We start from the raw sequence: 55,782 nt of genomic DNA, 5'->3' as shown, positions 1-55,782 counted from the left end.
GCGCCGCCAGTCCAGGGACCGGTGCGCGACATCGCGTAACCCACCCGCACGGGGCCGGCCTGCGCCAGCAACTGTGGTGCCACGGCCAGCGTGCCGACCGCGGCGGCGGCGCCCTTGATCAACTTGCGACGGCTTGCTTGAACCATGTGTGTCTCCTCGTAGTGGGCCCGGATGGGCAGGAAGCCTCGATCCTAGGAAACCCGGCCTCCCCGCGCTGTGCTGCAGGCGCACTAAGCGCTTGCCTGCCCGTGCACGGCATCTGGGGTTTTCCCCAGGTCCTGGTGGCGGCGGGGCGCAAAAGCAGCGAACATAGGGCCATGGCCACCCCCACCCACCTGTCCACCGACGACGTCACGCCGCGCGACCGCGCCCCGGCCTGGCGCGAGTGGGTGTTCCAGCATTTCGGCGGCCTGGATTCCGACCTCTACGGCGACACCGAATTCGACGGCCACATGGCCTCCTCGCGCGCCGGCGACGTCATCCTCACCAAGCTCGAGGCCAACCGCCACCGCGTGCTGCGCAGCCCGCAGCTGGCACGCAGCAGCGACACCGCCTACCTGAAGATCGTCGCGCCCTGGCAGGGCAGCGCCGCCGTGCAGCAAGAGGGCCGCGAGGCCTGCGCACGCAACGGCGGCTGGGTCATCTACGACACCACCGGCAGCTACGCCATCGACAACCCCGAGCGCACCGAGCACCTGATCGTGATGCTGCCCAAGGACCAGATGGCCGAGCGCGGCGTGCGCCTGAACGCCCTGATGGCGCGCCACGTCGGCGGCGCCAGCGGCATCTCGCGGGTGGCGCTCGAGACCATGCGCAGCACCTACCAGGAGCTGCCCTACATGAGCGAGGACGCGGCGCGCGGCGCCGGAGAGCTGATCATGCAGCTGGTGCGCCTGTCGCTGCTGGAGCTGGGCGGCCAGGAGACGGCGGTCACGCAGCGCGCCGCCTTGAAGGACCGCATCAAGGGCCATGTGGCGAGGCATCTGCGCGACCCCCAGCTGTCGGTGGACGGCATCGCCCGGGCCCTCAACTGCAGCCGCCGCCACCTGTACAACGCTTTCGCCGGCGACACCGACAGCCTGGCCGGCTACATCCAGCGCCAGCGCCTGGAAGCCTGCGTGCGCGAGCTGCGCGGCGGCCCGCTGGCGGGCCGGCCCATCACCGAGATCGCCCTGTCCTGCGGTTTCTCCAACCTCTCGCACTTCAGCCGGGTCTTTCGCGACCACATGGGCATGAGCCCCAGTGAGTTCCGGGTTCGGCCCGCTCAGGCCGCCGAGCCCCAGCCTTCCAGCACCGCCGGCGACTCGATGGCGATGCGGCCGTAACCCAGGCTGATCGCCCCGCCCTGCACCAGGGCCTTCAACTCCTTGCTCAGTGTCTGGCGCGTGATGCCCAGCATCATGGCCAGCGCCTCCTGCGACACCGGCAGCACCGGCCGCGCGTCGCTGGCCTGGGTGGCATCGCCGCGTGCCAGCAGCAGCAGGCGGCGCGCCACGCGCGCGCGGGTCGAGCGCAGTGTTGCGTCCTCCACCATGCCGTAGAGCGAGCGGGTGCGCGCCGCCAGCATGCGGCAGATCGCCTGCGAGAAGGCGTGGCGCTGCATCGCCGCATCGAAAGCGGCCCGCGGCAGGGCCAGCACCAGCGCCTCGCCCAGGGCCGTGGCGTCATGGGTGCGCGGCTGCTGGTCCAGCAGCGAGATCTCACCGAACCAGTTGCCCGCCTCCAGCACCGCCAGGATGGCCTCCTTGCCGTCCTCGCGCAGGCTGGAGATCTTGAAGCTGCCGCTGACCAGCCCATAGAACGCGCCCTGCCCGGCCGGCACCTTGTCGCCCTGGCGGAACAGCATCTCGCCTGCGCGCAGGCGCAGGGGCTCGGCGGCCGTCAGCAAGGCGCGGCGCTCGCGCAGAGGCAGGGCGCCGAACCAGGGATTGGCTGACAAAGTGGCCAGCAGCGGGGCGGTGGATTTCATGGACGCCTGGGTGACAGCAGCAGGGCAGGGACTTCCCTTCATTGTTAATTTCTTGACAGTTGGCCGTCAAGCCCGCGCCCAAGATGGCGCCACAACGAAGGAGACGAAATGAACATCGCATCTTTGAAGGAAGTCGTCAGCGAAGCCGAATGGAAGCTGCGCGTGGACCTGGCCGCGGCCTACCGCCTGGTGGCCTTGTACGGCTGGAGCGACCTGGTCTTCACCCACATCAGCGCGCGCATCCCCGGGCCCGAGCACCACTTCCTGATCAATCCCTACGGCCTGATGTTCGACGAGATCACCGCCTCGTCGCTGGTCAAGGTCGACCTGCACTGCAACAAGCTCATAGCCTCGCCCTTCCCGGTGAATCCGGCCGGCTTCGTCATCCACAGCTGCATCCATGAGGCGCGCGAGAACGCCGGCTGCGTGCTGCACACGCACAGCCGCGCCGGCGTCGCCGTCAGCGCGCAAAAGTGCGGCGTGCTGCCCATCAGCCAGCAAAGCACCTTCGTCCTGGCGTCCCTGGCCTACCACGGCTACGAGGGCGTGGCCCTGCGCGACGACGAGCGCCCGCGCCTGCAGGCCGATTTGGGCCACAAAAACTACCTGGTGCTGCGCAACCACGGCCTGCTCACCGTGGGGCCGACCATCGCCGACGCCTTCCTGTCCATGTACACCTTCGAGAACACCTGCCGCATCCAGATCGACGCCCAAGCCGGCGGCGAGCTGATCACGGTGGACCCGCGCATCCTCGAGGGCATGGGCCAGGTGATGAAGACCGTCACCGCCGGCCAGGGTGCCAACATCGCCTGGCCCGCCCTGTTGCGCAAGCTCGATCGCGAGAGTCCCGGCTACAAGGACTAGATGCCTTCGGCGGCCAGCTGCACCGAGGGCTTGCCGCTGGGCACGCGGCCGCGCGGGTCGGCCTCGGCCACGGTGATTTCCTTGCGCGTCATCTCCACCGCGCCGAAGAAGGTGCTGAAAGCAACGTCCTTGGCGTCGCGCCCTGTGCCGATGCGCACCAGACGGTCCACCGGTGCCATGCCCGTGGGATCGACCAGCACCCAGCGGTCGCCGATCCAGGCCTCGAAGATGGCGTGAAAGTCCTGCGGCGGCTCATCGAACCACACATAGCCCACCACCAGCCGGGCCGGGATGTTCAGGGCCCGGCACAGGGCGATGCCCAGATGGGCGAAGTCGCGGCAGACGCCGGCGCGCTGCACGAAGACCTCCTGCGCCGTGGTGGTCGAGTTGCTGCTGCCCGGCCGGTAGGAGATGGACTCGTGGATCCATTCAACGATGGTGCGCACCCTGCTCAACCCCGGCGGCTCGTTGCCGAACAGCTGCTGGGCCGCGCTGCCCAGCACGTCTGACTCGCAGTAGCGCGAGGGCATCAGGTAATGAAAGATGTCGTCGGGCACCTGGCCCACAGGCGCCTCGGGCAGGTGCTCGTCGATCTGCTGCGAGTACACCTCCACCTGCGCCTTGTAGCCCACCAGCAGCGGCCCCGGCTGGGCGTCGAAGCGGAAGAAGCGGTTGCCGCTACCGGGATCGGTGAAGCTGTGCACCGCCACGTTCGACGACACGGCCAGGCGCTCGCTCAGGATGCTTTGCGTCGGCCAGTGCGCCGCCTCCAGGTTGAAACAGAAGTGGGTCGGCTCGCGCACCTGGTACTCCAGGACGGTCTCGACGGTCGACAGATGCACGGCCATGGCCAGGGTCTCCTTCAGCGCTTGGCCTTGCGGGCCGCACCCACGCCCAGCACCGCCAGCACCAGGAAGATCAGGGCCAGCACCAGGAACAGGCCGAACAGCAGTTTGGCGATGCCGGCGGCGCCGGCAGCGACGCCGCCAAAGCCCAGGGCGCCGGCAATCAGGGAAATGACGGCAAAAACAATCGCGTACTTCAGCATGGCTTTCTCCTTGAAGATCGGGGTTGGGCAGGCTCATCAGCCTGGGTGCACCGATGCTAGGGGCGGCGGTCCGGCGCGGCGATCAGCGCGCGGCGCTGCGCGCTGTAGGACGGCGGCCTGTCCCGCGTCTGGCGAGGAAAGCTCCCAGCCGCTAGCATCGGCGCCAGACAACCACCGACCCAAGGAACACCAGATGAAGCTTTACTACTCCCCCGGCGCCTGCTCGCTGGCGCCGCACATCGTCCTGCGCGAGGCCGGCCTGGCCTTCGAGCCGGTGCTGGCCCCGACCAAGACCCACAAGCTGCCCGACGGCGGCGACTACTACGAGGTCAACCCCCTGGGCTACGTGCCCCTGCTGGAGCTGGACGACGGCACCCGCCTGCGCGAAGGCCCGGCCATCGTGCAGTACGTCGCCGACCAGGTGCCCACCAGGAATCTCGCGCCGGCCAACGGCACGCTGGCGCGCTACCGCCTGCAGGAGTGGCTGACCTTCATCGGCACCGAACTGCACCAGAAGTTCAGCCCGCTGTTCAACCCCAACATGCCCGATGACGCCAAGAAAATCTTCCGCGAGCGCATCGCCGGCCGCCTGCAGTTCGCCGATGGCCAGCTGGCCGGCAAGGACTACCTGATGGGCGAGCACTTCAGCGTGCCCGACGCCTACCTGTTCACCGTGCTGCGCTGGCACAAGCCCACCGGCGTGGACCTCGCGCCCTACGCCAACCTGCTGGCCTTCATGGAGCGCATGGCGGCGCGGCCGGCGGTGCAGGCAGCGCTCAACGCCGAGACCCAGGGCAAATAAGGGCGGCCGCGCCTTGCCGGTTCATGCCGGCAAGGCCTTCTGCCGCGCTGCCACCAGAGCCCCCAGCCAGAGCGCGCCGGCCGAGAACAGCAGGCCGCGCGCCAGCCCGCCCGGGCCGTCGGCGATCCAGCCCACCACCGTGGGCCCGGCAATCTGGCCGGCCGCAAACACGATGGTGAAGGCGCTGATGCCGGCCGCCCATTGCGCTGGCGGCAGGTTGTGCCGCACCAGGGCGGTGGTGGAAGCCACGACGGACAGGAAGACGCCGCCGAAGACCAGGCCCGACAGCAGCACGGCCGGCCAGGCCGCCGTCAGCGCCGGAGCGATGGTCGCCACGCCGAGCACGGCATTGAGCAGGGCCAGGGACTGGCCGCCGCGGTAGCGGTCCAGCAGGTCGGCCCAGATGCGCGACGAGGCAACGACCGCCACACCCAGCAGCGCATAGAACAGCGTGATGCGCGCCGGCCCCACGCCCTGCTCACGCAGCAGGGCGATGACGAAGGTCATGTAGCCGATGTAGCCCACGCCGAACAACGCGTAGCCGGCCAGGCCCGGCGCGAAGGCGCGCCAGCCAAAGCGCCGCCCATCGGCCTGCTGTGCACCCGTGGGCGCGGCCGCCTCCAGCGCCTGCAGCACGCGCGCCGGCCACAGCAGGGACAGCGTCGCGGCAAAGCAGGCCAGAGCCAGCGTCCACCAGGCCCAGGCCCAGCCATGCGGCCGCGCTTGCGCCGCCTCCAGCACGGCCGGCACCAGCAGGGCCGACAGCACGATGCCCAGGCCGGTGCCGCCGTAGTACAGGCCCAGCAGCAAGCCGCTGCGCGCCGGCTGCAGCGCGCCCAGCCGCGCAGCCAGCAGACCGCCGGCGATGAAGACAAAGGCACTCGCGACGCCGGCCAGCACCCGCTGCGCCAGCAAGGGCGCGGCCTCGGTGAAAAAGCCCGACAGGCCCATGAACAGGCTGGCCAGGGCCGCGCCCCATAGCAGCAGGCGCGACGGACCGTAGCGGCGCATCAACCGCGGTGTGGCCAATGCACCCAGCAGATAGCCCAGGGCGTTGGCCGTGTTCATCGTGCCGGCCAGGGTGTAGGACCACTGCAAATCGGCGCGCATGGGCGGCAGCAACAGGCCATAGGCGAAGCGCGTGATGCCTAACGAGATTGCCGCACCCAGCGACAGGGCCAGCGCCAATAGCAGCAGGCGCGAGGGGGAATCGTTGCCGTGGCCTGTCATGGCGCTGCATTGTCCATACACTGGGGCAAACCAGCCCAACAACAGCAACAAGGACTCTCTCCCATGCCCAGCCTGTTCGACCCGGCCCGCGCCGGCGATCTGCAACTGTCCAACCGCGTCGTGATGGCGCCGCTCACACGCAACCGCTCGCCCAACGCCATCCCCACGGCCCTGGCCGACACCTATTACAGCCAGCGCGCCAGCGCCGGCCTGCTGGTCACCGAGGCCACGGCCATCAGCCCGCAAGGCCAGGGCTATGCCGACGTGCCGGGCTTGTACGGCACCGAGCAGCTCGACGCCTGGAAGCGCGTGACCGATGCCGTCCATGCCAAGGGCGGCCGCATCGTGGTGCAGCTGTGGCACGTGGGCCGCGTCTCGCACGTCGACCTGCAGCCCGGCGGCCAGCCGCCGGTCGCGCCCTCGGCCATCACGGCCAAGACCAAGACCTACCTGATCAAGGACGGCGTGGGCTCGTTTGCCCCCACCTCCGAGCCGCGCGCGCTGGCCGCGGAAGAACTCCCGGGCATCGTGCAGGACTACCGCCATGCGGCGCGCCACGCCGTCAGCACGGCCGGCTTCGACGGCGTCGAGGTGCATGGCGCCAACGGTTACCTGCTGGACCAGTTCCTCAAGACCGGCGCCAACCAGCGCACGGATGATTACGGCGGCTCCATCGAGAACCGCGCCCGCCTGCTGCTGGAGGTGATGCGTGTGGTGGTGGAAGAAATCGGCGGCGGCCGCACCGGCATCCGTCTGTCGCCAGTGACGCCGGCCAACGACGTCATCGACGCCGACCCGCAGCCGCTGTTCGAATATGTGGTGCGCCAGCTCGCGCCGCTGGGCCTGGCCTACATCCACGTCATCGAGGGCGCCACCGGCGGCCCGCGCGAGATCGCCGACCGTCCCTTCGACTACGCCGCACTGAAAAAGGTCTACCGCGAGGCTGGCGGCCAGGGCGCCTGGATGGTCAACAACGGCTACGACAAGACCCTGGCCGAGAAGGCCGTCAACGATGGGGCCGACCTGGTCGCCTTCGGCGTGCCCTTCATCGCCAACCCCGATCTGGTCGAGCGCCTGCGCACCGACGCGCCGCTCAACAGCCCCGACAAGATGACGTTCTATGGCGGCGGCGCCAAGGGCTACACCGACTACCCGGCGCTACAACAAGCATAGCGCTCCAGGTCCATTTGCCCGGGGCTACAGGCCCATTTGACCAAAAACGGCTCAGTTGTCCTGCAGGCTGCCGGCCCCTTGCTGGCGCAAGGTGGCGGCGTCGGCATCACGTGCCTGACGCTGTTCGCTGCGCTTGAGGGCCTTGCTGGCGGGCTTGGCCACGCTGGGCGAGGCGCCCATCACGGCCGTGGGATTGCGCTGGGCCCGCACCGGCGCGTTCTCCAGCAAGATGGCGCCGGTGCTGCTGCGGTCTTCGGCCGGCAGGGGCGCGGCATCGGACACCACTGGCGCCGCCACCTCGGTCGTGGTGCGGCTGGGCACGGTCTGCGCCAGAGCCGCGGCGGCAAGAAGCGTCCCCAGCACGGCGGCCGTGGGGCGCACAAGGGTGATCGACTTCATGCTTGTCTCCTTGGAGTTCAGGTGCCCAGCATCGCGCCGCAATGCAAGCGCGGCTGTGGCCGCGGATGGATTTCGCGCGTAGGAAGGCTCCCACCGGGCCCGGCTTTACATTCCCGCCACGCTAGGGGCATGGACGCGTTACATGGCCGTCCCACACTTGCCTGCAACCTGCGGCCCATGTCGGACTCCTCAGGCCTTTCCAAGGAAGGATGTTTCCATGAAATTCGCCCACCACCTCATCGCCGCCTCCCTGCTGGCTTCGCTGGGTCTGGCCGCCACGGCGCAGACCCCGGTCGCGCCCACGCCCGGCGCGCCCGTCGCCCGCGAAGGCAGGCCCCACCACGATCCGGCCAAGATGCAAGAGCGCATGGCCAAGCACCAGGCCGAGCTCAAGCAGAAGCTGCAGATCACGGCCACCCAGGAAGGCGCCTGGACCAGCTTCACCAACGCGATGAAGCCTGGCGACCGGCCACAGCGCCCGGACCGTGAGGCCATCGCCAGGATGAGCACGCCGGAGCGCATCGACCAGATGCGCGCGCTGCGCAGCACGCGCAATGCCGAGATGGACCGCCGGGCCGACGCCACCAAGGCCTTCTACGCCGCGCTGACGCCGGACCAGAAAAAGGTCTTCGACAGCGAGACGGCCAAGCGCTTCAGTGGCCACGGCGGCCCGCGCCACCGCATGGGCTGACCACCTGTGCAGGCAGGAGCCTGCCGCCAACGCAAAAAGCCTGCACCGGTGACGGTGCAGGCTTTTTTCATGGTGCGGCGGCTTTACTTGGGCGTGCCGCCTTCATGCACGGAAGGCGTGCCGGCCGGCGACACCGCCGGTGTCCCTGCCGGAGCGCCAGCTTGCGCGCCCTTCTGGCCCATCACGGCGGCGTCGCGGCGCTGCTGGGACTCGGCCTTCTTCATTTCCTTCTCGACCCGCTTTTCCGACTTGCTCTTGGTCAGGGCCGGGTTGTTGGGGTCGGCATTGGGATTGCCCTTGACCATGGTGCTGGCCTCGCCGGCCTTGTTGGGCACGGACGAGGTGGCGCTGGCCTTGCTCTGGCCGGCCGCGTCCTGGCGGATCTGGTCCTTGGTGCTGATGTCGGCGGTGGCAGCAGGGGCGTTGGTGGTCTGCGCGTTGGGCACGCCATTGGTCTGGGTGCTGGCCTCGCCAGCCTTGGGCGGCACATCCGAGCTGCCGCCCGCCGCGGCGCTCTGCGCGTGGGCTGCGCCGCCGGCGGCCAGAAGGCCGGCCAGCAGCAGGGAAACGGTGGTGTTGCGGTTCGTCATGTCAAATCCTTTGCTTCATTCACAAGCCCCAGAAAGCAGGGCATGGTTCACCGTACCGAGCCCATCCGGGCCCCCCTGCCGGACATGCGCGCCGGCGCCTGTAGGACACGGCCCTCCACGCCCGTCCCGGCCCCACAGACAGTGCGCCGCTGCCTACACTGGCCGCATGAGCACCGCCATCCGCAAGGGCCAGGCGCCGGCGCCTATCGGCAGGCGCAAGTTCCACCAGCGCTTCCTGCAGTCCTTCAACGACCCGGCCTTTGCCGTGGAAGCTGATGCATTGGCACGGCTGGAGCAGATCGCCTGGGAGGCTTACAAGGAGGGCCGCAAGGCGCCGCGCACCGCGCCGGCCGGCCCGGGCTTTGCCGACCCGCATTACGAACTGTCGCTGGAATGGCGCGAGACCCGGGACAGGCTCATCGCGGCGCAGGAGCTCTGGGGCCGCAAGGCCACGCCCTCGCGCGTGCTGCTGGTGTGCGGGTCGGCGCGCAACGACGGCACCTGCCCGGGCGAGATCTCCAAGACCTGGCGCATGACCAGGATCGCGCACGATGTGCTCAAGGCCGCCGGCATCGAGGCCGATGTGCTGGACCTGAGCCTGCTGACCTCCGAGTACGACCTGCACATCCACCCCTGCAAGGGCTGCGTCTCCACCGCCATGCCGCTGTGCCACTGGCCTTGCAGCTGCTACCCCAACCACGCCACGCGCCAGACCGGCGACTGGATGGCCGACATCTACGAGCGCTGGGTCGCGGCCCACGGCGTGCTGCTGCTGACGCCGGTCTACTGGTACCAGGTGGCCAGCCCGCTCAAGCTGATGATGGACAGGCTGGTCTGCGCCGACGGCGGCAATCCCGACCCCACCAGCACCCAGGGCAAGAAGCCGCAACTGGCCAAGCAGATCGAGCTGCAGGGCTGGGACTATCCCAAGCGCCTGGCCGGCCGCGCCTACGGCGTGGTCGTGCACGGCGACGTCGCCGGCATCGAAGGCGTGCGCCGCTCCCTGTGCGACTGGCTGGACTGGATGGGCCTGGTGGACGCCGGCAGCCAGGCGCGGCTGGACCGCTTCATCGGCTACTACCAGCCCTATGCCAGCAGCCACGGCGCGCTGGACAAAGACAGGGACGTGCAGGAAGAAGTGCGCAATGCGGCCCGTGCCCTCGCCCATGCGGTGGGCGAACTGCGCGCCGGCCGCCTGCAGCCGCCCGACGCCGGCCTGCGCCGGCCGCGGCCCAAGTAGCGACAGGAAGACAGCCGCGCGTCCTACACCTGGCGCGGGGAGCGGCCACTACAAAGGGATTTCCGCACAACGCCGAGACAGTCCCATGACCGACACCGTGGCCACCGCCCCGCCGCTGACCGTGATGACGGTCAACACCCACAAGGGGTTCACCACCTTCAACCGCAGGTTCATCCTGCCCGAGCTGCGCGACGCGGTGCGCAAGGTGGGCGCCGACGTGGTCTTCCTGCAGGAGGTGCTGGGCACGCAGGAGGCGCGCAAGAAAAGCGACCGCAACCATGAGAACTGGCCCGACGCGCCGCAGTACGAGTTCCTGGCCGACAGCATCTGGCCGCAGTACGCTTACGGCCGCAACATGGTCTATCCCAAGGGCCACCACCACGGCAACGCCGTGATGTCCAAGTTCCCCATCGTCCATTTCCAGAACCACGACGTTTCCATCTCCGGCCCGGAAAAGCGCGGCCTGCTCCATTGCGTGCTGCGCATGCCGGTGCAGCAGATCGATGTGCACGTGATCTGCGTCCACCTGGGCCTGGCCGAGTCGCACCGCGTGCAACAGCTGGACCTGCTGTGCGAGATGGTGCGCAGCGAAGTGCCCGACGACGCGCCACTGATCGTGGCGGGTGACTTCAACGACTGGCGCAAGCGCGCCCACACCATGCTGCTCGAGGGCGCAGGCCTGCGTGAGGTCTTCGTCACCGCCTATGGCGCGGCCGCCAAGACCTTTCCGGCCATCTTCCCCGTGCTGTCGCTGGACCGCATCTACGTGCGCAATGCCTCGGTGCATCTGCCGGTGGTGCTTCCGCGCAAGCCCTGGTCGCACCTGTCGGACCATGCGCCGCTGGTGGCCGAGATCCACATCTGAGGACGCAAGACCATGGCTGGACGCTGGATCGAGGGCAACAACATCCGCCTGCTGGAAAACGGCGAGGCGTTCTTCCCGCGCGTGTTCGACAGCATTGCCGCGGCGCAGACCGAGGTGGTGGTCGAGACCTTCATCCTGTTCGAGGACAAGGTCGGGCTGCAGCTGCACGCAGCCCTGGTCGCAGCGGCAAAGCGCGGTGTGCAAGTCGACCTGACCATCGACGGCTTCGGCTCGCCCGACCTGTCGCAGCAGTTCCTGGGCGCTCTGTGCGAGGCCGGCGTGCGAGTCCATGTGTTCGACCCGGCGGCACCGGTGCTGGGCTGGCGCGTCAACTACCTGCGCCGCATGCACCGCAAGATCGTGGTGGTGGACGGCACCCGCGCCTTCGTCGGCGGCATCAACTACTCGGCCGACCACCTGGCCGACTTCGGCCCCGAGGCCAAGCAGGACTATGCGGTGGAGGTGCGTGGCCCCATCGTCGCCGAGATCCACCGCTTCACCCATACCGCCCTGGCCGAGGGCCAGCGCCACCAGAAGGCGCGCCAGTGGTGGCGCCGGCGCAAGGCGCTGCGGGCCCAGCCGTCGGACCTGCCGCGTGCCGGCACGGCCGCCGCCCTGTTCGTCACCCGCGACAACCGCGAGCACATGAACGACATCGAGCGCCACTACCGCATCGCCATCCGCGGCGCGAAGGAACGGGTGGTGATCGCCAATGCCTACTTCTTCCCCGGCTACCGGCTGGTGCGCGAGATGCGCCGCGCCGCGCGCCGCGGTGTGCAGGTCAGCCTGATTCTGCAGGGCATGCCCGACATGCCCATCGTCAAGACGGCGGCCAGCCTGCTCTACCACCACCTGCTCAAGGCCGGCGTGCGCATCTATGAGTACTGCGACCGGCCGCTGCACGGCAAGGTGGCGCTGGCCGACCATGAGTGGGCCACCGTGGGCTCGAGCAACCTCGACCCGCTGAGCCTGGCGCTCAACCTGGAGGCCAACCTCATCATCCGCGACCGCGCCTTCAACGCCGAGCTCCACGCCAACCTGGAGGGGCTGATGCAAAACAGCTGCAAGCGCATCGAGATGCAGGCAGGCGAGAAGATCGGCACCTGGCAGCTGGTGCGCAGCTACCTGGCCTTTCACCTGATCCGCAAGTACCCCAGCTGGGCCAGCTGGCTGCCGCGCCACGCACCGCGGCTGTCGCCGGCCCTGCAGGACAGCTTGAGGCCGGCCTGTGCCACCGGCGGCAAGGAGGCTTCGCAATGAGCACGCCCAGCCTGCCGCGCCACGGCATCAAGGCCATCGCCGCCAGGCGCCGGCAACAGCGCGAAGCCGGCGCGCAGAAATCACCCTGGCGCCAGCGGCCCTGGTGGCCCTGGGTCAAGAACGGCGCGACCGCCGCCTTCTTCATCGCCGTCACCTGGCTGCTTGTGGAGTACGGCCGCCACGTGGACTGGGACGATGTGTGGAACTCGCTGCGCAGCCTGCCGGCGCCGGCGCTGTGGGCCGCCATCGCCCTGGCCGCGACCAGCCACCTGCTCTACAGCTGCTTCGACCTGCTGGGCAAGCGCTACACCGGCCACAACCTGCCCACGCTGACGGTGATGGCGGTGAACTTCGTCAGCTACGCCTTCAACCTGTGCATCGGTTCACTGATCGGCGGCGTGGGCTTTCGCTACCGGCTGTATTCACGGCTGGGGCTCAAGCCCGGCGTCATCACGCGCATCGTGTCCATGAGCATGCTGACCAACTGGCTGGGCTACAAGCTGCTGGCCGGCTTTCTCTTTGTCGTCCACCCCATCGCCCTGCCGCCCGCCTGGCACATGGGCAACCACGGCCTGCAGTGGCTGGGCGCGGCCCTGATGGCCATCTCGCTGGGCTACATCGTCGCCTGCGCCCGCATGGGCGACCGCATCTGGCTGGTGCGCGGCCACGAGATCTACCTGCCGCCCTGGCGCATGGCCGTGCTGCAGATGACCATCTCCTGCATCAACTGGTCGCTGATGGCCGCCATCATCTGGGTGCTGCTGCAGCAAAAGCTCCCCTACACCGACGTGCTCACCGTGCTGCTGGTGGGCGCCATCGCCGGCGTGGTGCTGCACGTGCCGGCCGGCCTGGGCGTGTTCGAAGGGGTCTTCCTGGCCCTGGTGGGCCACCGCATCGCCGAGGGCCAGTTGCTGGGCGCGCTGCTGGGCTACCGCGCCCTGTACTACATGGTGCCGCTGCTGATCGCCTCGCTGATGTACCTGGCGATGGAGCTCAAGGCGCGCAAGCCCAAGGCATCGGCTGCGCCCGCCCGGCTGGCAAGCCATTCAGTGACCGGCCATGCCCGGCCCAAACGTTCGGCGGCCTGACGCCCCTGAAGAAAGACCTCCATGGCCCGCAAACGCATCCCTGCTCCCAGCTTCTCGCCGGCCGGCTTGTTTGCCCCGGCCATGCTGTGGGCCGACCTCGCGCTCAAATCCAGCGAGATGCTGCTGGCCTCGGGCCAGGTGATCGGCACGCGGGTGCACCGCATGGCGCGCGCCGGCGCCCAGCCCAGTGCACGCGACCGCAAGGAGTTCGTCCGCATGGGCAGTGAGAAGCTGCAGGCCGCCGGCGAGTCGGCCTGGGCCGTGGCGGCGCGCATGCAGTCCGCGCAGTTCCAGTCGGCGCCGCGCGGCTTCGGCGCCTGGGGCGCCTGGGCCTCGCTGGGCCAGGCCGCGCTGGCGCCCTACCACGGCGCCTCCACCGCCAATGCCCGCCGGCTGGCCCGGCCCGCAACGCGCCGCTGAGCGCGCCAGGGTGGCCCCACCATGCATGCCCACCTGGCCAGCGCCATCGACCTTGCCGGCTTCCGCGGGCAAGCCCAGACCCTGCTGGCCCACCAGGTGCCGCCCGACGAGGTGGTCTGGGACACCGACGACGGCCAGTTCCACGATCCCTTCGCCACGCCCGCACCAGCCGCCGACAGCCGGCCGCGCGGCGTGCCGCGGGCGGCCACGGCCATCGTGCCCGCATCCTTTTTGCGCCTGTGCGAGCTGGTCGTGCTGCACAGCGACCCGCAGCGCTTTGCCCTGCTGTACCGCCTGCTGTGGCGGCTGGTCTATGAGCCCGGCCTGCGCCACAACCCGATCGACGCCGACATGCTGGCGGCCCAGCAGATGGGACAGGCCATCCGGCGCGACATTCACAAGATGAAGGCCCAGGTGCGCTTTCACAGCGTGCCCGACGAAGACTGCGCCGGGCAGCCGCTGCAGCTGGCCTGGTTCGAGCCGGCCCACCACATCGTCGAGGCGCTGGCGCCCTGGTTCGCGCGGCGCCTGCCGGGCCAGCGCTGGGCAGTGCTCACGCCGCTGCGCAGCGTAGCCTCGGACGGCCAGCAGCTGCGCTACGGGCCGGGCGCCGCCGCCGTGCCCGAGGATGCGCCGCCGCAGCTGTGGCTGGCGCGCTACCGCTCTGTCTTCGGGATGGCTTAGGCGGCAGCGGCGCTGGGCCAGGCCGCGCCGAAATAGACGTTCACGCTGGCGATCTGCTCGCCGTGGAAGGTCAGGACCTCGGTGTTGCGAAAAGAATGGCCGTCGTGGCCGGTGCAGCTGTAGGTGACGTAGGCCTGCTGGCCATCGACCACCAGGCTTTCGATGCGCTGGTCGCGGCCGGCGTCGTCCTCGGCCCAGCAGAGCTCGAAGTAGGTGGCGCGGTCGATGCCGGCGTCGTTGGGGCTGGTGAAGGTGAAGCTGTCGGCCAGCAGGGACTCGGCGAGGGCGCGGTTGCCGGCCTCGTAGGCGCCCACATAGCTGCGGACGACCTGGCTCAGTTTTGTGTCTTGCATGGACGACTGTAACCGCCGCCTGTAAAGACGGACGGCAAAGGCCCGCCTGGTCCCCCAGGGCTGTCAGCGCGAGTCGATCGGGCTGACGCCGTACTTGGATGCTTCGGTGGTGCGCTTGGCCGAGCGCTGCACCTTGTCGCTGGGGCTTTGCTGCTTCCTGGCCATGCCGGGGTCGCGCTTGGCGTCCCGCTCCGCGGTCGATTCCAGCTGGATCTCGCGCACTTCCGTGCTGGTGTCCACCACCGCGGCCGGCGTGCCCTGGGGCATGTTGTTGGCCTCGCGGATGGCCGGGGGCGGCCGCAGCTTGAGCTGGGAGCCCTCCGGGCCCTGCAGTCCGATGCCGCCCTGCGGCGGACCGGCCATGGCGCCGGTGCCGGCCTGGGCGCCAGCCATGGACGGACGGCCCTCGAAGACCGCAGCCGCGCCGCTGGCCTGGCCCCAGGCCTCGGTGATGGTCAGCATCGCCGCCGCCGTGACCAGTGCGACCGTGACCCAATGGGAGGGAAGGTGCTTCGTCTTCATGGCAACTCCTTGGGCGCTTGCGCGCCTGTGTGTAACAAGTATGGGCTGCGCTCCAGAGGCGCAACAAGCGCAATTGGCAACAGATGCTGTAGGACGGCCCCGGCACACGACTGTTAAGATTCCCCGCGTTTTGCCCCAGCCGTACCCACCTTCTCCTCAATGACCGTAGCCCTCGCAGGACGCGCCCCTGCCACGTTCGAGATCAAGAGCGCCAACCTGCCCCTGGTGGCCTTGCTGCTCAAGTCCGCCGACCTGGCCGCACTGGCCGGCGAGCTGCAGGATCGCTTCGGCGACATCCCCGATTTCTTCGACAACGACCCGCTGGTCATCGACCTGGCGCCGCTGCAGGCCCAGGGCGAGACCGCCGTCGACTTCGCCGGTCTGCTGGCCCTGCTGCGGTCTTACCGCGTGCTGCCGGTGGCAGCCAAGGGCGGCAGTGCGGCGCAGATGCAGGCCGCCTTGCTCGCCGGCCTGGCGGCCGCGCCCGACACCACAGCCGCGCCCCAGCGCAATGAGGCGGCCACCCCGGCGGCCCCGGTGGCGGTAGCGCCACCGCCCACCGACGCCATGGTCATCGACAAGCCGCTGCGCTCGGGCCAGCAGGTCTATGCGCGCGGCCGCGACCTGGTGGTGCTGCAGATGGTCAATCCCGGCGCCGAGGTGATCGCCGACGGCCACATCCACGTCTATGCGCCGCTGCGCGGCAAGGCCATTGCCGGCGCGCGCGGCAACACCGAGGCGCGCATCTTCTCGCTGTGCCTGGAGCCCGAACTCATTTCCATCGCCGGCGTGTACCGCACCAGCGACGTGCCGCTGCCGGCCGAGGTGCTGGGCCAGCCCACCCAGGTCTGGCTGGACGGCGGCACCGAGGGCAAGCTGGTGATGACACCGCTCAAGGCCTGAACCCATTCATTCAAAGGACACCCCCATGGCAAAAATCGTCGTCGTGACTTCCGGCAAGGGCGGGGTCGGCAAGACCACCACCAGCGCCAGCTTTGCCTCCGGCCTGGCCCTGGCCGGCCACAAGACCGCGGTGATCGACTTCGACGTCGGCCTGCGCAACCTGGACCTGATCATGGGCTGCGAGCGCCGCGTGGTCTATGACCTGATCAACGTGATTCAGGGCGAAGCCAACCTCAACCAGGCCCTGATCAAGGACAAGCAGTGCGACAACCTGTTCGTGCTGGCCGCCTCCCAGACCCGCGACAAGGACGCCCTGACCAAGGAAGGCGTGGAGAAGGTCCTGAACGACCTGGCGGCGATGGGCTTCGAGTACATCATCTGCGACTCGCCGGCCGGCATCGAGACCGGTGCACTGATGGCCATGCACTTCGCTGACGAGGCCCTGGTGGTCACCAACCCGGAAGTCTCCAGCGTGCGCGACTCCGACCGCATCCTGGGCATGCTGTCGTCCAAGACCAGGCGCGCCATCGAGGGCAAGGAGCCGATCAAGGAGCATCTGCTGATCACGCGCTACAACCCCAGCCGCGTCGACCAGGGCCAGATGCTGTCGCTGGAAGACATCCAGGACATCCTGCGCATCAAGCTGATCGGCGTCATCCCCGAGAGCGAGTCGGTGCTGCAGGCCAGCAACCAGGGCACGCCGGCCGTCCACATGAAGGGCAGCGACGTCTCAGAGGCCTACAAGGACGTGATCTCCCGCTTCCTGGGCGAGGACAAGCCCATGCGCTTTGTCGAAGCCGAGAAGACCGGCTTCTTCAAGCGCCTGTTCGGGGGGAAGTGAGAAATGGCATCGTTCCTGTCCTTCCTGCTGGGCGAGAAGAAGAAGACCGCCAGCGTCGCCAAGGAGCGGCTGCAGATCATCCTGGCGCACGAGCGCAGCGGCCGCAACGCCGCCGAGCCCGACTACCTGCCGGCCCTGCAGCGCGACCTGGTCGCCGTGATCAGCAAGTACATCAAGATCAACCCCGACGACATCAAGGTTCACCTGGAGCGCCAGGACAACCTGGAAGTGCTGGAAGTCAAGATCGAGCTGCCGGACGCCAGGTAAGGCCAGCCAAAAGACCGCGTCTGGCTTCCATACGCTAGCAAATCCATAGCGCCTCAAGCCCTTTTGACGGGGGCTTGGGGCGTATTTCATTCCAAAGACCGGTTCCTGCCACCGTTGCCATGGCTGCAACGGTGTGTTGCGCGACTGCGCGCTTGTCGCCGGGGTGGAGCGACCCATCTGCTCTTCATCGATGAGCCGCTGACAGTTGAAGCCGACGACTCACCGAGCTGGAAACAGACCGGCGCCCCCAGACGCCAGCCATGCCCGGATGTTTGTCCTCAACCTGATTTGGAAAGAAACACCATGAACCGCAAGATCGCCACCCTCGCCCTGATCGCCTTCGCCGCCGCCGGCAATGCCTTTGCCGACGACATCACAGTCGATACGACGCCCTTCAACGCCACCAAGACCCGCGCGCAAGTGCAGGCCGAGCTGGCGCAGTTCAAGAAGGGCCCCAACGTCTGGTCCATCCAGTACAACCCGCTGGCAAAGTTCCAGAGCGCCACCACGCGTGACCAGGTGACGGCCGCCTACATCGCCGACCGCGACCAGGTCGCCGCACTGACCGGTGAAGACAGCGGCTCGGCCTGGCTGGCCGCCAACCGCGCCGTCAACGACAGCACCCGCCTGGCCGGCCGCGCCGCCGTCAACGGCGGCCAGTGAGCCTGGCCCTTCGGGGCTGAAGTGCAAGAGAAGCAAAGGCGGCCCGGGGGCCGCCTTTTTCATGGCTAACGGCTGGTATTGCCGCGGCGTGACTGGTTCTGGTTGCTGCTGCCCAGCTGCGACTCGCGGTCGCTGCGGCTTTGCGGCGACCGCTGGCCCTGGTTCTTCTGGGTGACGGCCTTGCTGCCGGTCTTGTTGAAGTCGTTCATGACCTTGCCGGTGTGGCCGGTCTGCTTGTCGTCGGGGTTCTGGCTTTTGCCCATGGCGTTCTCCTTTGCGGTTGCCTTCCATTCTGGGAGCCAGGGTCTGCCCCTGTTGTCGGACAGGGGCTTTGTTACCGTCAGGCCGGCACCAGGCCACCGTCGCTGCGCAGCCGGAAGGCTGACACAGCCTCGACCAGGCCCTGGGCCTGCTGCTTGAGATGGCCGGCTGCCGCCGCGCTCTCCTCCACCAGGGCCGCATTGCGCTGCGTCACCTGGTCCATCTGCTCCACGGCCTGGCCCACCTGGTGGAAACCTTCGTTCTGCCTGGCGCCGGCCAGGCTGATGGCCGCCACGATGTCGGCCACGCGGCGGATCGCCGCAACGATCTCGTCCATGGTGGCGCCGGCGCCGCCGACCAGGCTCGCGCCCTCTTCCACCTGGGCCGTGCTCTGGCCGATCAAGGCCTTGATCTCGCGCGCCGCATCGGCGCTGCGCTGCGCCAGGCTGCGCACTTCCGAAGCCACCACGGCGAAGCCGCGGCCCTGCTCGCCGGCCCGTGCCGCCTCCACCGCGGCATTGAGCGCCAGGATATTGGTCTGGAAAGCGATGGAGTCGATCACGCCGGTGATGTCGGCGATCTTGCGGCTGCTGCCGGCGATGCCGTCCATGGTCTGCACCACGCGGGCCATGGCCTCACCACCGCGCGTTGCCACCTGCGAAGCTTGCTGGGCCAGTAGCTCGGCCTGGCGCGCATCGCCGGCGCTGCGCTGCACCGTGCCATTGAGCTCGCCCATGGACGAGGCCGTCTGCTGCAAGGCGCTGGACTGTTCCTCGGTGCGCAGGCTCAGGTCCTGGTTGCCCTGGGCGATCTCGGCGCTGGCAGTCCCGATGCCCAGTGCGCTGCTGCGCACGGTGGACACCACGGTCTCCATCCGGCCCAGCGTGTTCTTCAAGGCAAGGCCGCCGCGGGTGTGCACCGGCAGGCCCGACACATCCAGTGCGATGGCGCCCTCGCGGTCCACGCTGGCGACCAGGGCGCGCAGCTCTTCACCTTCCAGGGCAGCGCGGCCCAGCCCGATGGCCAGCACGATCTCCACGCCCGACTGGATCACCACATAGGTGGCGTGCAACACGATGCGCATGAAGTCCGGCGCCGTCGTGCAATAAAAGCCATAGCCGGCGGCCTGCAGGCGGTCGAATAGCACGTGGTGCACGGCGATCACCGCGGCACCAAAAACGATGAGCTTCCAGTCGCGGTAGACCAGCAGGAAGGCCAGGGCCACGAAGACACCGAAGTGCAGCTCCAGCATGCCCTGGGCCAGCTGGATGTGCAGGGCGACAAAGCCCATGAGGACAAAGGTCATCACATAGCGCGATGCCAGGCGCTGCGCGCCCAGGGCAAAGCCGGCGCCGGCAATGGCCAGCAGGATCAGCGTGGCGCCGATGGCCAGGCCGGAGTCGACGAACTTCAGGCCCAGGCCGATGCTGGCCAGGGCGGCGATACCGATCGCGGCCAGCAGCACGCGGTTGCCGAGCACGGCCTCGGCGGAACGCTCAGGGGTGGGGAGGGATGAGGGAGTCATTCTTCTTTACTTCTTGAAGAGTGAATGGCCATGCGCGCTGCTGCGCGGCCGCACCCCTTATGGTTCGGCCGCTGGCGGGAATTCTTGATAAGCGGTTTGGGTACAGTTGTGCAATGCACCACAAAGCCCTGGTCCTTTTTTCCGGTGGGCAGGACTCCGCCACCTGCCTGGCCTGGGCGCTGGACCGCTACGACCATGTCGAGACGATTGGCTTCGACTACGGCCAGCGCCACAGGGTGGAATTGGACTGCCGCCAGCGTGTGTTCGAAGGCCTGCGGAACGAATTTCCGCACTGGGCCGCCAAGCTGGGCCAGGACCACATGCTGGACCTGGGCCTGCTGGGCCAGATCAGCGACACCGCCCTGACCGACGAGAAGGCCATCTCCTTTGCGCAAGGCGGCCTGCCCAACACCTTCGTGCCCGGCCGCAACCTGCTGTTCTTCACCTTCGCCGCCGCCATCGCTTACCGCCGGGGCATCAGCGTGCTGGTCGGCGGCATGTGCGAGACCGACTACTCCGGCTACCCCGATTGCCGCGACGACACCCTCAAGGCCTTGCAGGTGACCCTGGGCCTGGGGCTGGACCAGCGCTTTGTCATCGAGACCCCGCTGATGTGGATCGACAAGGCCCGGACCTGGCAGCTCACCGAACAACTCGGTGGCACAGGCCTGGTGGAACTGCTGCGCCTGCAAAGCCACAGCTGCTACCTGGGCGACCACAGCACGCTCCATGCATGGGGCTATGGCTGCGGCAGCTGCCCGGCGTGCGAACTGCGCGCGAAGGGCTGGGCAGGCTACAAGTCCCCGTCCCGGGCTTGACGAGGACGCTCACTCCACCATCAGCATCGCCTCGATCTTGTTGCCATCGAGATCGCGCACAAAGGCGCCGTAGTAGTTCTTGTCGTACTCCGGCCGCAAACCCGGCTTGCCGTCGTCCGTGCCGCCCAGGGCCAGAGCCTTGGCGTGGAAGGCGTCGACCTCGGCCTGGCTGTTGGCCAGGAAGGAAACGTGCACGCCATTGCCCACGCTGGCCTTGCCGCCATCGTGAGGAGCCTGGATCCAGAACTCGGGGAACTTGCGGCCGTAGCCGGCGCCACCGGGAAAGTCCATCACGCAGCGGATCTGCAAGGTGGCCAGCACCGCGTCGTAAAACGGTTTGGCGCGGGCGTAGTCGTTGCTGCCCAGCGAGACGTGGGACAGGATGCTGTCGGAAAGTTCGGCCATGGTTCGCTCCTTGGGATGGTCAGGAGGCCAGCCTAGCGCCACGCACTGCGCAAATCTGTCGGGAGGGCATCACGGCTTTCCAGCCTTGCGTGTGGCCACCAGCTCCAGGTAGCCGGTGGCGGCATCGGGCCTGCGCGCAAAGTGCCACTGCGGCAACAGGGCCAGCACCACTTCGGCCGTGGTGCGCACCGTGCAGCCCGGCATCAGATGGCCGCCCAGCACCGCGCCCCGGGCATCGCTGACGCTGGCGTGCAGGTGGGCGCCATCTGCACTGAGCGTGCCCGCCAGCGTCAGCAACTCCAGCGGCCCGTCCACCCGTGTGCCCTGCTCCTGCTGCGCGTAACGCAGCACGGCCTGCGTCAGGCTACCGATCCCCGAGACCACGCAGGCGGCCTCCATGCCCTGCGTCCGTGCCGCATCCGCAAACGCCGCGGCCAGCGTGGCGCGCAGGTCCTCACCGGGGTTCAGGCGCAACACCAGGGTGTCGATGGCGGGCGACAAGCCTGTGTTGTCAAAGTCGTTGGCGGTGTGGGACATGGCAGGGAGAGGCGGATTCTGCACCGCCATTTCCCGCTGCGCGAGCACCCCCCGTGCTGGTCAAGCGGGCCCCGGTTGTTCTCTCCTAATTTCTTTTTTTCAAGATAGTAGTAGTAGCTAAGGGTTGCCCTGTTCTGTGGATAACCGCTTTTTCCCCTGACGGATCAAGCACCTGCATGCGGTGCACGGCTGTGGACCACCCCGCTTTTCTGGTGTCCGCGTTTTCTGGACAACTTTGGCCACAAGGCCCGCCCTGTGGATAACTGCCTGCTTGTGCCGGAACGCTCCACAGGCTTGTCCTGGCAAAAAAATTTTTTCTCCGGCCCCTGCTGTGGCTTGGCAACGACGGCCGGCTGGCCACCAGGGCCCTCAGCTTGACACCGGATGCCGCAGCATCCACAGCGCAATGCCGGCGGCGCCCAGCGAGGCAACGGCACCGGCCATGAAGACCGAGCCCAGGCCGGCTTGCAGGGCCAGCCAGCCGCCCAGCGGCCCGGCCAGCGCCATGGAGATGTCCTGGTAGACCACATAGCCGCCCATGGCCGCGCCGCGGCTTTGCGGCGGCGCGCGCCGCACCGACTCCACGCCAAAGCCCTGGAAGGCCAGGGCATAGCCGCCGCCCGTCAGCGCCGCGCCCACGCAAGCCAGCAGGGCGCCGGGCGCGCCCCAGATCAGTAGCTGGCCCACGGCCTCGACGGCCACGCAGACGATGCCCACCTTGGCCCCACCCAGCTTGTCGGGCAGGTGGCCCACCAGCAGCCGCGCCAGGATGAAGCCTGCCCCCATGCTGGTGAAAGCCAGGGCAGCGCTGCCCCAGCCGCGCTGCACGAACAGCAGCACCACGAAGGCATTGATGGCGGCATAGCCGAAGGAGCACAGCGTCAGCGCCAGGCCGGGCAGCTTGACCGCGCCCAGCACCTGGGTGAAGGCCGGCCGCACGCCGCCGGCCGGCGCCTGGCCGCGCATGGCCCAGGCCACGCCGAAGGCCAGCAGCGGCACCAGCACCGTGGCCGCGGCGATGCCGGCAAAACCGAAGCGCGCGTACACGGCCGCGCCCGCGGGCGCGCCAAAGCCATAGGCCGCAAACAGCGCCATGCCGACCCAGCCGATCACCTTGCCCGCATGGGCCGGGCCCAGTCGCGCGATGCCCCAGCTCAGGGCTGCCGTGATGACAAAGGGCTCGGCCACGCCGGTGAGCAGCCGGCCCGCGATCAGCACGGCCAACGCCAGCGATGGGTCGGCAAAGGCCAGGGCCAGGAAGTAGACGCCCCCCACAGAGGCCACGCCCAGCAGGCCTGCCAGCATGGCGCGCCGGGGGCCGCGCGTGTCGGTCACCGTGCCCGACCAGCCGCGCCCCAGCAGGATGGAGCTGAGGTACTGGATGCCCATGACCACGCCGACCATCACGGTGCCCATGCCCAGTGTGTCGTGCACGTGGCGCGGCACCACCGGCAGGGCCATGCCCATGGCGAAGAAGCCGGCAAAGACCGCCAGCGTCAGCGGCAGCAGCGGAACAAAGGCGGAAAAAAGCGAACCGGCCGCTGAAGCGGCCGGTGGTTGGGGATGGGAAGATGGCACGGGACGGTACTGCGGTGGACGGTGAAGTCCACAGTGTGCCGCGCCCCGCGCCTGTGTGCTGGCAGCTGCTTACGCCGGCACGGCCTCCTGCTCGAGCTTGAACACCGCCATGGTCTCGACCAGCTGCGCCGCCTGCACCTTCAGGCTGTCGGCCGCGGCCGCGCTCTGCTCGACCAGGGCCGCATTTTGCTGCGTGGCCGTGTCCATCTGTGTCACCGCCTCGCTGATCTGCGCCACGCCCTGGCTCTGCTCCTGGCTGGCCGAGGTGATCTCGCCCATGATGCCGGCCACGCGGCGGATCGAGCCCACCACTTCCGACATGGTGCTGCCTGCGCTGTCGACCAGGGCCGTGCCCTGCGCGACCCGGGTCACGCTGTCGCTGATCAGGCGCTTGATTTCCTCGGCTGCATCCTTGGAGCGGCCGGCCAGGCTGCGCACTTCGGAGGCGACCACGGCAAAGCCGCGGCCTTGTTCACCGGCGCGCGCTGCTTCCACAGCAGCGTTCAGGGCCAGGATGTTGGTCTGGAAGGCGATGCCGTCGATCACCGAGATGATGTCGGCGATCTTCTTGCTGCTGTCGTTGATGCCGCGCATGGTTTCCACCACCTGGCCCACGACCTCGCCGCCCTGGGTGGCGACTTCGGAGGCGCTTTGCGCCAGCTGGTTGGCCTGCTGGGCGTTGTCGGCGTTCTGGCGCACGGTCGTGCCCAGCTGCTCCATGGACGCGGCAGTCTCCTGCAGGGCCGAGGCCTGCAGTTCGGTGCGGCGGCTCAGGTCCGAGTTGCCGGTGGCGATCTCGGCGCTGGCGGTGGCCACCGAGTCGGAGTTCAGGCGCACCTGGCCGACGATGTTGGCGAAGTTGCTGCGCATGCCGGCAATGGCGTGCAGCAGGCTGGTGCTGTCATTGGGCTTGAGCGCGATGTGCACGCCCAGGTCGCCGTCGGCGATGCGGCGGGTGATCTGGGCCGCATAGGCCGGCTCGCCACCGAGCTGGCGCAGCATGCTGCGCGCGATCAGCAGGCCCACCAGCAGCAGGGCTGCGCCCAGCAGCACGGTGGCGCCGGTGAAGACCCACACGCGCTTGGCCAGGGCGGCGTCGACGTTGTCGATGTACACGCCCGAGCCGATGACCCAGCCCCAGGGCGCGAAGCCCTGCACGTAGGAGACCTTCTGCACCGGGTTTTCGCTGCCCGGCTTGGGCCACATGTAGTAGACGAAGCCGGCGCCGCTGGCCTTGACGGTCTTGACGAACTCGACGAACAGGTGCTTGCCCGTGGGGTCCTTGTTCTCGGTCAGGTCCTTGCCATCGAGCTCGGGCTTGACGGCGTGCATCACCATCTTGGGATGCATGTCGTTGATCCAGAAATACTCGCTGCCGCTGTAGCGCAGGGCCTTCATGGCTTCCAGGGCGCGGCGCTTGGCCTCGTCCTCGGGCATCTTGCCCTGGACGGACATCTGGTGGAACGAGTTCACCAGGGTGTGGGCGATTTCAACGGTCTGGCGCACGCCGGACTGGCGCTCTTCCAGAACGAGCGTGCGCTCGGAAATCAGGAAGCCGGCGGCCAGCAAAGCCACGCCCAACAGGGCGCTGCCGATCAGCAGGCCCAACTTCTTGGAGATGGATAAAGAGGAAAACATGAGGAAACCAGGGTGCTTGGCGCGGAAGGGGTTCCGCGCACCAACCCATGTCTTCGACCGTCCGGGCGTGAAACTTGACCCGGCGCCCAATCGCTCTCAAATCGATAGCGTCTTAGGTCCGTTCCACGCGGACTGCAGGCCTATCACCCACTAACTTGCAGGGGTTTGCAGGGTGTGTGGCCAGCGATGGCCGCATCGGCGGACCATGCCTGCCCGGCTATCATCGCCGCGAGCCCTTGAGGCGTTCCTGCACCGCATGGGCCATGCCTGACACCCAACTTCCCGCTGCCGTCCCGGACATGGACCGGCGCCGCTTCCTGCACACTGCGCTGGGCGCCGGCAGCCTGGGCGGGCTGGCCGCCTGCCAGCCGCAAGCCCTGCCCACGCGCGACGCCACGGGCTGGGACGCCGGCCGGGTGCGCCACCTGATCCCGGCGGCGGATGCCACGCGCATCCGCCTCAAGCTCTCCCTGCATGCCCCGCTGCAAGGCCCCATCACCCTGGAGTGCCAGGGCCCGGGCCAGGAGCGGCAGCGTGTCACCGGCAACCGCACCGACAGCGCCGGCCGCTGCTTCCAGATGGACGTCATCGGCCTGCAGCCCGGCACGCGCTACCAGCTGGGCCTGCAGGACGCCCAGGGCCGCGCGCTATGCGATGACTGGCCGCTGTCTACCCTGGTCGCCGCCAATGCCCGGCCCCAGAAGCTGCGCATCCTGACCTACACCTGCGCCGGCGGCTCCGAGTTGTTCTTCCACCCCTGGCAGGGACGGCTGTTCCTGCCGCTGGCGGTGCGGCGGGCCCTGCTGGCGCGCGGCCTGTCCTTCCAGCCCGATGTGCTGATCGCCAACGGCGACCACGTCTACTGGGACACGCGCTTCAAGTCCAGCCTGGCGATGGCGCGCTCGCCCCAGGCGCGCTGGGCGGCGGGCAGCCTGGACCGCGCCCTGCCCGTCATGGGAACGGCCAATGAAGAGGTCATCCACAAGGGGCTGGGCCCGCAGATCGCCGACCTGTACGGCACGGCCTTGCGTTCCACGCCGGCGTTCTTCGTGCAGGACGACCACGACTACAGCGACAACGACGAGGCCGACGAAGAGGTCCGTACCTTTCCGCCCGACAACCTCATGCGCGAGGTGGCCCGGGCGACCCAGCGCATGTATTACCCCGAGCTCACGACCGGCCCCGACCTGCCTGCGGCCTGGCAGGACACCTTGGGCTGGAGCACCAGCTTCGGCAGCCTGCGCTACGGCCAGTTGCTGGAGCTGCAGCTGTTCGACTGCCGCGGCCACATGCGCAACGACCAGGACCCGGCGCGCCGCGACGCCCAGGGCAGCTTCATCCCGCCGCAGGTGGAGGCCTGGATGGTCCGGCGCATGGCGCAAACCCAGGCGCGCCACCTGGTGCATGTGCCCTCGACCCCGGTGCTGTGGAGCGCGGGCAAGTGGGGCGAGTGGTATCCGGACGTGAGCGGGCCTGACGGCAAGCTGCGGCTGGGGCCGGCCAAGCCCTATTGGTCGCGCGGCTGGTTCGAGCAGCAGGCCCGCCTTCTGCGAGCCAGCGCCCAGCGCCGCGGCCAGATCCCCCTGTGGGTCAGCGGCGACCTGCATGCCACGGCCGCCGGCCAGATCCAAGCCATCGAAGGCCAGGCGCTGGACCAGCCGGTGGTCAGCGTGCTGGCCGGCACCCTGGGCTCGCACGGCCCCACCTTCGCCTCGAAATTCCGCGGCCAGGCGGCGCAGCCCTCGTGCGCGCTGCAGGCCCAGGAATGGGTGCGGCCCATCGAGGAGAACGGCTTCACCCTGCTGGATGTGGACGAAGACAGCATCAGCGTCTCGCTGTTCCGCTGGCAGCCCGGGGACGGCGTGGACAAGATTGCCGACCTGCAGCCCTTCTGGACCCGCCGCCTGGCGCGCGGCGGCTGAGGGCCTCGCGCCCCTAGCCGGCCGCCACGCGACTGGCCAGGTGGGCCAGGGCCTCTTCGACCTGGTCGACCAGCACCAGGCACAGGTCGCCGGGCGCGAGGCGCTCCAGCGCCTGGTCGATCGCGGCGAATTCGCCGCGGATCTCCTCGATGTGGGTGGTGCGCGCTGCGCCCTTGAGGCCGTCGCGCAGCAGCGCCATCACCTCGCCATCGGCCCGCCCGCGTTGGGCCGCGTCCTGGTACAGCAGCACGTCGTCGAAGGCTGCGCCCAGGATGACGGTCTGGTCGCGGATGTCCTGGTCGCGCCGGTCGCCGGCGCCGCTGATGACCACCGAGCGGCGTTTGGCCGGCATCGCTTCCACGGCCTTGACCAGCGCGCGCATGGCGTCGGGGTTGTGGCCATAGTCGGCGATCACGGTCGCGCCGCGGTAGTCCATCACGTTGAAGCGGCCGGGCACGGTGTGGGCGTCGCTGACAAAGCTGGCCAGGCCGCTGCGGATGGCGTCCCAGGCCATGCCCGAGCCCCAGGCCGCGGCCACCGCCGCCATCACGTTCTCGACCTGGAAGGCAATGGAGCCATTGCGGGTGATCGGCACGTCGGCCAGCGGCACCTGCTCGCGCCAGCTGCCCTGGGTCGCGACCACCACCGGGCCGCCGTCCACACCAGCGTCGACATGGACGGTGCGCCCGCCCAGGGCGCGGTGCTCGGTCATGGCGCCGTGGTGGCGGTCGGCGGCAAAGAAGATCACCTTGCCGGGGCAGCCTGCGGCCATGGCGGCGACGATGGGATCGGCGGCGTTGAGCACCGCGTAGCCCTCCTTGGGCCTGACGTTCTGCACGATCACGCGCTTGAGCACCGCCAGGTCCTCGACCGTGGTGATGTAGTTCAGGCCCAGGTGGTCGCCGGCGCCGACGTTGGTGACCACCGCCACCTGGCAGTGGTCGAAGCCCAGGCCTTCGCGCAGGACGCCGCCGCGGGCGGTCTCGAACACCGCCGCCTCGACGTCGGGGTGCATCAGCACGCTGCGCGCGCTTCGGGGGCCGCTGCAGTCGCCCGAGTCGATCTGGCGGCCGTCGACATAGACGCCGTCGGTGTTGGTCATGCCCACGACCAGGCCGCTGCTGGCGAACAGATGGGCGATCAGGCGCGCCGTCGTCGTCTTGCCGTTGGTGCCGGTGACCGCGACCACCGGGATGCGGCCATCCTGGCCCGGCTCGAACAGGTGGTTGGTGATGGCCTCGCCGACGTTGCGCGGCTTGCCGTAGGACGGCGACAGGTGCATGCGCAGCCCCGGCGCGGCATTGACCTCGACGATGCCGCCGCCTTGCTCTTCCAGCGGCCGCAGCACGCTCTCGCACACCATGTCGACGCCGCACACGTGCAGGCCGACCATCTGCGCGGCGGTGATCGCCCGTTCGGCCACTTCGGGATGCACGTCGTCGGTCACGTCGGTGGCGGTGCCGCCGGTGGACAGGTTGGCGTTGTTGCGCAGCGCAACGCGCTGGCCGCGCGCCGGCACGCTGTCGGGCGTGAGACCCTGCTCGGCCAGCTGCGCGATGGCGATGTCATCGATGCGGATCCGGGTCAGCGCGGTGGCGTGGCCGTCGCCGCGGCGCGGATCGGCGTTGACCTTGGCGACCAGCGCGGTCACCGTCAGCTTGCCATCGCCCAGCACCAGGGGCGGCTCGCGCCGCGCGGCCGCCACCAGCTGGTCGCCCACCACCAGCAGGCGGTAGTCGCTGCCGGGAAGAAATCGCTCGACCAGCACGTCGCTGCTGACCTGGGCCGCAGCCTTGTAGGCCAGGGCCATGGCCTCGGCCGTGGTGATGTTGACGGTGATGCCCTTGCCCTGGTTGCCGTCCTGGGGCTTGACCACCACCGGCAGGCCGACCTCCAGCGCGGCGGCCCAGGCGTCGGCCGCATCGCTGACCGGCCGGCCGTTGGGCACCGGCACGCCGGCCGCATGCAGCAGCTGCTTGGACAGCTCCTTGTCCTGGGCGATCGCCTCCGACACCGCGCTGGTCTGGTCGACCTCGGCGGCCCAGATGCGGCGCTGGTGCCGGCCCCAGCCGAACTGCACCAGGCTGCCCTCGGTCAGGCGCCGCCACGGGATGCCCCGTGCCGCCGCGGCCTGCACGATGCAGCCCGTGCTCGGGCCCAGGCGCAGGTCCTCGTCGGTCTCGCGCAGGCGCGCGATCGCGGCGCCGGCGTCAAAGCTGCCGTCGGGCGACAGCGCCGCCTCGACCAGTTGCTGCGCGAGCTCGAAGGCCAGGCGGCCGACCGCCTCTTCGCTGTACTCGACGACGACCTGGTAGGTACCGGGTTCGACCGTGGCCTTGGTGCGGCTGAAGCTGACCGGGCAGCCGGCTTCTTCCTGCAGCGAGAGCGCGGCAGTCTCGAGCACGCGGGCCAGGGACATCGGGCCGGTCAGGCGAAAGGCGCCCATGCCCGGAAAGAGCGTGCGCAGCCGGGCCTCGAAGCCCGGGCGGGCGGTGACAGCGATGTCTTCCTCCGAGCAAGCCACCACGGCCTCGATGGCCGTGTGCCGGCTCCACAAATTGGGCCCGCGCAGCGCGCGAATGCGGGAAATGTCCATGGGGCGGTGTTTCAGGCGGGCTGCCCGGAGGGGCGGGTATGGGCTTCGAAGGTCTCGATGCCCGCGATGATCAGGTCGGGCGCGATGTCCAGTGCCCAGGCGGCGGCGATCACGGCCAGCAGGGTTTCGTCGGCGATGCCACCGCGCGCCAGGCGCGACAGTGGGGCCAGCCGCGTCTCGGCGCTGCCGGTGGCCAGCACCGGGCGGCCGTCCTGCAGGTAGACGCTGCGCCCGCCGCGCGCGCCGGCGCCGCGGTGCGCCAGCAAGGCGGGTGTCTGCGGATCGGCCGCGTAGAGGATGACCTCGCCGTCGCAGAACTGCGCCAGCGCGGCAACGCGCTCGTCGGCCGCGTTGAGCACCGCGACCCCGTCGTCCAGCACCACGTCGACCTGGGTGCGCAGCACCTTGGCCATCTTCTCGGGCCAGACCAGATCGGACGTCTGGATGTCGAAGTCGGCCAGCGCATCGGCGCCTTCCAGGTCGGTCACCACACCGACCATGCAGCGGTCGTAGGCCAGGCCGTCGGCCAGGATGGTGCGGGCGTCGTTCTCGAACACCGCGGCCTGCACATTGCGGTTGACCAGCAGGCGGTGCGCCACCTCCCAGCGGCGGGCGTCGCCGACCACCAGGCAGCGGCGGTCCAGGTACAGGCCCTCGGCGCAGGCCAGGCCCACGCGGCGGCCCAGCAGGTGGCCCAGCCACGCGACCATGCGTGCAATGCGTGCGGTGTCTCGCGTGCCGGCGATGCCCACCACGGGGATGCGGCCGGCATGGGAGGCGCCGCTGTCCCTGGGGAACAGGGCGTCGACAATGGCCCGGCCCACAGGGCGGGGCTGGCCGACCGCGGGCTTGAGGTGGGCCAGCAGGCCGGGGCCGGCGTTGACTTCGACGATGGCGCCGCCCTGTTCATGCAGGGGGCGGGAGATGTCCTGGGCCACCAGGTCGACGCCGGCGATGTCCAGGCCGACGATGCGGGCGGCCAGGCCGACCACATGCTCGACCTCGGGGTGAACCTGGTCCGTGCAGTCGATGGAGACGTTGCCATTGCGCTGGATCAGCACTTTGCGGCCGGCCTCGGGCACGGCCTCGGCCGTCAGGCCCTGGCGCGTCAGATCGGCCAGGATGGCCTCGTCGTCCTCCAGCACCAGGCGGTTGAGCGGGAAGTCCTCGGTGATGCCGCGGCGCGGGTCGCTGTTGATCTGCGCGTCCACCAGCTGGCGCACGCTGGCGCGGCCGTCGCCGCTGATCCAGGCGCTCTCGCCGCGCGCCGCCGCCACCACCTTGCCACCCAGCACCAGGAGGCGGTGCTCCTCGCCCAGGATGTGGCGCTCGACCAGTACCTCGCTGCCATGGCGGGTGGCCACCTCGAAGGCGGCCTTAACGTCGACCTCGGTGCGCAGGTCCAGCATGACGCCGCGGCCGTGGTTGCCGTCGCTGGGCTTGACCACCACCGGCAGGCCGATGTCCTGCGCGGCTTCCCAGGCTTCATCGGGCGTGCCGACGGCGCGGCCCTCGGGCACCGGCACGCCGCAACCGGCGATCAGGCGCTTGGTCAGGTCTTTGTCGCCGGCGATGCCCTGGGCAATGGCGCTGGTGCGGTCGGTCTCGGCCGTCCAGATGCGGCGCTGGCGCGCGCCGTGGCCCAGCTGCACCAGGTTGCCGTCGTTCAGGCGGATGTGCGGAATGCCGCGGTCGGTGGCCGCCGCGACGATGGCCGCGGTGCTCGGGCCCAGGTAGGAGTCGTCGACCTGCTCGCGCACCAGGGCGACGGCGGCGCTGACGTCGAAAGCCTCGTCGTTGATCGCCGCCATCAGCAGCCTGTGGCCCTGGGCTAGCGCGCTGCGGGCGACCTGCTCGTCGCGGGCGCGGAAGACCATGCGGTAGACACCGCGCTGCGAGGTGCTGCGCGTCTGGCCAAAGCCCGTGGGCATGCCAGCCAGGTTCAGCAGCTCGATCACCACGTGCTCGAGCACGTGGCCGGCCCAGGTGCCCTCTTGCAGGCGCTGGATGAAGCCGCCGCGCTCGCCAACGCCGCAGTGGTGCTCGATGAGCGCCGGCAGCAGCGCGCACAGCCTGTCGTTGAAACCGGGCAGCAGCTGTGAGGGCCAGTCTTCCAGCTCGCCCAGGTCCAGCCAGACCTCCAGCACGGGCCGGTAGGTCCACAGATTGGGGCCGCGCAGGTAGTTGATGCGCAGCAGTTGGATGTCGTTCTTCTTATGGCTCATGGATCGGGCGCGGCTGCTGGGGGCGCGGGCCGGAGGGTCACACAGGAATGAAAATGGATTGTGCATCGGATGGTCAGTGCCCGCTTGGGCGACAATTCGCCTCCCGGACAGGGCGCCAGGCCCTGCTTTTTCAACCACCCGTCCATGCCATCCACTTCCCCAGTCACCGCCGTGCCGGGCCTGTCCCCGGATTGGCGCGAGGCGCTTGCCCGCAGGCTGGCCAGCCATGAAAACGTGCTAGCCACGTTGGAGGTTGACATGGACCAGGCGATGCACTTCGCCGCCGGTGCGCTGGCCCTGACCGAGCGCCGCCTGCTGGCCTGGGAGGGCGGCCGCTGGCTGGAGTGGCCTTTGGCCCCGGGTTTGCAGCTGCGGCACGAAGAGCACGCCGGCGTGGGCGCGCTGGAACTGCTGGACGCCCAGGGGCGGCTGGCCTTCTGGCGCTTCAGCCTGGCCCGGCACCGGGCGATGCTGGACTTCGCCGCCCGCTTCGAGCGCCTGCAGGCGGGCACGCCCGAGCCAGACGCCGGTGCCGAGGACGGCGACGAGGCCGAGGAAGACGCCAAGCCTCCGTCGACCTGGGTTCTGCTGCGCCTGGGCCGCTTTGCCCGCCCCTACCGCAAGCAGCTGGCGATCGGCTTTGGCCTGACGCTGGCGTCCACCGCCGCGACCCTGGTGCCGCCCTACCTGAGCATCCCGCTGATGGACAAGGTGCTGATCCCCTTCCAGAACGGGCAGCGCATCGAGCCGGGCTACGTGCTGCTGCTGCTGTCGGGCCTGCTGGGATCGGCCCTGCTGGCCTGGAGCCTGGGCTGGGCCCGCACCTGGCTGCTGGCGCTGGTCTCGGAGCGGATCGCCGCCGACCTGCGCACCACGGCCTTTGACCACCTGCTGCACCTGTCGCTGGACTACTTCGGCGGCAAGCGCACGGGCGACCTGGTCTCGCGCATCGGCTCCGAGACCGACCGCATCTCGGTCTTCCTGTCGCTGCACGCCCTGGACTTCGCCACCGACGTGCTGATGTTCGCCATGACGGCGGCCATCCTGTTCTCGATCAACCCCTGGCTGGCCCTGGTCACGCTGCTGCCCCTGCCCTTCATCGCCTGGATGATCCATGCTGTGCGCGACCGCCTGCGCACCGGCTTCGAGAGGATCGACCGGGTCTGGGGCGACGTGACCAGCGTGCTGGCCGACACCATCCCCGGCATCCGCGTGGTCAAGGCCTTCGCGCAGGAGCGGCGCGAGGGGCAGCGTTTTCGCGATGCCAACCAGACCAACCTGGTCGTCAACGACAGGCTCAACAAGACCTGGAGCCTGTTCTCGCCCACGGTGTCGCTGCTGACCGACGTGGGCCTGCTGGTGGTCTGGGCCTTCGGCATCTGGCTGGTCAGCCGCAGCGAGATCACGGTGGGCGTGCTCACGGCCTTCATCGCCTACATCGGGCGCTTCTACACGCGGCTGGACGCGATGAGCCGCATCGTCTCGGTCACGCAAAAGGCGGCAGCCGGCGCCAAGCGCATCTTCGACATCCTGGACCACGTGTCCAACGTGCCCGAGCCGGCGCAGCCGGTGAAGATCAGCACGCTGACCGGCGCCATCGACATGCGCGGCCTGGGCTTTCGCTACGGCAACCGCAGCGTGATCCGGGGCCTTGACCTGTCCATCCGCCCGGGCGAGATGATCGGCCTGGTGGGCCACAGCGGATCGGGCAAGAGCACCCTTGTCAACCTGATCTGCCGCTTCTATGACGTGAGCGACGGCGCCATCCAGGTCGACGGCACCGACATCCGGCGCTTTGGCGTGGCCGACTACCGGCGCCACATCGGCCTGGTGCTGCAGGAGCCCTTTTTGTTTTTCGGCACCATCGCCGAGAACATCGCCTATGGCCGGCCCGATGCGACCCGCGCCGAGATCGTGGCCGCGGCGCGCGCCGCCCACGCCCACGAGTTCATCCTGCGCCTGCCCCTGGGCTATGACTCCATGGTCGGCGAGCGCGGCCAGGGCCTGTCGGGCGGCGAGCGCCAGCGCATCTCGATCGCGCGCGCCCTGCTGATCGACCCGCGCATCCTGATCCTGGACGAGGCCACCTCCAGCGTGGACACCGAGACCGAGAAGGAAATCCAGAATGCGCTGGACAACCTGGTGCAGGGGCGCACCACCATCGCCATCGCCCACCGGCTGTCCACGCTGCGCAAGGCCGACCGCCTGGTGGTGATGGACCGTGGCCAAGTGGTGGAAGTGGGCCCGCATGACGAACTGATGGCCAAACAAGGCGCGTATTGGCGGCTGTATGAGGCGCAGCAGCGCCGCGTGGACGACGATGGCAGTGGTGGTGACGACACCCTGCTGCCGGCGCCAGGCCACGCGGCCCATCCGGCGGGGCAATGAGCATGAGCTTTCAACTCGAACGCAATCCCTTCGCCCGCCTGGTGCTCACCCTGGCCGACGGCACGGTGCACCAGGGCGTGGTGCCGGTGCGCGCCTTCCCGCTGGCCGCACCGGAAGAAGGCGTGTCCCTGGTCGGCACCGAGGGGCGCGAGCTGGCCTGGGTGCCGCAACTGGACGCGCTGCCCGCCGCGACGCGCGCGCTGATCGAACAGGAGCTGGCGGGCCGTGAGTTTGTGCCCACGGTGCAGCGCATCGAAGCCGTGTCCAGCTTCTCCACGCCCAGCACCTGGAGCGTGGCGACCGACCGCGGGACCACCAGCTTCGTGCTCAAGGGCGAGGAAGACATCCGCCGCCTGGACGGCGGCGCCCTGCTGATCGCCAGCGCCGAGGGCATCAACTTCCGCATCGCCGACCGGCGTGCGCTGGACCGCCATTCGCGCAGTCTGCTGGAACGGTTTCTTTAGGTGTTGCTATTGTTTTGAGAGCGGAAAAGGCAGTATTTCCGCGGGCTAGAGGCCGATTTGTCTCTGAAAACATGCCATTGCGCCGTTCCAGGCTTGTGAGTTTGTCATTGCGGCCTTGAGCCGCAATCCATCGCGCCCGACCAGCCCCTACGCCGCAGCCAGGCTATCCAGATAGCTGCGAATGGTCTGCGGCATCTTCCCCTTGGGCACGCCGCCCACCTTCACCAGCAGATCGTGCGGCGCGTCATCCACCTCGTAGCGCCGCGCCATGTCGCGCCGGATCTTGGCCCACAGCAGCGCCGCCACCTCCGCGTCGGCCATGGCCCTGTGGGCCCGGCTGGAGAACGACAGGGCGTGCAAGGCCGCCAGCGACCCCAGCTTGAAGCTGCCCGCCTCCGGGTACAGCCGCCGCGACAGCAGCAGCGTGCAGGCAAACGGATTGCCCGCCCCCGGCGCCCCCGCGTCCGGCCCCAGGCGCGCCAATTCAGCCGCCCAGAAGCGCCGGTCGAACGAAGCGTTGTGCGCCACCATCGGCGCGTCGCCAACGAAGCGCGCCGCCTCGGCCATCACTTCTTCTGCTGGCGGGGCGTTGGCGATCATGTCGTTGCTGATGCCGGTGTAGCTCTCGATGAACGAGTTGATGTACACGCCGGCGTTCATCAGCGACTGGAAGCGGCCGACCTCGCGATCGCCTTCCATCAGCACGATGGCGATCTCGGTGGCCCGGTCACCCTGGGCGGGGGACAGGCCTGTGGTTTCGAAGTCGATGATGGCGGTGGGCATGACGGTGAGGATACAGCCCTCGTTTTCCCTCGAAGAATGCCCTCAGAGCTTGCCAGGCGCCTGGCGGCCTGGTAGGCTCGGTCAAACACCGACAGACGCCGATGAATTTGCCCGCTACCCAGAGATTTGCGCTGGTTGGGGCATCATCCCGGCGCCCCGAGGCGCAGCATGGTTGACATCGTCGACCCGTTGACTCGAAGCCGGATGATGTCCGGCATCCGGGGTCGCGATACCAAACCAGAGCTGATGGTCCGGCGGGCCCTGTTTCGCCGAGGTTTCCGTTTTGCACGCAAGAAGACCGGCCTGCCAGGCAGCCCGGACCTCGTGCTGCCGAAATGGCGAGTGGCAGTGTTTGTTCATGGCTGTTTCTGGCACTGGCATGGCTGTCATCTTTCCAAGATGCCGGCTAACAACCGACCATTCTGGAAACAGAAACTGGAAGGTAATCAGGACAGAGACATCAGAGCAGAGATGACCCTGGTCTCTATGGGGTGGAGAGTGGCAATAATTTGGGAATGTTCGCTGCGCGGCAAGGTCGCGGCTGGTGAGTTTGATACCGTAGTGGATGGCTTGACTCACTGGATTCGCCATCAGCAACGTGTACAAGCATTTGAAGCAAGTGCTGGCGGCCTTGAAGCCAGTGCCTTATAAAGAAACTTGATGTCCACTCGTAGCGTTCTGCACACGCAGAGCTCCAACAAAACTGCTGAAAAGCTTCGCACGCCGCGGTCCGATGCCCCGTCACGCCCTCAGAAGTCGCCGCTTGTCCTTGAAGCAGATAGCGAACTGATTCGCGCAAAATTGCGTCGCATCCAGAGCGGTGAACCGATCCGCTATATGGATATGTTCGCAGGCTGCGGCGGCATTTCACTGGGCTTTCTGACAGCTGGATTTACGCCAGTCGCCTCTATAGAAAGCGATCCCTGGGCTGCACGTTCCCACGGGGCGAATTTCGGTTCACACGCCATCGGCGGCAATCGACCCGCCCACCATGTGGCGCGAGATGCGATTACCGAGACCGCCGAGACGGTGTTCGCGGACCTGGAGCTTGATGGCAGTACCGACGATCAAATTGATGTGCTGGTGGGAGGCCCTCCGTGTCAAGCCTTTGCCCGCGTGGGCCGAGCAAAGCTACGTGAGCAGGCGCGTCTACGGGAAGAAGTGACCGCAGACCAAGCCTTCCTTGTTGACGGCCGCGTGAGCCTCTGGGAGCGCTACGTCGCATTCATCCGGGCAACGAAGCCGGTGGCGCTGTTAATGGAGAACGTCCCGGACATCCTCAATCACGGCGGCAATAACGTGGCAGAGTTGGTTTCGAAGAGCCTTGCCGAAGAGGGCTACGACGTCGCCTACACGCTGCTGAACGCCGCTTGGTACGGCGTACCGCAGATGCGTGAGCGGATGATACTGGTCGGCTTTCATCGATCCACGGGAATCAAGCCGCGCTTTCCGGCGCCCACCCACCACCTGGTCCTGCCCTCCGGCTACATCAGCTCAAAGAATGCTGCCCGGCGCGTGTTGAAGGCTGAGGGCTCCGAGCATCACCGCTGGATTCCGGATCCGGAGTCTGAGGCGCCCCCAGCGACAGCGGCCTCCGAGGCCCTCGCTGATCTTCCACCTCTTTACGCTGAGGAAATGCTTCGTACTGGCCGCATCCGGCGTGGAGCAAAGGACCCGTCCGAGCCTGTGGACTACACCACAGACAGGCCGACTACTTCGTACTCGCGTTTGATGCGGGACTGGTTGGGTTTTGCCACCAAGGCCACGACCGGGCATGTCTTTCGTTACCTGCCGCGTGACTACAAGATCTTTGCTGAGGTTCAGCAGGGTTGGGAGTATCCGCAGGTCCATGCCTACGTCGAGCAAAAGATCGCGACTTGGCTTGCTAACCGTAAGCGTCGTGGGCTCCCTACAGACGGCCGCGACCCCGATGTGGCGCACTTCGTAACGTCTTGGCGCCTTCCGTACGACCCAACGAAGTTCCCGAACAAGTGGTGGAAACTTCGTGCTGACACGCCTGTCCGCACGCTGATGGCACACCTCGGCAAGGACTCGTACTCCCACATCCACTTCGATTCTGCGCAAGCCCGCACGATCACCGTCCGTGAGGCTGCCCGGCTCCAATCTTTCCCAGACGGTTTCGTGTTCAAAGGCTCGATGAACCCGGCGTTCAAGCAAATCGGTAACGCCGTGCCGCCACTGTTCGCTTATGCCATAGCGCGTGCACTGCGGGAGTGTCTGGGCGCACCCGAAACGCCTGACATGCGCGTAAAGCTCCTCGGCCTACGGCGGCCCCAGATCAAGACCACTGAGGGGACGAAGTGAAGTTCACAATTCTCCGGCTACTCACCCATTCCGAGCTTGGCATGTTTCACGAGTACCGACGTCAGGGCAAGGAAGGTGCGAAGCAGCGCGCGATCAACTTCGACTGGGATGTAGTCGACCAAGTCTTTCCCGCCGCGAAGGATGCTGACATTATTGACATCGCGTGCGCCCGCCTTGAGGACGAAAGCACTGTCATCACAGTGGCATCCAGACTAAAGCGGCAGCACAAAAACTGGCGCCTCGAGGGCGACTGCCCAACAACGAGCTACTACAGTTTTGTCGAGCCGGGCGCCATGTTCGCGATGATCGTAGACGCGGGCACAACACCGGCCAAAGCCTCATGGGTCGTATTGCCCGTGTATCACGCGGCGCGCGCGGCCATCCTGAACCATGGCGAGAGCGCGCGCCTCGGTCAGTCCGCGATGATTGCGCTATACGATGACGAAGGTGCGCACTGTCAAGCTGTACTCGCAGAGCACTTCCCGCAACTCTTCAAGGAGGCCAAAGCAGTGTCCGTGACGCCCCAATCCAAGGTCTACGCGAGTGACGGCTATGACGATGTCGCGCCCGACCCCCTCGGACTCTTCAAAATCCTGGCGCGTGCCGGACACAGCCTCCCAAGCGCGGTCGCGGATCTGGTGGACAACAGCCTCTCGCACAAAGCCAGCGAGATAGACATCACCTTCCCGAATCCGAACGTCGGAGGTAGATGGATGTGCATCCGCGACGACGGCGAAGGTATGACGCCAGAGGGTCTGCGCAATGCGATGAAAATCGGGCACCAACGTGACTATGGCGATGCGGATCTCGGAAAGTTTGGCTACGGACTTAAGGGTGCGGCATGGTCGCAGGCTGACCGGTTGACAGTGGTGTCGAAGGCAGCAGGCCACAAGACAGATGTCCAAACATGGGACAAGGACCACCTCGCGACGACCCGAAGGTGGGAACTACTGAATGATCCTGTCGCACCGAAGTACGCCGCGGCCGTCGAGATCGGCGACTCCGGAACTGCAGTGTTGCTCACGCAGATGCGACCGACCATGGCACCGGCGAAGGGCAAAGCAGAGTCTCCCTACGCGCAGGAGCTGGCGACTATCAAGGCCCATCTGGAATTGGTTTTTCATCGTTACCTCGAGGGCAAGGTTCCTGGACGCGCGAAGGTGATCATCCGGCTCAACGGCGAGCCGCTGCGGCCTAACAATCCGATGGGACACCCGCTTACCAAGGTTCTCAATGAGCGTCGCATCGAGCTTCCCGAGCAAGCGCCCGACAAGGTGCCAGTGCTTTCTGTTCGTGCGTACATCACGCCGAACGAAGCCGAGTTCGATGAATTCATAAAATCTCTGCCTCCTTTGGAGCAGCGTGTCGAGCGAGAGCGCCTCACGCTGAATGGGCGAGCGAACGACGCTCAAGGCTTCTACTTTTACCGTCTCGATCGCTTGATCAAATGGGGCGGTTGGGAGGATCTGTTTGCCAAGGACGAGCACACAAAATTGCTGCGCGTGGCGGTGGACTTTGACCGACTGGCAGAGGAACAGCTCCAGGTCGATATCAGCAAGCAACTCATCCGCCTGCCGTTCGCCGTCGCCGATATCCTCAAGGACTACCTGAAGGTCCCGCGCGCGACAGCCCGTAGTCGATACGACAAGAAGTCCGCGGACACGGCGTCCACAGCCGGCAGCAAGAGAGGTGCATCCGGCACCTCAGGGGCAGGCGGACCTGCAACACCAGGCGGGGGAGGCACGGCCACACCTTCAACTTCTGACGGTCAACCTTTCGGCGGGACGTCGCCATCCTCTGTGCCAAGGAAAGACAAGGCAGCGCTTCGACTAGTCAGCACTGGATCTGTGCCATGGGAACGCAAAAACGGCTTCGGTGGTGAGCATGTCGAGGTCACGCCGCAGGTGCCGTCGCTAGTCGCGCTCGTACAGGTTATTGAAAAGGATGTCGACGCCAAGGCGGCACTTTCCGAGTTTCTCCGTGTGTTGGAGACCGCAGGTGTGCCCGACCTGTTGATGGACAAACCTTGATTGCCGGGAGGTCACCGCAGTTCTTTAAGCTCAAGCCGAGGCTCGAGCTCTGGACTGATGGAACATCATGGACAAATTGGTCTCGACATGAAGCGTATCTGCAGTCGCAGCCGAAGTGGAAACCTCACCAGATCGCTTCGGTTGCGGAGGAATCGCTACGTATTATTTCGAAGACCACACCCGTTGGGCGTCCCAGCTTCCAGTGCCGTGGGCTGGTTGTCGGTTACGTACAGTCCGGCAAGACTGCGAATTTCACGGCTGTAGCCTCACGAGCAGCCGACGTCGGCTACCGCCTGGTCATCGTTTTATCCGGGATCCACGATTCACTGCGTAATCAGACCCAGCGACGTCTCAACAGGGAGTTGGTGGATGTCGGCGTCGACTGGATCACGCTAACGGATGAAACCACCGACTTCCAAGAACCGGCAGTTGCAGACGGATTTTCCTCTACGGGCACGGTACTGATTGTCGCGAAAAAGATCACGCCGATTCTGAAGCGAATCAATCAGTGGCTCGGCAAGCTGGAGGGGCGACTCGCCGATGTGCCGATGCTTCTCATTGACGACGAGGCAGATCAAGCCTCGATCAATACGCGTGGGAATCGCCGCGACCCGAGTGTCGATGAGGAGACCGCACCGGAGGATGACACGGCGCCGTCGTTGACCAACGCGCTGATTCGCGACATTCTGAACAAGGCGCCGCGAGCGACCTACATTGCCTATACCGCGACGCCGTTCGCGAACATCCTCATCGATCCTGACGCGAGCGACAACCAGGTTGGCGAAGACCTGTTCCCCAAGGATTTTGTGGTCCAGCTCCCGCGCCCCGATGGGTACACCGGCACAGAGGAGCTATTCGGAGTAAGCGCACGAGGACGCGATGTCCTGCGGCCCGTAGACGCCGCGGACGTGAAAGCTTTGAAATCAAAGCAACGGAAGAAGAGCGAGGCTGTTGTCGCACGAGGACCGCTCGATCTACCCCAATCCCTGGCCGATGCATTGCTGACTTTTGCGCTTGTTGGGGCCATAAGACTGGTGCGGGGACAGGTGAACATGCCACACACAATGTTGGTGCATGTGTCTCAGCTCCAACGGGATCAGATGCGTATCGGCGCCGCTATCGAGGAGCAGATCCGGACGTGGTTCAATCACGAGGAGGTGGAGCCAGGCGTGCTTCAACGGATGTTCAAGTCCACTCTCGCTGGTCTGGGCGCAGTTGAGCTGCCCGCCGCGGAGGACGTAGTGCTCGACGAGGCTTTGAACAATCTTGCTCGCCTGGAAGTCGTAGTCCTGAACAGCACGACTGGCGGTGAGCTTGAGTATGACGAAAGGCCTGGACGTCAGCTCATCGCAGTCGGTGGCAACAGACTGTCACGCGGGCTTACTCTTGAGGGCCTCACCGTTGCCTACTTCCTGCGCACCACCACTCTCGCGGATGCTCTACTCCAGATGGCCCGGTGGTACGGATTTCGCACGGGCTATGACGATTTGATTCGCATCTGGACCACCGATGGCATCGGTCAGTGGTTTGTCGAATTGGCACTCGTAGAGGAGTCGTTACGGGACTCGATTACGGCGTTGAACAGGGCTGGACGGCGACCCGACGAAATGGCAATACGGATGCGCGCTCATTCCAGTCTTCTCCTGACGAGCAAGAACAAGAGCAAGATGCTTGCGGACGACGCTCGCTCATGGTCTGGTGAGAATCCACAGACCATCCTGTTTCCGCTGCAAGATGGCGAGGCGCTTGAGCAGAATCTTGACCTGGCATCTGCCTTGCTCCGCCAGTATCCGCCGACCCAAGGCGCTCATGGTGGGGAGATTGCACACGACGTTCCGGCTGAAGACATTGCATTGTTTCTCCGCCGCTATAGGGGGCATCCAAGTAGTGTCGCGTTCCAGGCTTCGGCGATTGCTGACTGGATCATGGAGCGTGCGGTGGTGGGTGAGCTTGTGACGTGGACAGTGTTCATTGCCAACCCTCAAAGGGATCGGCAAGTGCTTCTGGGTGGACGGCCATTTGGACTTGTTCATCGATCACTGCAGGCCGCCGAGTCAATTGGTATTCTTATCGACCCGCGTCATGAGGGCGTAGACCTACACGGAGGACCGGAGAACTACCGTTCGGGACCTGGGTTCAGCGCAAAAGCCATGCGCGAAGACCGTCCTCCTGCTCAAGCTCTATTGCTGCTTTACCCGCTGGACCCTGCGCCTCTGCACGCGTCAACGCAGGCTGTGCTCGGTGTGGCCTTGTCCTTGCCCCACACCACCGATGGTGGGAACCGGCTTGTTGCAAATCGCAGGCTACTTCATGAGTGAGATTTCGCCCATCCGCTGGACCAGACTGCGCGAACAGCGGCCCCTCCATGAATCAATCTACGAGTTGGCCTCTGACGATTTCGCAAATTGCCTGATCGGTGTTACGGAAGACAGCCGATTGCACGTCCTGTTAGCCGTGGAGGTTGCCCCGCAAAGCCTGCCACCTGATCTCCAGAGCATTCAGGTCCGCGTAGTTGAGGGTGAGCAAATTTGGCTCGATGTTTCAGCGCGCAGTCATCACGAAGAATTGCTCACGCTGATTGCCAACAAGGTACTTTATGCGATCTCTACCGAGGGGCGAGATGCGGCGCCATCCGTTGAGCGGATCATCGATGACATGCGCGCAGCGCTCCGTCCGCTTGTTCCCGATCTGGGGCCGAGCGAGCAAATTGGCCTTTTCGGCGAACTCTGGGTGCTCTCCAATGTGCTGTTCCCCACAGTTGGATCCCGGATCTGCCAACTTTGGAGTGGTCCCGACAGCGAGCGTCACGACTTCGTGGGCAATGGTGTCCATGTCGAAGTGAAAACTACAACGCGCTCTGAGCCGAAGCATGAGATTTCGCGTCTCGATCAGCTTCGAGCACCTCCCGGCAAGCGACTGCTACTCGTGAGCGTCCTCCTGGAGCGCAGTTTGGGAGGCGACCAAACGCTGGCGGATCAAGTGGACCAGATACGGGATAAGTTGGGGAATGACGGGCGTGCTGTCGACGAGTTTGAAGCACGATTGGCACAGCTCGGCTGGCATGAGGGCCTGCGACAGACGGGTTCGCTACTGCGATTCACATTCCGCGATATTCAGGTATTCGAGGTCACTGGCCTCTTCCCTCGATTGCCTGATGACTATGTGCCGCCGCTCGGCGTTTCAGGGATCAGGTATAGCATAAACGTTGGGAGTCTCCCATCGCTCGGCGTTGCTGACGTCCAGAGGATTCTGGAACTGGTCTGATCAGCCCTCTGCGAACGGCTAGAAGCAGTTGATACGCGGCAAGGCCACGCGGATCACGCATCAGCAATGCCGCGTCATCAGCCTGCTGGTTGTAGGTCCGGTCGTAAGCTGAGAATCCTAGATCTTATAGATCAAGGACTTACCAGCAAGGCCGAAGCAAAAGCCGAGACGACCTGACAGCAAAACATGAGAATTTCCCTCTCCTCTGAGTAAGCTTTCCGGGCCAGCGGTGGCGAAAAATTCACCGTCGCCCATGGTCTGGCGGACCTGGTGTGCACGGCCGGCCGCAGCAAGCTAAGGGGTGACTATAAGCTGGATTTCGACTGCATCAAGGGGCAGTCGCGATGCTGCTGAGAGCGAAGCCAGACTAAAGGAATGCGCCAAGAGAGAGCGGATCTGCCCCGGGTCGGCGAGGGGTCGCTGACCGGGCCTTTCGAAGACGCCGGTCGCCACACCGGCCGCCCAGAAAGCTACGCGCCTGCAGCTAGATGTGAGTGCTGCTGGTCAAGCGCCGGCAGCTAAGAAGTGCGTCAGCCATGCCCGCTGGCCGACGCGATCAGAACAGTTAGGCGGGCATCGACTGCGCGGCCTGCAGGGCGAGTCTGCCCAGGTCTGCAACGCGCAGCAGGGCCCCGCGCCGTGTTCCGTTCGGAAGCACCTTTGCCCCCAAAATTTCAATGGTAGACAACTGGTCGGCCAGGTAAGAAGACTTCGTGCCCATCGACTTCGCCAGATCGGCCAGCGGCAGATACATCTGTCGGAACGCCAGCACCTGTTCAGCAGTGATGACCCGGCACGGTTGCCCGCGCAAGGTAATTTGCTCGGCGCCGAGAAGACCAGTCTCAATCCAATGACTGATCGATTCCCACTTCCATCCCGTCCGTTCGGAAAGATCTTGAACCGACATGCCTGCCTCTAAGACAGGCGTGCCGAAGTACTTGGAGAGATCTGCTTTAGAGAAAGACGTATCGCCCAGGCGCCGACCGCGAAAAGCTGGCTGTAGTTCGCCGTTCGCAGCCGCCTTCATCGCGCACTGAATGGCGTGTTTGTCGCCCATTCGTCGACTGGACAAATCCGACCACGAAACGTAGGCTGCGTCCGTGCGTCGCCGCGCATTCGCGGTCCCGCAGAGACGTTGGCAAAGCGCCTCAAGCGATGCTTTGCGTATGACCCCGCCCTTCAGAATGTCGCGGCTCCATTTGGCGTCTGATTCGACAACCTCGGCTTGCATCATCAGGCGCATTACCGCCGGGGCGACTTGCGCGCTCTCACACGCCTCCTCCTCGCTGATCCATTCTGCCCGGCTGCTGGTAATCCGCTTCACCTCAGACGTCGGGACGTAGTAGAGGAGGCGCTGCTTTCCAAATGGCCGGCCCGTTGTGGCGCACTGCCCGCTGGTGACCGCCTGGTGCAGTTGGCCCCAACCGACCCCCAGCGCTGCCGCGGCCTCGTTCACCAGCATTGCGTCGGTGTAGTCAGGCCTCAGATAAGCGGCCCCTCCAAGGGGGAGTTCACCGTCGAACTCTTCGGAAGCGACCTCAAGTACCGCTACCAGAAAGGGCTGGAGGGGCGTATCTTCGCAGCTCTTCTTCAGCCGCGTGTACCACCCGCCAAGACGCGTGCTCAGTGTTCGAGCTCCGGACTTTCCTGAAGCAATTCGGGCAGAAACATGTTTTTTGAATCCCATGGGCCATTCAGCAAGCAGCCCTTCAAGAGGCCCCAGGAATTCCACGGCCTCCTGGATCGTTCCGATACGTGTCGCGCCCTTGGGTGGCGGCGGTGCCACCAGGTCCATGCTCCTGCAGATGTTTCGGACGAAGTCGCAAAGCCAGTAGACGTCCACAGATTCGAAGCTGGGCACCGCCCCATCCCGCGGCTCCCCGTTGCTGGCAATCAGGGCTGAAAGCCAATGCTGAGACGAACTGGATACGGACGTCTCCACGGTTCGCAGATCGTTCCCGCATGCGCAGAGCTCAATGCAAGGGCGATTCGGGGACAGCAGATCACCACAATCGGGGCAACGGTCGACTAGGCGAGCCCGATGCTTGGGACAGGCGGTAGCAAATGAATGCTCCCAGAAGGCGCGCAGGTACGGGGCCTCTTCGAGGCATGCAGGGCATACGGCCTCGGACGTCGTGCGGCGCAGCGCACGCCAGGTGCGCGCGCGCTGCTCTTGCTGCGTAGCTTGTTGCGCCCACTCAGGCTGCAGGTCTAGCTCCGCAGCAACGTGCCCAGGGCAAATAAGCAAAGCGCCCGCGGTGCGGGGTACATCCGCCATTCCCGACAGCTCGCGCCAGCCGGCCAGGCCATTCTCTGCGGCGAGGCGCCTGTAGAATCCGCGTCCTGATTCGTCCTCATGGGGCGCAAAAGTAACGATCAAAGTCATGCGGTCTCCTGCGCGATGGCGGTCCCCTTGGGAGCCGGCATCAGGTTGTCCTCGAGCACCTGGGCATAGGCCCGATGCAGATGTGGTTTCTTAATGCCGTCTGTCTGGAAGGCCTGCCATCGGGGGTCGCCGGCGGGCTCCACGCGCCTCGCGGCAGCCAAGCAATCCTGGAAGGAAAGCGTCCGCGGCTGATCGCCCAGGCGTTGTTCGGCGAGCTCTCGCATGAAGGCACTGAGTACCCCTACCAACCCTCCCGTGTGAAGGTAGCAATTGTTGAAAAGTACATCCTGGGCCAAGTCAATTTTCCAGCCGGCCTTCTCGAATGCCTTCGCGTAGGCGTTTACACAAGCTAAGAAGGCGGTTCGCTCAGCTTCGACGCTGCAGTCGTACGGGTTGAATTCTCGAGGCGTGGAAGACCTCAGCCGCAGCTGTTCGTTCTGCCTCAGAAGGCGAAGTCGCGGCACGCCAAACAGGATTAGCGAGATGTTCTTGTCAGCCAGTGTCTTGAAGAAGTCCCCCGCTGATCTGCTCTGCACCTTGGTGCCGACGTCCACGATGTGGCTCGCCTCTTCGAAGAGAATCACCTTGGTCTCTGCGCGTTCGAGCTGATCCAGCATGCGGCTTCGCGCGTCGCCGAGGCTTCCGCGAGGAACCGGCATGCCCAGGCCGCGAAGGACGCAGCCCGGCAGGTGCTTGGGAGACACGCTCTCAGGGACTTCGGCGACAACAAGAGGAACACGAAGTTTGCCGTCCACCCGCGTCGGTGCGTTCTCGCGTTTCAGCGCGTTGATCAGCATTGATTTGCCGACACGCGACGGGCCGACAATCCACTCGATCCGGGCAGTATGGTTTTCCTTGGCCAGTTCGACGCGTTGGCGTAGCAACGCGAGCAGCTCTTGGTACGCCGGGTGAGAGATTTCAAGGTCCTCGATCGCGCTGAGGAGGTTGCGAGCGGGGTTCATCAGCGGACCTCCCCCGAGGAGCGGCTAAGCGTCGGCAGCTCAGGCACGTCTTGCGCGAAGGTATACGCGGTCTCGGCCTCCGCCCCCGCTTTCGGGGGGTTGTGCCGGGGTGCCGAGGAAAGCGGGCGGCTGGCAGCACGATCTACCGCCGCGGCGTCCGCCGCTGCCCGGGCGGCCAACCTACTCTGCTCGGCGCTAGAAGGATTCCTGGCCTTGCGCGCGCCGCCGGCCTGTAATGCTTGTTGATTCATGTCTCTGTTAAATCGCTCAGTAGCCGGGTCGGGCTGTGTTGGTTGCAGTGGATGGGACTTCATATAGGCAAAGGAATACGCGGGTGTTTCGGGCGTGACATGGGGCTCCTGAAGCGGAACCAGCGGCATGTCCTCACCGTCAAAAACGTAGACCTGCCGATAGTCTTCAGGGTCGACCAGCACCTTCACCTTCACTTCGCCATACTTGTTGATCAGGTACGTCAAGTTGGCGCCCTTGTACTGGAAGCCGTCCACGCTGACCCCAGTCTTGCGATTCAACATGCGATCTTCATGCTCGAAGAGGCACTCCTGCCACTTGGAAAGCGCAGGCGAAAGCCGCATCGGATAGCCGCGCTTGATGACGTTCGTCAGTCGAAGGTGCGGTGTACATCCCAGCTTCTCGACCTCGTGAAAGTCGCTCCATTTATGCCGTTCCAGCTCCTTCTTGGCCCAGACTTGGTAGTACCACCTCACGATCCAGCGCTCAAGCTCCTCGATAGTCATCAAGGAGTCACCCAGTTCGACAGGGTCCCGCGCACCATCTTTGCCGTCGTGGCGGGTGCTTCCCGGCAAGCGCTGCAGAGCCTTCTTGAGCGCGCGATTCAACCGCTCGATAAACGGCTTGTGGTGGGGATGGCGCGACTTGCAGTGTTTCATGTTGATGCCGAGCCTGGCCAGGCGCAGCATGCGCTGCCCTTTTGTCTCAGGGCCGTTGTCGAAGACGATCAACTTCGGAGCGCCATAAACATCGATATCAATTTCATCGACCAGTCCTAGCCGCATGAAAGCTTGACGCTTCGAGTAGAGCGTGGATTCAATGCACTTGAGGCCGTCAGACTCACTGGGACTGCCAATCCGCAGATGCCATCCGGTTGGCATGCCCGTGGAGCAGTCGATGGCGTGAACGAGGTAGACGTTGCGCGCCGGGTGCCCACCTACCGCTACGATGATGGGGACATGCAGCCCGTCCTGCTCGATGCGATCGAAAGGCAGCGCCGCGGAGATGCGCATCGCACCAATCGACTTTGCGGCGGCGCGCATCTTTGGATCCATGCGATCGCCCTGCGGGTCCACACTGACGTTCATCAGCACGAACTGCCGGACGAACTCCTGACTGACGTTCTTGTCCAGCGGCAGGTATCCGAGGTCGTGGGACTGCTGATTGATATAACGGGTGAGGTCATCCATGTCCCAAACGGAGCCTGGTATCAGGTACAGCGTTTCAGCGGCATGTTCAATCAGGGTGATGACCTGCTCTGAATACCTGGGCATGCGATTGCCCTTGTTCTTGTCACCTCGGTAGACTGGAAGATCTTTGCTGACGTTGCTGCGAATCCGGTACAGGGCCGCCCGCGAGGGTAGGTCGTTCGCGGGTGAGCCGCCGTCATCGCCGGCAGCGGTTTTGTAGGCTGCATTGAAGCTGCATTTGTACTTGCGCTGGATTCCCTCCACCATCGTGAGCCAACCCCTCGCCATCTGGATTCTCTGATCCAACTTGGGGTCTGCCTGCATCACAACACTGATACGTGGCATGTCCTCCCTCACAAGAATGAGGTCCTGGCGCGCGATGTTCGTGTTGATCTCGTCAACCAGTTCGAAGGTCTCAGCCCTGGTCTGACGGTCGAAGACCTTGACCACACCGTCCCGCACGATAGGGTCGACGATGCGCCATCGAGCGCTATCAGCACCGCGTGACTTCAGTTAATCGCCCGCGCGTAGAGATGTCATGCGCAGAGCTCCTCGAGCAGGGCGAGATGGCTCAAGTCCTCTTGCGCAATGCGGACGGGAAGATCGACGTTGATGAGGTCGCGTAGCAGGTTTGCCTCAAGAACGCCGCTGACCAGCCAAGCCGGTGCCAGGTTCGTCGACATCTTCACTGCCTCGCAGACCGCCCCTAAGGTATTGCCCTGCGTTCCGCACGCAACCTCCAGGGCGGCTATTTGCTCGGGTGTCGGCCACAAATCGGTTCTCAGCGCCGCATGCGCAAGCGCCCCCACATTGATCCGCGCGGGGCTCCAGGGATCTGCTGGAACCACCAGCCTCCAGAAACGGTAGCCGCTGGCTTCCAGGACCGATTGGGCGAGCGAGAGCTTCTCACCGTACCCTTCATCGCCTTCGAACCCTTCCGACTTTACCTCGAGGATCACCTCTGGCAGGTCGAAGCATTCCGCTGCGAAATCAGGGGTGTAAAACCTGGGACCGGGGCGGTCCCTGTGTCTTGTGCGAGCTTCCTTGATGGCCTCCGGCGTGCGGAGAATGCGCCGTTCGATGAGGTCGACAGCAAAGGGCTGTGCGGCGAAGCGCCGGATGGTCGGGTCAATGGAGAGCACGTCAACCACAAGCTGCTCGGCCCCAGATTCGACGGCGAGCACCCCAGCAGCCTTGTTGCTGAACGTCGTGAATCGAGCTTTCCCAAAGGTGGGGGCGACGCGGCGCACGCCGCTGTCCGTGCCGCGCAGGCGGCCACGGGAGCCATAGGCCAGTCGCGTGGTGGCGCTTCTCATGATGCGGATCCCTCCAGCGCGACCGCTGATGAACGTTGCGATGCGGTCGTCGGAGGATGTTGAACATCAGCAATCCAAACGGGTCGGCGGGTGAGGTCGGTTCTTGGCATAGGTCCTTGCGATGCTTGACATCGTGTGATTCATATTCAGGCGTTTCTTTGCATAGCAAGTGAAAGGCTCGACGGCATGCAAATGCCGTGGGGACGGTGCTCCTGGCCCCGAATCCGTCGCAGTGACAGTCCTCCCAGAAGGCTATTCGGCAGGGAAGTAATCGCCCAGGGTAGGTTGCGTGTGACAAGGGGCGAGGAGAAGATGAAAGACACTCTGTCTCTTTCACTCCGTGCAAGTCAGCGCACACATGCGGTGCGAAACGGCGGTCGAAGTGGCCGCGATTTGTGAGCGCAGGACTGACTGGGAAGTGGTGAGCGCCTCCCAAATAAGAAGGGGGCGAGCATGCGCCCGCCCCCTAGCCAAATGGCTATCTAGCCAATTGGCTAGTCTTTGGCCGCTGTAGCAACCAGTAGATTGGCTGCCCTGATTTGCGCACCCTCGGCCGCCACGAACAGGCGTGCCATCAACATCCGATGGTCTTCTGCCGCCATTGCCAGCGGAGTGACCAGGCCGTTGGCAACGGCGCCTCTTTCCAGGCGGCGGAACGCGTCCTTCAAGGCCGCCGCCGGCGAGACGATCTGGTCTATCTCGCTTTGTTGCACCCAACCAACAGCAACCATGGCCTGAACTCGGGTCCAGTCCACGTATGCCGAGACCGCGACTAGCCGTTCCAGAGTTAGGCGGGCCAGGCGGTGCGGTTCCTTCTTGACCCGATACCAGTGCCCTGGTGACATCCCCAAAGTGCGGGCAACATCTGCAGCCGAGTGCCCTCGGGTGACTGCGCGCTCCACGATGGCGTCACGCAGATGCGCCGCCATGCGAGGGGCCTCAGCCCGTGGAGCCGAGCCCATGAGTGAATGACCTTTCAATTCAATTTCCTCGAAGCGCAGAGAAATCCTCTGCCCTATGTGTAGGAACTGCAGTGGAAGCACGCTCACCGCCTGGCGAAGAAGGCGCCCACGCCTCCGGACTCACGATGCGCCGGCGACTCGCATCTCATGCGAGAAACAGAGGGCGATCAGCGATTGTCGGCAAAACCCAGGCGTCGCATCGTGGTGCCAGTTGTGCAGCCAGGCCGCTCACCGGGATGGTGAAGCTGACAGGACTGCGGGCAGCTTCACCAGCCCGATGGATTTGAACCATGTACCTGGCCACCGCCGTCAGACGTTCCAGCGTCAGCCGGCCCTGCCGGACCGGCTCTTTCTTGACTCGGTACCAATGCCCAAGGGACATTCCCAGGACTGCGCCACATCGCCCGCTGAGTGGTCTTGGCTCAAAGCCCTCTGCACGATGGCGTCGCGCAAGTGGGCCGACCGCAGCGTGGCGTCCGCGCTTTGCGCCGAGGCGTTCAAGGAATTGCGTTCCAACATTGCTCCTAATGAGCAGAGATGACCTCTGCTGCCTGTACAGGAGCCAGGGCAGCAGAAGCGCGCAGGAGTCGATCTACATCGAATGCGACAGGGACTTCCATGCCATGCGAGAGGGAGCGGGACTCCCCGGTGGTGCGATATGAGGACAGGCTGCATCGTTAGCGCAGTCTTTCCTGGAGAGGAATTCGATGGGAGTTTTTGTGCAGATTTACGCCGGGACCGACGCGCACGGCTTGGTAAACGCCGCGCCGGCCTTCATCGGTGCGTTGGTCGTGGACAAGATGGGCGCCATCGCCAGTTACAAACTGCTGGACATGACCAGCGGCGGCCCTATCGGCCAAGCCGTTGCCCGCCTGGCGCGCTATTCCCGCTGGTCCGAACCAGGCCTTGCCCTGGCCTCCAGGTTGATCGAGCGCACCGATTCCGACATCCTCGTAAGGCGCCTGCAATCTTTGCCAGTGGTGATGGAGCTCTGTATCGGCCCGTCTGTAGGCGTCTGGAGAGTGGTCGAGCGCCTTTCAATCGCAGAGCAGCACGGGCGATTGCAGGCAGAGCTGTCCTCCGACTTTAGAAGCGTCCAGGTCGCAGTCCCACCTCTGCCCGTTGACGTCACCGTGGGTGACGCGCTTGTGTCTGCGGCACGATGGGTGTTTGACTGGCACCCCGGCATTCCCGCGATTCCAGCACCGCTCACAGAGATACCCCTGACAAATACACCGGGCGGTGTGGTGGTGGCGCTTGCCGATATTCCGCACCACCCCCGGTGCTACTTCGTTCAGCAAATGGGGCTTGCCGACTGGCCGCCGACAGCGCCGGTTCGGCGGTGGTGGCGGTTCATCGGGGAAGACCCTCGCGTGTGGGATAGCAGGACTGTGCCAGGAGTGCCGCCGTCACCGTCCCTGCCGGTCGCCGAGCGAGTGGCACCCGTCTTGGCTCTCGGTATGCCGGAATCAACTACCAGCAAGGAGAACCGCATGACGATAGAGGAGCCACCGTCCGAGCATGTCAAACAGCTGAGAGATGCGTATCCGCGCTTGCTCCAGACGATAGGGCCTGTGGGAATGTGGTTCCCTCCGGGCTGGACCCGCGTAGTGGAAGACCTTTGCAAGGCGCTTGACGCGCTGCTCACTGACGCCCAAGCGGCGCAGTTTCAGGTTGAGCAGGTGAAGGAGAAGTACGGCAGCTTGCGCTTTTACTACTCGGTCGCCGGCCAGGCCGACGCGCATGTCGACATCCATGACCGGGGAGCGCACCAGCACCTGGTGATTCCGGCGGAGCATCCAGCCGGGTATCCGATCGCGGCTATTGACGTGCTGATCGCCAAGGCTGAGCAGGAGACGCTGATCACCTGTGCCAGTTGTGGCGCGCCAGGGACGCTGCGCGAGGCAGGCTGGCATCACGTTTCGTGCGAGCAGTGCGAGAAGACCGTGTGGAAGCGCAAGTGAGCGGGCTTCAGCCACAGCCAAATGAAGCTTTGTGGCCTCTGGTGAGCGCACGCCCCTTCCCCAAGATGCATGTCTTGTCCGACCTTCACCTGGAAACTGGCGCCTACGAGCTGCCGCCCGATCTGGAATTCGACATTCTTATTGCTGCGGGCGACATAGGCCCCGTGGAGACAGCCATCCCCTGGCTGGCCAGCTGCGGCAAGCCGGTCATTTATGTCCTCGGAAACCACGAGCGGTACCACCGCGACTTTCTCGCCGCAGTGGCACAAGCGCGGCGCCTGGCCAAGGGAACCAAGGTGCGCGTTCTGGAACGCAACTACGTTGTCGTAGAAGGAGTCCGCTTTTTGGGCTGTACCCTCTGGACGGACCTGCATCAGCTCCAGCCTGACTTCGTTAGTGCGGTGCAACGTCACATGTACGACTACCAAAGGGTCACATGCGACGACTGGCTTGCCAAGGGCACCAATCGCAAGCGCCTGGAGCGTCTGCGCCGGCGCCACCAGCTGTCTGAGCTCGAGACAAACGCGGACGGTGCGACCCTTCTGCATCCCGGGGTCACCTACCTCGAGCATGTCGAATCCAGGCGCTGGCTGGACAAGCAACTACGCAAAAGATTTGATGGCCCGACAGTTGTCGTCAGCCACCACGCTCCGAGCTACCAGAGCCTGGTGCACAGTGGGTTGCTTCATTCCACCACCATCGGCCGCACACAGTGGCGCCACTCAGAACCGACGCCTGCGTTGATAGCGGCCTACGCCACCCACGGCCTGCTCGAAAAGCTCGATGTCCAGGGAGTCGACGTGTGGGTACACGGCCACGTCCACACCGGGATGGACTACTTGGAAAGGCACGTGCGCATCCTTTGCAACCCGCGAGGTCGCAACGTCAAGCCAGCGTCCGCCAAAGAAAGGGAGATGTCCGCAATCTTCGGCTATCCCTACAGCGAAGAAGCCATCAAGCGTCAAGAGGAGGCATACGCGCAAAACCCTTTTCAAGGCGACGCGACCGGATTCGATCCCGCCCTGGTCATCGACCTGGAGGACGGGCTCGCCCGGCCGATACAGTCCGCCTGCAAGATTCCCCTGGCGCGGCTGCGCGCGCTGGCCCAGGAAGTCAGCGCGCTGCTCCCCTACGCAGGCCGGGGTAAGTCCATTCCCCATGCCTGCGTGCACGAGTCCTTCGAAGCTCGCCTGACAGAACAAAGGGAGCTCCTGGCCGGCATACATGCAAAGGTACTGTCTCAACTCGACCGGACGTTCGAGCACGCATGGGGCTCAAGGGTCACGCCGCCCCCACGCGCGTATCTGCGCGCCCTCAAAGGACAAGAATCCCCTAACAAGCCAGCAGACTATCGGCACGCAGCCAAATCCATAGAAGGCACCGCACTCTGGTTGGAGACTCTGCCCACAGGCGTTACGGACAACCTTCGCGATCTGCGCGCAGCCCTGGCCAAGGCAATCGACTTCGCGCACGGCCGCGGTGTTCACCTTCTTTGGAAACGGTTGGACTCCAGCGCGCTCCGCTCGGTCGACCGGCACGAGCTCACGCTGCTATGGCCGAAGGAAACCTGGCCAGTGGATGCGGAAGGAAAGCCGGACGGTGCGGCCCGCGAAGCGCTTTCCGTGGCCTTAGATCTCGCGTTGAATGGCGATAAGCCCAGGCGGCAGTGGTTCATCAACCTCAAAGGCGAATCGTATGGAGGTGATTTTCTGGACCCGATTCAGCTGTACGACGAAGGTCACAGGCCTGCATCGCCACGAAGTCGTGCCAGCCAAGCGCGGAGAGGCCGATGACTTTTCGAATTGATACGTTTTGGCTGGACGGCGCAGGGCCTGGTCGGTGGATCTGCTGGTTCAAAGGCTTTAGGGGACAAGGCGTCTATGGGAAAGCGCAACTCGATGACAGCCGAAGCAACTTGGTCATCGCGTCGACGATGGATCCGCGTGAACGGGAGGTGGTGCCCGTCGTCGCCGCACCTGTCGTCGCTAGCCCCGATGAACTGCACGCCTGGATCGCAGAGCAACTTGAGGCGCTTGGCTGGGGGCCAGCGGTCGACCAATCCAACAAATTGATTCAGACGCGTGCTTTCTGAACTGAAGACTGACGGGACAGTGCGCTGAGGGTATCGCAGAGAATTCTCCCGACGCGGATGTTTGTCTGGAGTTCATGAACGGCTAGGTCTGGAAAGGTCTTGATAGGAGAGTCCGATGAAGCAAAAGCCAGACACTTGTAACCCTGCCGGGGTCGAAGCCCACGAGGCGCCTGTCTCGCTGGAGCCGGTGCGGCGGCGCAACAGCAAGATGGACTCACTGCTCCGCAAAATCAACGGTAGCACCCATTACGGCGCGGCATCCCTTGAAAAGCAAACAACGAAAGCGCTGGCCGAGGGTCGACAGCGCCGACAAAGTGGACGGCGGTGATTTAAAACATTCGCAACCCCAAGCCTGCTGTCTTGGCTCGGAGTTTTGGACGATGCCGCTATGAGTCGATCGCTGACCTCGCACCTGCACCTCTCAGCCTCTCGAACCACCGCTCAGGGCGGCAGCTATCGGCCGATTGTGTTGAAAAACTCCCCCGCGCCTTCTAGATTGAGGTGAACCAGACGGGGAGTGCTGACCATGATGGGCAACCAAGGCGGCGGGCAAGAGCAGCTGTTCTACTCCTTCAGCCTTGACGACCACGTCCCCAGAGACCACCTGCTGCGCGGCATCGACCGCTTCCTGGATCTGGGCGAGTTGCGCCAGCACCTGGCGGGGTTCTACAGCCACACTGGCCGGCCCTCCATCGATCCGGAGTTGATGATCCGTATGCTGGTGATCGGCTACAGCTTTGGCATCCGTTCGGAGCGCCGACTTTGTGAGGAAGTCCACCTCAACCTCGCCTACCGGTGGTTCTGCAGGTTGGATCTGAATGCACAGATACCTGATCACTCGACCTTCTCAAAGAACCGCCACGGCCGGTTCCGCCAGAGCGATGCATTCCGCCATGTGTTCGAGGCGGTGCTGCGTCGCTGCATGCGAGAGGGCCTCGTGGCCGGCGAAGGCTTCGCCATCGACGCCAGCGTGATCAAGGCCGATGCCAGCCGTGCGCGCGGCGTGCCTGCCGGGCAAGACATGAAGTGGTCGGAAGGTGAGGCACCCAGCCGGGCGGTGCGTGAGTACCTGGCCAGCCTGGATGTGGCCAATCCGGCTGAGGACGATGAGCAAGCTGCCGGTCCACCAGGTGGAGGCAACCCGCCCAGAACCATCTCGCCGACCGATCCGGCTGCACGCTGGACCGCGGCGCCTGGCGGCCCGGCCTTCTTTGCCTACTCCACCAACTACCTGATCGACCTGCAAGCGGGAATCGTCGTGGACGTCGAGGCCACACCCGCGAACAAGACAGACGAGGTCGAGTCAACCAGGACCATGGTGCAGAGGGTAGAAGAGCGCTTTGCCCTGAAGCCAAAGCGACTGGTGGGTGACACGGCATATGGTGCAGCGCCGATGCTCCATTGGATCGTCAACGAGAAGAAGATTGAGCCGCACATTCCTGTGTGGGAGAAGTCGCAGCGCGACGACGGCACCTTCAGCCGGTCAGACTTCCGCTTCGACGAGCAGGCCGCCGTCTACGAATGCCCTGGCGGCAAGCGGCTCACCACGAGCGGCCGACCGACATCGGAAGCCACCGTGATCTTCAGGGCCAGCAACCACGACTGCGGAGGCTGCAGCCTGAAGCAGCGCTGCTGTCCGAACACGCCCAATCGCAAGATCGCCCGCAGCATCTACGAGGAGGCCCGCGATGTGGCACGTACTGTATGCACGACGCCGGCCTACGAGCAGTCACGCAAGGAGCGCAAGAAGGTGGAGATGCTGTTTGCGCACCTCAAACGCATCCTGAAGCTCGATCGGCTGCGGTTGAGAGGGCTCAGCGGGGCGCACGACGAGTTCCTGCTGGCTGCAGCGGCCCAAAACCTACGAAGAATGGCCAAGTGGCTCACCCCAAAGGCAGAAATCGGGAAGCTGATACCTGTATGAAGTGAGCGGCGGGACCGCAAGTTGCCGCAGCTTCAGAAAACAGCGCCGCGGGGTTGAAGCGAGCCAAGGAGAAATTGCCGCCGATCGAGTTCTTCAACACAATCGG

At 65.8% G+C, this 55,782-nt stretch carries 52 protein-coding genes (1 of these 52 only partly in view); 29 read left to right on the top strand and 23 right to left on the bottom strand.

The features are described 5' to 3' along the window. A protein-coding gene (locus Q0632_RS19750; RefSeq protein ID WP_298933417.1) for an amino acid ABC transporter substrate-binding protein crosses the window boundary here: on the bottom strand, positions 1-146 show its 5' portion. The gene continues 1,054 nt to the left of window position 1, outside the view; 146 of the gene's 1,200 nt are visible here — the first part of the coding sequence; it begins with the start codon at positions 144-146; its stop codon lies beyond the left edge, outside the window. A 171-nt stretch (positions 147-317) separates the two neighbouring features. Between Q0632_RS19750 and Q0632_RS19745 the strand changes: the two genes are divergently transcribed. Next, positions 318-1,325, top strand: a complete 1,008-nt coding sequence (locus Q0632_RS19745) for a helix-turn-helix domain-containing protein (protein ID WP_298933415.1) — start codon at positions 318-320, stop codon at positions 1,323-1,325. Here the strand turns inward: Q0632_RS19745 and Q0632_RS19740 are convergent. After that, on the bottom strand, positions 1,265-1,969 hold the full coding sequence (locus Q0632_RS19740) for a Crp/Fnr family transcriptional regulator (RefSeq protein ID WP_298933413.1): 705 nt from the start codon (positions 1,967-1,969) through the stop codon (positions 1,265-1,267). The genes Q0632_RS19745 and Q0632_RS19740 overlap by 61 nt on opposite strands. A 108-nt stretch (positions 1,970-2,077) precedes the next feature. On the opposite strand from Q0632_RS19740, the gene Q0632_RS19735 reads away from it, so the two are divergent. Beyond that, positions 2,078-2,833, top strand: a complete 756-nt coding sequence (locus Q0632_RS19735; RefSeq protein WP_298933411.1) for a class II aldolase/adducin family protein — start codon at positions 2,078-2,080, stop codon at positions 2,831-2,833. Here Q0632_RS19735 and Q0632_RS19730 read toward each other — a convergent pair. Then, on the bottom strand, positions 2,830-3,681 hold the full coding sequence (locus tag Q0632_RS19730) for a transglutaminase family protein (protein ID WP_367181230.1): 852 nt from the start codon (positions 3,679-3,681) through the stop codon (positions 2,830-2,832). The genes Q0632_RS19735 and Q0632_RS19730 overlap by 4 nt on opposite strands. 14 nt (positions 3,682-3,695) lie before the next feature. Next, a complete protein-coding gene (locus Q0632_RS19725) occupies positions 3,696-3,881 on the bottom strand; it encodes a DUF1328 family protein (protein ID WP_298933409.1) in 186 nt (61 codons plus the stop codon). Positions 3,882-4,074: 193 nt separating this feature from the next. Here Q0632_RS19725 and gstA point away from each other — a divergent pair, with 193 nt between their 5' ends. Continuing rightward, on the top strand, positions 4,075-4,683 hold the full coding sequence (gene gstA / locus Q0632_RS19720; RefSeq protein ID WP_298933407.1) for a glutathione transferase GstA: 609 nt from the start codon (positions 4,075-4,077) through the stop codon (positions 4,681-4,683). A 21-nt stretch (positions 4,684-4,704) separates the two neighbouring features. On the opposite strand, the gene Q0632_RS19715 is transcribed toward gstA, so the two are convergent. After that, positions 4,705-5,913, bottom strand: coding sequence for a YbfB/YjiJ family MFS transporter (locus Q0632_RS19715; protein ID WP_298933405.1), 1,209 nt, complete (start codon positions 5,911-5,913; stop codon positions 4,705-4,707). Positions 5,914-5,976: 63 nt separating this feature from the next. Between Q0632_RS19715 and Q0632_RS19710 the strand changes: the two genes are divergently transcribed. Further along, positions 5,977-7,086: an alkene reductase gene (locus Q0632_RS19710; RefSeq protein WP_298933403.1), complete on the top strand. Its 1,110-nt coding sequence runs from the start codon at positions 5,977-5,979 to the stop codon at positions 7,084-7,086. A 51-nt stretch (positions 7,087-7,137) separates the two neighbouring features. On the opposite strand, the gene Q0632_RS19705 is transcribed toward Q0632_RS19710, so the two are convergent. Further along, positions 7,138-7,485, bottom strand: coding sequence for a hypothetical protein (locus Q0632_RS19705; protein ID WP_298933401.1), 348 nt, complete (start codon positions 7,483-7,485; stop codon positions 7,138-7,140). A gap of 217 nt (positions 7,486-7,702) precedes the next feature. Between Q0632_RS19705 and Q0632_RS19700 the strand changes: the two genes are divergently transcribed. Next, positions 7,703-8,176: a Spy/CpxP family protein refolding chaperone gene (locus Q0632_RS19700; RefSeq protein ID WP_298933399.1), complete on the top strand. Its 474-nt coding sequence runs from the start codon at positions 7,703-7,705 to the stop codon at positions 8,174-8,176. An 83-nt stretch (positions 8,177-8,259) separates the two neighbouring features. Here the strand turns inward: Q0632_RS19700 and Q0632_RS19695 are convergent, their stop codons facing one another. Next, positions 8,260-8,766 (bottom strand): hypothetical protein, encoded by a 507-nt coding sequence (locus tag Q0632_RS19695; RefSeq protein ID WP_298933398.1) that lies wholly within the window; start codon positions 8,764-8,766, stop codon positions 8,260-8,262. A gap of 166 nt (positions 8,767-8,932) precedes the next feature. Between Q0632_RS19695 and Q0632_RS19690 the strand changes: the two genes are divergently transcribed. The 6 genes from Q0632_RS19690 to Q0632_RS19665 all read left to right on the top strand — a co-directional run bounded on the left by Q0632_RS19690 (position 8,933) and on the right by Q0632_RS19665 (position 14,323). Next, positions 8,933-10,006 (top strand): flavodoxin family protein, encoded by a 1,074-nt coding sequence (locus tag Q0632_RS19690; RefSeq protein WP_298933397.1) that lies wholly within the window; start codon positions 8,933-8,935, stop codon positions 10,004-10,006. Between the two features lie 85 nt (positions 10,007-10,091). Next, positions 10,092-10,871, top strand: coding sequence for an endonuclease/exonuclease/phosphatase family protein (locus Q0632_RS19685; protein ID WP_298933396.1), 780 nt, complete (start codon positions 10,092-10,094; stop codon positions 10,869-10,871). A gap of 12 nt (positions 10,872-10,883) precedes the next feature. Continuing rightward, complete coding sequence (gene clsB / locus Q0632_RS19680; protein WP_298933394.1) at positions 10,884-12,131, top strand: cardiolipin synthase ClsB; 1,248 nt, start codon at positions 10,884-10,886, stop codon at positions 12,129-12,131. Next, positions 12,128-13,219, top strand: a complete 1,092-nt coding sequence (locus tag Q0632_RS19675) for a lysylphosphatidylglycerol synthase domain-containing protein (RefSeq protein WP_298933392.1) — start codon at positions 12,128-12,130, stop codon at positions 13,217-13,219. Before clsB ends, Q0632_RS19675 begins: the two co-directional genes overlap by 4 nt. Before the next feature lie 21 nt (positions 13,220-13,240). Beyond that, on the top strand, positions 13,241-13,639 hold the full coding sequence (locus Q0632_RS19670) for a hypothetical protein (protein WP_298933390.1): 399 nt from the start codon (positions 13,241-13,243) through the stop codon (positions 13,637-13,639). A 21-nt stretch (positions 13,640-13,660) separates the two neighbouring features. Beyond that, the gene (locus Q0632_RS19665; protein WP_298933388.1) at positions 13,661-14,323 is read left to right on the top strand and encodes a TIGR03915 family putative DNA repair protein; all 663 of its coding nucleotides are present in this window, start codon (positions 13,661-13,663) and stop codon (positions 14,321-14,323) included. Here the strand turns inward: Q0632_RS19665 and Q0632_RS19660 are convergent. Both Q0632_RS19660 and Q0632_RS19655 read right to left on the bottom strand, forming a co-directional pair. Further along, positions 14,320-14,676: a nuclear transport factor 2 family protein gene (locus Q0632_RS19660; RefSeq protein WP_298933386.1), complete on the bottom strand. Its 357-nt coding sequence runs from the start codon at positions 14,674-14,676 to the stop codon at positions 14,320-14,322. The two genes, Q0632_RS19665 and Q0632_RS19660, sit on opposite strands and share 4 nt — an antisense overlap. A gap of 63 nt (positions 14,677-14,739) precedes the next feature. Continuing rightward, on the bottom strand, positions 14,740-15,198 hold the full coding sequence (locus tag Q0632_RS19655) for a hypothetical protein (protein ID WP_298933384.1): 459 nt from the start codon (positions 15,196-15,198) through the stop codon (positions 14,740-14,742). A 159-nt stretch (positions 15,199-15,357) separates the two neighbouring features. Here Q0632_RS19655 and minC point away from each other — a divergent pair, with 159 nt between their 5' ends. The 4 genes from minC (at position 15,358) to Q0632_RS19635 (ending at position 17,872) form a co-directional block, all read left to right on the top strand. After that, positions 15,358-16,101: a septum site-determining protein MinC gene (minC, locus tag Q0632_RS19650; protein WP_298933382.1), complete on the top strand. Its 744-nt coding sequence runs from the start codon at positions 15,358-15,360 to the stop codon at positions 16,099-16,101. Between the two features lie 25 nt (positions 16,102-16,126). Further along, positions 16,127-16,942, top strand: coding sequence for a septum site-determining protein MinD (gene minD, locus Q0632_RS19645; RefSeq protein ID WP_298933380.1), 816 nt, complete (start codon positions 16,127-16,129; stop codon positions 16,940-16,942). A gap of 3 nt (positions 16,943-16,945) precedes the next feature. After that, positions 16,946-17,209: a cell division topological specificity factor MinE gene (minE, locus tag Q0632_RS19640; protein WP_298933378.1), complete on the top strand. Its 264-nt coding sequence runs from the start codon at positions 16,946-16,948 to the stop codon at positions 17,207-17,209. A 303-nt stretch (positions 17,210-17,512) separates the two neighbouring features. Beyond that, a complete protein-coding gene (locus Q0632_RS19635) occupies positions 17,513-17,872 on the top strand; it encodes a DUF4148 domain-containing protein (RefSeq protein WP_298933376.1) in 360 nt (119 codons plus the stop codon). A gap of 65 nt (positions 17,873-17,937) precedes the next feature. Here the strand turns inward: Q0632_RS19635 and Q0632_RS19630 are convergent, their stop codons facing one another. Continuing rightward, positions 17,938-18,135, bottom strand: a complete 198-nt coding sequence (locus Q0632_RS19630) for a hypothetical protein (protein ID WP_298933374.1) — start codon at positions 18,133-18,135, stop codon at positions 17,938-17,940. A 77-nt stretch (positions 18,136-18,212) separates the two neighbouring features. After that, positions 18,213-19,658: a methyl-accepting chemotaxis protein gene (locus Q0632_RS19625; RefSeq protein ID WP_298933372.1), complete on the bottom strand. Its 1,446-nt coding sequence runs from the start codon at positions 19,656-19,658 to the stop codon at positions 18,213-18,215. 113 nt (positions 19,659-19,771) lie between these two features. On the opposite strand from Q0632_RS19625, the gene queC reads away from it, so the two are divergent. Next, complete coding sequence (queC, locus tag Q0632_RS19620) at positions 19,772-20,476, top strand: 7-cyano-7-deazaguanine synthase QueC (protein ID WP_298933370.1); 705 nt, start codon at positions 19,772-19,774, stop codon at positions 20,474-20,476. A 9-nt stretch (positions 20,477-20,485) separates the two neighbouring features. Here queC and Q0632_RS19615 read toward each other — a convergent pair whose 3' ends face one another. The 4 genes from Q0632_RS19615 to Q0632_RS19600 all read right to left on the bottom strand — a co-directional run bounded on the left by Q0632_RS19615 (position 20,486) and on the right by Q0632_RS19600 (position 24,634). Further along, positions 20,486-20,881: a VOC family protein gene (locus Q0632_RS19615; RefSeq protein WP_298933369.1), complete on the bottom strand. Its 396-nt coding sequence runs from the start codon at positions 20,879-20,881 to the stop codon at positions 20,486-20,488. Positions 20,882-20,950: 69 nt separating this feature from the next. After that, positions 20,951-21,418: a PPC domain-containing DNA-binding protein gene (locus Q0632_RS19610; RefSeq protein WP_298933367.1), complete on the bottom strand. Its 468-nt coding sequence runs from the start codon at positions 21,416-21,418 to the stop codon at positions 20,951-20,953. 369 nt (positions 21,419-21,787) lie between these two features. Further along, positions 21,788-22,996: an arabinose transporter gene (locus Q0632_RS19605; RefSeq protein ID WP_298933364.1), complete on the bottom strand. Its 1,209-nt coding sequence runs from the start codon at positions 22,994-22,996 to the stop codon at positions 21,788-21,790. Positions 22,997-23,065: 69 nt separating this feature from the next. Beyond that, on the bottom strand, positions 23,066-24,634 hold the full coding sequence (locus tag Q0632_RS19600) for a methyl-accepting chemotaxis protein (protein WP_298933362.1): 1,569 nt from the start codon (positions 24,632-24,634) through the stop codon (positions 23,066-23,068). Positions 24,635-24,897: 263 nt separating this feature from the next. Between Q0632_RS19600 and Q0632_RS19595 the strand changes: the two genes are divergently transcribed. After that, a complete protein-coding gene (locus Q0632_RS19595) occupies positions 24,898-26,556 on the top strand; it encodes an alkaline phosphatase D family protein (RefSeq protein ID WP_298933360.1) in 1,659 nt (552 codons plus the stop codon). Between the two features lie 13 nt (positions 26,557-26,569). On the opposite strand, the gene cphA (Q0632_RS19590) is transcribed toward Q0632_RS19595, so the two are convergent. Both cphA (Q0632_RS19590) and cphA (Q0632_RS19585) read right to left on the bottom strand, forming a co-directional pair. Beyond that, entirely contained in the window at positions 26,570-29,152 is a 2,583-nt protein-coding gene (cphA, locus tag Q0632_RS19590; protein WP_298933358.1) for a cyanophycin synthetase, read from the bottom strand. Between the two features lie 11 nt (positions 29,153-29,163). Further along, positions 29,164-31,377, bottom strand: coding sequence for a cyanophycin synthetase (gene cphA, locus Q0632_RS19585; protein ID WP_298933356.1), 2,214 nt, complete (start codon positions 31,375-31,377; stop codon positions 29,164-29,166). 258 nt (positions 31,378-31,635) lie between these two features. On the opposite strand from cphA (Q0632_RS19585), the gene Q0632_RS19580 reads away from it, so the two are divergent. Beyond that, on the top strand, positions 31,636-33,765 hold the full coding sequence (locus Q0632_RS19580) for an ABC transporter ATP-binding protein (protein WP_298933614.1): 2,130 nt from the start codon (positions 31,636-31,638) through the stop codon (positions 33,763-33,765). Then, positions 33,762-34,229, top strand: coding sequence for a DUF1854 domain-containing protein (locus tag Q0632_RS19575; protein WP_298933354.1), 468 nt, complete (start codon positions 33,762-33,764; stop codon positions 34,227-34,229). The genes Q0632_RS19580 and Q0632_RS19575 overlap by 4 nt, the downstream gene beginning before the upstream one ends. A gap of 147 nt (positions 34,230-34,376) precedes the next feature. Here the strand turns inward: Q0632_RS19575 and Q0632_RS19570 are convergent, their stop codons facing one another. Continuing rightward, complete coding sequence (locus Q0632_RS19570) at positions 34,377-35,012, bottom strand: PolC-type DNA polymerase III (protein ID WP_298933352.1); 636 nt, start codon at positions 35,010-35,012, stop codon at positions 34,377-34,379. Between the two features lie 168 nt (positions 35,013-35,180). Between Q0632_RS19570 and Q0632_RS19565 the strand changes: the two genes are divergently transcribed. The 5 genes from Q0632_RS19565 to Q0632_RS19545 are packed head-to-tail and all read left to right on the top strand — an operon-like array spanning position 35,181 to position 42,631. Next, the gene (locus tag Q0632_RS19565; RefSeq protein ID WP_298933351.1) at positions 35,181-35,663 is read left to right on the top strand and encodes a very short patch repair endonuclease; all 483 of its coding nucleotides are present in this window, start codon (positions 35,181-35,183) and stop codon (positions 35,661-35,663) included. Positions 35,664-35,672: 9 nt separating this feature from the next. Continuing rightward, a complete protein-coding gene (locus Q0632_RS19560; RefSeq protein ID WP_298933350.1) occupies positions 35,673-37,337 on the top strand; it encodes a DNA cytosine methyltransferase in 1,665 nt (554 codons plus the stop codon). Continuing rightward, positions 37,334-39,367, top strand: coding sequence for an ATP-binding protein (locus Q0632_RS19555; protein ID WP_298933349.1), 2,034 nt, complete (start codon positions 37,334-37,336; stop codon positions 39,365-39,367). Before Q0632_RS19560 ends, Q0632_RS19555 begins: the two co-directional genes overlap by 4 nt. After that, positions 39,364-41,685 carry a Z1 domain-containing protein gene (locus Q0632_RS19550; RefSeq protein WP_298933347.1) on the top strand — a complete coding sequence of 774 codons (2,322 nt, stop codon included), beginning with the start codon at positions 39,364-39,366 and terminating at the stop codon, positions 41,683-41,685. Before Q0632_RS19555 ends, Q0632_RS19550 begins: the two co-directional genes overlap by 4 nt. Further along, the gene (locus Q0632_RS19545; protein ID WP_298933345.1) at positions 41,678-42,631 is read left to right on the top strand and encodes a PD-(D/E)XK motif protein; all 954 of its coding nucleotides are present in this window, start codon (positions 41,678-41,680) and stop codon (positions 42,629-42,631) included. Before Q0632_RS19550 ends, Q0632_RS19545 begins: the two co-directional genes overlap by 8 nt. 565 nt (positions 42,632-43,196) lie before the next feature. On the opposite strand, the gene Q0632_RS19540 is transcribed toward Q0632_RS19545, so the two are convergent. The 5 genes from Q0632_RS19540 to Q0632_RS19520 form a co-directional block, all read right to left on the bottom strand. Beyond that, positions 43,197-45,017, bottom strand: a complete 1,821-nt coding sequence (locus Q0632_RS19540; protein WP_298933343.1) for a TniQ family protein — start codon at positions 45,015-45,017, stop codon at positions 43,197-43,199. Next, positions 45,014-45,979, bottom strand: a complete 966-nt coding sequence (locus tag Q0632_RS19535) for a TniB family NTP-binding protein (protein ID WP_298933341.1) — start codon at positions 45,977-45,979, stop codon at positions 45,014-45,016. Before Q0632_RS19535 ends, Q0632_RS19540 begins: the two co-directional genes overlap by 4 nt. After that, entirely contained in the window at positions 45,979-47,868 is a 1,890-nt protein-coding gene (locus Q0632_RS19530) for a Mu transposase C-terminal domain-containing protein (protein WP_298933339.1), read from the bottom strand. The genes Q0632_RS19535 and Q0632_RS19530 overlap by 1 nt, the downstream gene beginning before the upstream one ends. An 86-nt stretch (positions 47,869-47,954) precedes the next feature. Next, a complete protein-coding gene (locus Q0632_RS19525) occupies positions 47,955-48,734 on the bottom strand; it encodes a hypothetical protein (protein WP_298933337.1) in 780 nt (259 codons plus the stop codon). Positions 48,735-49,228: 494 nt separating this feature from the next. Further along, complete coding sequence (locus tag Q0632_RS19520; RefSeq protein ID WP_298933335.1) at positions 49,229-49,663, bottom strand: hypothetical protein; 435 nt, start codon at positions 49,661-49,663, stop codon at positions 49,229-49,231. Between the two features lie 752 nt (positions 49,664-50,415). Between Q0632_RS19520 and Q0632_RS19515 the strand changes: the two genes are divergently transcribed. From Q0632_RS19515 to Q0632_RS19495, 5 genes are all read left to right on the top strand, one after another. After that, positions 50,416-51,660, top strand: a complete 1,245-nt coding sequence (locus Q0632_RS19515; protein WP_298933333.1) for a hypothetical protein — start codon at positions 50,416-50,418, stop codon at positions 51,658-51,660. A 74-nt stretch (positions 51,661-51,734) separates the two neighbouring features. After that, positions 51,735-53,453 carry a metallophosphoesterase gene (locus Q0632_RS19510; RefSeq protein WP_298933331.1) on the top strand — a complete coding sequence of 573 codons (1,719 nt, stop codon included), beginning with the start codon at positions 51,735-51,737 and terminating at the stop codon, positions 53,451-53,453. Next, positions 53,450-53,752 carry a hypothetical protein gene (locus tag Q0632_RS19505; protein ID WP_298933328.1) on the top strand — a complete coding sequence of 101 codons (303 nt, stop codon included), beginning with the start codon at positions 53,450-53,452 and terminating at the stop codon, positions 53,750-53,752. The genes Q0632_RS19510 and Q0632_RS19505 overlap by 4 nt, the downstream gene beginning before the upstream one ends. 115 nt (positions 53,753-53,867) lie before the next feature. Further along, positions 53,868-54,080 (top strand): hypothetical protein, encoded by a 213-nt coding sequence (locus Q0632_RS19500; protein ID WP_298933326.1) that lies wholly within the window; start codon positions 53,868-53,870, stop codon positions 54,078-54,080. A 198-nt stretch (positions 54,081-54,278) separates the two neighbouring features. Continuing rightward, positions 54,279-55,676 (top strand): IS1182 family transposase, encoded by a 1,398-nt coding sequence (locus tag Q0632_RS19495; RefSeq protein ID WP_298933324.1) that lies wholly within the window; start codon positions 54,279-54,281, stop codon positions 55,674-55,676. Positions 55,677-55,782 lie beyond the last annotated feature (106 nt).

This window comes from uncultured Ramlibacter sp. (assembly GCF_936925435.1).
Taxonomy (GTDB): Bacteria; Pseudomonadota; Gammaproteobacteria; order Burkholderiales; family Burkholderiaceae_C; genus Ramlibacter.
The sequence above is the reverse complement of the archived record's forward strand: the minus strand, read 5'-3'. Positions and strand labels throughout refer to the sequence as shown.

What these genes read in the sequence shown, in the direction of transcription:
- Q0632_RS19570 (WP_298933352.1), bottom strand. Translation starts at nt 35,012, where the DNA reads ATGCCCACCGCCATCATCGACTTCGAAACCACAGGCCTGTCCCCCGCC.
- Q0632_RS19500 (WP_298933326.1), top strand. Translation starts at nt 53,868, where the DNA reads ATGAAGCAAAAGCCAGACACTTGTAACCCTGCCGGGGTCGAAGCCCAC.
- clsB (WP_298933394.1), top strand. Translation starts at nt 10,884, where the DNA reads ATGGCTGGACGCTGGATCGAGGGCAACAACATCCGCCTGCTGGAAAAC.
- Q0632_RS19615 (WP_298933369.1), bottom strand. Translation starts at nt 20,881, where the DNA reads ATGGCCGAACTTTCCGACAGCATCCTGTCCCACGTCTCGCTGGGCAGC.
- Q0632_RS19535 (WP_298933341.1), bottom strand. Translation starts at nt 45,979, where the DNA reads ATGAACCCCGCTCGCAACCTCCTCAGCGCGATCGAGGACCTTGAAATC.
- Q0632_RS19525 (WP_298933337.1), bottom strand. Translation starts at nt 48,734, where the DNA reads ATGAGAAGCGCCACCACGCGACTGGCCTATGGCTCCCGTGGCCGCCTG.
- cphA (WP_298933358.1), bottom strand. Translation starts at nt 29,152, where the DNA reads ATGGACATTTCCCGCATTCGCGCGCTGCGCGGGCCCAATTTGTGGAGC.
- Q0632_RS19665 (WP_298933388.1), top strand. Translation starts at nt 13,661, where the DNA reads ATGCATGCCCACCTGGCCAGCGCCATCGACCTTGCCGGCTTCCGCGGG.
- Q0632_RS19495 (WP_298933324.1), top strand. Translation starts at nt 54,279, where the DNA reads ATGATGGGCAACCAAGGCGGCGGGCAAGAGCAGCTGTTCTACTCCTTC.
- Q0632_RS19730 (WP_367181230.1), bottom strand. Translation starts at nt 3,681, where the DNA reads ATGGCCGTGCATCTGTCGACCGTCGAGACCGTCCTGGAGTACCAGGTG.
- gstA (WP_298933407.1), top strand. Translation starts at nt 4,075, where the DNA reads ATGAAGCTTTACTACTCCCCCGGCGCCTGCTCGCTGGCGCCGCACATC.
- Q0632_RS19710 (WP_298933403.1), top strand. Translation starts at nt 5,977, where the DNA reads ATGCCCAGCCTGTTCGACCCGGCCCGCGCCGGCGATCTGCAACTGTCC.
- Q0632_RS19685 (WP_298933396.1), top strand. Translation starts at nt 10,092, where the DNA reads ATGACCGACACCGTGGCCACCGCCCCGCCGCTGACCGTGATGACGGTC.
- Q0632_RS19625 (WP_298933372.1), bottom strand. Translation starts at nt 19,658, where the DNA reads ATGACTCCCTCATCCCTCCCCACCCCTGAGCGTTCCGCCGAGGCCGTG.
- Q0632_RS19725 (WP_298933409.1), bottom strand. Translation starts at nt 3,881, where the DNA reads ATGCTGAAGTACGCGATTGTTTTTGCCGTCATTTCCCTGATTGCCGGC.
- Q0632_RS19565 (WP_298933351.1), top strand. Translation starts at nt 35,181, where the DNA reads ATGGTTGACATCGTCGACCCGTTGACTCGAAGCCGGATGATGTCCGGC.
- Q0632_RS19540 (WP_298933343.1), bottom strand. Translation starts at nt 45,017, where the DNA reads ATGACTTTGATCGTTACTTTTGCGCCCCATGAGGACGAATCAGGACGC.
- cphA (WP_298933356.1), bottom strand. Translation starts at nt 31,377, where the DNA reads ATGAGCCATAAGAAGAACGACATCCAACTGCTGCGCATCAACTACCTG.
- Q0632_RS19660 (WP_298933386.1), bottom strand. Translation starts at nt 14,676, where the DNA reads ATGCAAGACACAAAACTGAGCCAGGTCGTCCGCAGCTATGTGGGCGCC.
- Q0632_RS19745 (WP_298933415.1), top strand. Translation starts at nt 318, where the DNA reads ATGGCCACCCCCACCCACCTGTCCACCGACGACGTCACGCCGCGCGAC.
- Q0632_RS19520 (WP_298933335.1), bottom strand. Translation starts at nt 49,663, where the DNA reads ATGGCGGCGCATCTGCGTGACGCCATCGTGGAGCGCGCAGTCACCCGA.
- Q0632_RS19600 (WP_298933362.1), bottom strand. Translation starts at nt 24,634, where the DNA reads ATGTTTTCCTCTTTATCCATCTCCAAGAAGTTGGGCCTGCTGATCGGC.
- Q0632_RS19505 (WP_298933328.1), top strand. Translation starts at nt 53,450, where the DNA reads ATGACTTTTCGAATTGATACGTTTTGGCTGGACGGCGCAGGGCCTGGT.
- Q0632_RS19545 (WP_298933345.1), top strand. Translation starts at nt 41,678, where the DNA reads ATGAGTGAGATTTCGCCCATCCGCTGGACCAGACTGCGCGAACAGCGG.
- Q0632_RS19560 (WP_298933350.1), top strand. Translation starts at nt 35,673, where the DNA reads ATGTCCACTCGTAGCGTTCTGCACACGCAGAGCTCCAACAAAACTGCT.
- Q0632_RS19630 (WP_298933374.1), bottom strand. Translation starts at nt 18,135, where the DNA reads ATGGGCAAAAGCCAGAACCCCGACGACAAGCAGACCGGCCACACCGGC.
- queC (WP_298933370.1), top strand. Translation starts at nt 19,772, where the DNA reads ATGCACCACAAAGCCCTGGTCCTTTTTTCCGGTGGGCAGGACTCCGCC.
- Q0632_RS19735 (WP_298933411.1), top strand. Translation starts at nt 2,078, where the DNA reads ATGAACATCGCATCTTTGAAGGAAGTCGTCAGCGAAGCCGAATGGAAG.
- minE (WP_298933378.1), top strand. Translation starts at nt 16,946, where the DNA reads ATGGCATCGTTCCTGTCCTTCCTGCTGGGCGAGAAGAAGAAGACCGCC.
- Q0632_RS19740 (WP_298933413.1), bottom strand. Translation starts at nt 1,969, where the DNA reads ATGAAATCCACCGCCCCGCTGCTGGCCACTTTGTCAGCCAATCCCTGG.
- Q0632_RS19635 (WP_298933376.1), top strand. Translation starts at nt 17,513, where the DNA reads ATGAACCGCAAGATCGCCACCCTCGCCCTGATCGCCTTCGCCGCCGCC.
- Q0632_RS19700 (WP_298933399.1), top strand. Translation starts at nt 7,703, where the DNA reads ATGAAATTCGCCCACCACCTCATCGCCGCCTCCCTGCTGGCTTCGCTG.
- Q0632_RS19610 (WP_298933367.1), bottom strand. Translation starts at nt 21,418, where the DNA reads ATGTCCCACACCGCCAACGACTTTGACAACACAGGCTTGTCGCCCGCC.
- minC (WP_298933382.1), top strand. Translation starts at nt 15,358, where the DNA reads ATGACCGTAGCCCTCGCAGGACGCGCCCCTGCCACGTTCGAGATCAAG.
- Q0632_RS19675 (WP_298933392.1), top strand. Translation starts at nt 12,128, where the DNA reads ATGAGCACGCCCAGCCTGCCGCGCCACGGCATCAAGGCCATCGCCGCC.
- Q0632_RS19595 (WP_298933360.1), top strand. Translation starts at nt 24,898, where the DNA reads ATGCCTGACACCCAACTTCCCGCTGCCGTCCCGGACATGGACCGGCGC.
- Q0632_RS19580 (WP_298933614.1), top strand. Translation starts at nt 31,636, where the DNA reads ATGGACCAGGCGATGCACTTCGCCGCCGGTGCGCTGGCCCTGACCGAG.
- Q0632_RS19670 (WP_298933390.1), top strand. Translation starts at nt 13,241, where the DNA reads ATGGCCCGCAAACGCATCCCTGCTCCCAGCTTCTCGCCGGCCGGCTTG.
- Q0632_RS19655 (WP_298933384.1), bottom strand. Translation starts at nt 15,198, where the DNA reads ATGAAGACGAAGCACCTTCCCTCCCATTGGGTCACGGTCGCACTGGTC.
- minD (WP_298933380.1), top strand. Translation starts at nt 16,127, where the DNA reads ATGGCAAAAATCGTCGTCGTGACTTCCGGCAAGGGCGGGGTCGGCAAG.
- Q0632_RS19705 (WP_298933401.1), bottom strand. Translation starts at nt 7,485, where the DNA reads ATGAAGTCGATCACCCTTGTGCGCCCCACGGCCGCCGTGCTGGGGACG.
- Q0632_RS19695 (WP_298933398.1), bottom strand. Translation starts at nt 8,766, where the DNA reads ATGACGAACCGCAACACCACCGTTTCCCTGCTGCTGGCCGGCCTTCTG.
- Q0632_RS19715 (WP_298933405.1), bottom strand. Translation starts at nt 5,913, where the DNA reads ATGACAGGCCACGGCAACGATTCCCCCTCGCGCCTGCTGCTATTGGCG.
- Q0632_RS19575 (WP_298933354.1), top strand. Translation starts at nt 33,762, where the DNA reads ATGAGCATGAGCTTTCAACTCGAACGCAATCCCTTCGCCCGCCTGGTG.
- Q0632_RS19690 (WP_298933397.1), top strand. Translation starts at nt 8,933, where the DNA reads ATGAGCACCGCCATCCGCAAGGGCCAGGCGCCGGCGCCTATCGGCAGG.